At 69.0% G+C, this 57671-nt stretch carries 42 protein-coding genes, 1 other RNA gene and 1 pseudogene (2 of these 44 running past the window's edge); 23 read left to right on the top strand and 21 right to left on the bottom strand.

Annotation, left to right across the window (positions count from 1 at the left end; all coding sequences use genetic code 11):
• Positions 1-156, top strand: partial view of a carbohydrate kinase family protein gene (locus VT85_RS07515; RefSeq protein ID WP_197491153.1) — the 3' end only. It extends 825 nt beyond the left edge of the window; the window shows 156 of its 981 coding nt (coding positions 826-981); its start codon lies off the left edge, out of view; its stop codon occupies positions 154-156.
• A 523-nt stretch (positions 157-679) separates the two neighbouring features.
• Here the strand turns inward: VT85_RS07515 and VT85_RS07510 are convergent.
• Together VT85_RS07510 and VT85_RS07505 are read right to left on the bottom strand one after the other, a co-directional pair.
• Entirely contained in the window at positions 680-1108 is a 429-nt protein-coding gene (locus VT85_RS07510) for an archease (protein ID WP_068421586.1), read from the bottom strand.
• Positions 1109-1285: 177 nt separating this feature from the next.
• The gene (locus tag VT85_RS07505) at positions 1286-2914 is read right to left on the bottom strand and encodes a dipeptidase (RefSeq protein WP_068412789.1); all 1629 of its coding nucleotides are present in this window, start codon (positions 2912-2914) and stop codon (positions 1286-1288) included.
• Positions 2915-3244: 330 nt separating this feature from the next.
• Here VT85_RS07505 and bcp point away from each other — a divergent pair, with 330 nt between their 5' ends.
• On the top strand, positions 3245-3709 hold the full coding sequence (bcp, locus tag VT85_RS07500) for a thioredoxin-dependent thiol peroxidase (protein WP_068412786.1): 465 nt from the start codon (positions 3245-3247) through the stop codon (positions 3707-3709).
• 90 nt (positions 3710-3799) lie between these two features.
• On the opposite strand, the gene VT85_RS07495 is transcribed toward bcp, so the two are convergent.
• The 5 genes from VT85_RS07495 to VT85_RS07480 form a co-directional block, all read right to left on the bottom strand.
• Positions 3800-4543 (bottom strand): sigma-70 family RNA polymerase sigma factor, encoded by a 744-nt coding sequence (locus VT85_RS07495; RefSeq protein ID WP_197491151.1) that lies wholly within the window; start codon positions 4541-4543, stop codon positions 3800-3802.
• 85 nt (positions 4544-4628) lie between these two features.
• Positions 4629-5726 (bottom strand): esterase/lipase family protein, encoded by a 1098-nt coding sequence (locus tag VT85_RS07490; RefSeq protein WP_068412781.1) that lies wholly within the window; start codon positions 5724-5726, stop codon positions 4629-4631.
• On the bottom strand, positions 5723-6406 hold the full coding sequence (locus tag VT85_RS07485; protein ID WP_068412779.1) for an MgtC/SapB family protein: 684 nt from the start codon (positions 6404-6406) through the stop codon (positions 5723-5725). The genes VT85_RS07490 and VT85_RS07485 overlap by 4 nt, the downstream gene beginning before the upstream one ends.
• 21 nt (positions 6407-6427) lie before the next feature.
• A complete protein-coding gene (locus VT85_RS27435) occupies positions 6428-7162 on the bottom strand; it encodes an HRDC domain-containing protein (RefSeq protein WP_231871511.1) in 735 nt (244 codons plus the stop codon).
• Positions 7163-7296: 134 nt separating this feature from the next.
• Positions 7297-9381 carry a RecQ family ATP-dependent DNA helicase gene (locus tag VT85_RS07480; RefSeq protein WP_156512728.1) on the bottom strand — a complete coding sequence of 695 codons (2085 nt, stop codon included), beginning with the start codon at positions 9379-9381 and terminating at the stop codon, positions 7297-7299.
• A 1301-nt stretch (positions 9382-10682) separates the two neighbouring features.
• On the opposite strand from VT85_RS07480, the gene VT85_RS27430 reads away from it, so the two are divergent.
• The gene (locus VT85_RS27430; RefSeq protein WP_156512727.1) at positions 10683-11327 is read left to right on the top strand and encodes a hypothetical protein; all 645 of its coding nucleotides are present in this window, start codon (positions 10683-10685) and stop codon (positions 11325-11327) included.
• 34 nt (positions 11328-11361) lie between these two features.
• On the opposite strand, the gene pyrE is transcribed toward VT85_RS27430, so the two are convergent.
• A complete protein-coding gene (pyrE, locus tag VT85_RS07470; RefSeq protein ID WP_068412767.1) occupies positions 11362-11943 on the bottom strand; it encodes an orotate phosphoribosyltransferase in 582 nt (193 codons plus the stop codon).
• A 268-nt stretch (positions 11944-12211) separates the two neighbouring features.
• Here pyrE and VT85_RS07465 point away from each other — a divergent pair, with 268 nt between their 5' ends.
• The 10 genes and pseudogenes from VT85_RS07465 to VT85_RS07420 all read left to right on the top strand — a co-directional run bounded on the left by VT85_RS07465 (position 12212) and on the right by VT85_RS07420 (position 22886).
• Complete coding sequence (locus VT85_RS07465; protein ID WP_068412765.1) at positions 12212-12415, top strand: hypothetical protein; 204 nt, start codon at positions 12212-12214, stop codon at positions 12413-12415.
• Positions 12416-12579: 164 nt separating this feature from the next.
• The gene (gene glmM / locus VT85_RS07460; protein ID WP_231871475.1) at positions 12580-13932 is read left to right on the top strand and encodes a phosphoglucosamine mutase; all 1353 of its coding nucleotides are present in this window, start codon (positions 12580-12582) and stop codon (positions 13930-13932) included.
• The gene (locus VT85_RS07455) at positions 13929-14654 is read left to right on the top strand and encodes an HAD family hydrolase (RefSeq protein WP_068412763.1); all 726 of its coding nucleotides are present in this window, start codon (positions 13929-13931) and stop codon (positions 14652-14654) included. The genes glmM and VT85_RS07455 overlap by 4 nt, the downstream gene beginning before the upstream one ends.
• Positions 14655-14673: 19 nt before the next feature.
• Positions 14674-14967 (top strand): annotated as a pseudogene (locus tag VT85_RS29970) (Imm53 family immunity protein); the annotation flags it as partial.
• 171 nt (positions 14968-15138) lie between these two features.
• Positions 15139-17211 (top strand): flagellar basal body P-ring protein FlgI, encoded by a 2073-nt coding sequence (locus VT85_RS07445; RefSeq protein ID WP_082858424.1) that lies wholly within the window; start codon positions 15139-15141, stop codon positions 17209-17211.
• Between the two features lie 652 nt (positions 17212-17863).
• Positions 17864-18439 carry a helix-turn-helix domain-containing protein gene (locus VT85_RS07440; protein WP_068412753.1) on the top strand — a complete coding sequence of 192 codons (576 nt, stop codon included), beginning with the start codon at positions 17864-17866 and terminating at the stop codon, positions 18437-18439.
• Between the two features lie 325 nt (positions 18440-18764).
• On the top strand, positions 18765-20450 hold the full coding sequence (locus VT85_RS07435; RefSeq protein WP_068412749.1) for an ArnT family glycosyltransferase: 1686 nt from the start codon (positions 18765-18767) through the stop codon (positions 20448-20450).
• Between the two features lie 53 nt (positions 20451-20503).
• Positions 20504-20998 (top strand): cyclic pyranopterin monophosphate synthase MoaC, encoded by a 495-nt coding sequence (gene moaC, locus VT85_RS07430; RefSeq protein WP_068412745.1) that lies wholly within the window; start codon positions 20504-20506, stop codon positions 20996-20998.
• Positions 20999-21026: 28 nt separating this feature from the next.
• Positions 21027-22034 (top strand): polyprenyl synthetase family protein, encoded by a 1008-nt coding sequence (locus VT85_RS07425; protein WP_068421578.1) that lies wholly within the window; start codon positions 21027-21029, stop codon positions 22032-22034.
• A 390-nt stretch (positions 22035-22424) separates the two neighbouring features.
• Entirely contained in the window at positions 22425-22886 is a 462-nt protein-coding gene (locus VT85_RS07420; RefSeq protein ID WP_068412740.1) for a helix-turn-helix domain-containing protein, read from the top strand.
• Positions 22887-22995: 109 nt separating this feature from the next.
• Here the strand turns inward: VT85_RS07420 and rpoN are convergent, their stop codons facing one another.
• The 7 genes from rpoN to VT85_RS07385 form a co-directional block, all read right to left on the bottom strand.
• On the bottom strand, positions 22996-24450 hold the full coding sequence (rpoN, locus tag VT85_RS07415) for an RNA polymerase factor sigma-54 (RefSeq protein WP_068412738.1): 1455 nt from the start codon (positions 24448-24450) through the stop codon (positions 22996-22998).
• 210 nt (positions 24451-24660) lie between these two features.
• Positions 24661-25266 carry a recombination mediator RecR gene (gene recR / locus VT85_RS07410; protein ID WP_068412735.1) on the bottom strand — a complete coding sequence of 202 codons (606 nt, stop codon included), beginning with the start codon at positions 25264-25266 and terminating at the stop codon, positions 24661-24663.
• Entirely contained in the window at positions 25266-25607 is a 342-nt protein-coding gene (locus tag VT85_RS07405; RefSeq protein WP_068412731.1) for a YbaB/EbfC family nucleoid-associated protein, read from the bottom strand. The genes recR and VT85_RS07405 overlap by 1 nt, the downstream gene beginning before the upstream one ends.
• 100 nt (positions 25608-25707) lie before the next feature.
• Positions 25708-27600 carry a DNA polymerase III subunit gamma/tau gene (dnaX, locus tag VT85_RS07400; protein ID WP_197491150.1) on the bottom strand — a complete coding sequence of 631 codons (1893 nt, stop codon included), beginning with the start codon at positions 27598-27600 and terminating at the stop codon, positions 25708-25710.
• Between the two features lie 126 nt (positions 27601-27726).
• Positions 27727-27824: signal recognition particle sRNA small type (gene ffs, locus VT85_RS07395), an RNA gene on the bottom strand.
• A 209-nt stretch (positions 27825-28033) separates the two neighbouring features.
• The gene (locus tag VT85_RS07390) at positions 28034-29167 is read right to left on the bottom strand and encodes a prenyltransferase/squalene oxidase repeat-containing protein (RefSeq protein ID WP_231871474.1); all 1134 of its coding nucleotides are present in this window, start codon (positions 29165-29167) and stop codon (positions 28034-28036) included.
• A gap of 289 nt (positions 29168-29456) precedes the next feature.
• On the bottom strand, positions 29457-30812 hold the full coding sequence (locus tag VT85_RS07385) for a hypothetical protein (protein ID WP_068412729.1): 1356 nt from the start codon (positions 30810-30812) through the stop codon (positions 29457-29459).
• Positions 30813-31071: 259 nt separating this feature from the next.
• Here VT85_RS07385 and treZ point away from each other — a divergent pair, with 259 nt between their 5' ends.
• Positions 31072-33006 carry a malto-oligosyltrehalose trehalohydrolase gene (gene treZ / locus VT85_RS07380; RefSeq protein ID WP_197491149.1) on the top strand — a complete coding sequence of 645 codons (1935 nt, stop codon included), beginning with the start codon at positions 31072-31074 and terminating at the stop codon, positions 33004-33006.
• On the opposite strand, the gene VT85_RS07375 is transcribed toward treZ, so the two are convergent.
• From VT85_RS07375 to glgX, 3 genes are all read right to left on the bottom strand, one after another.
• Positions 33007-34587: a sulfatase gene (locus tag VT85_RS07375; protein WP_231871473.1), complete on the bottom strand. Its 1581-nt coding sequence runs from the start codon at positions 34585-34587 to the stop codon at positions 33007-33009. It lies immediately after the preceding gene.
• Between the two features lie 67 nt (positions 34588-34654).
• Positions 34655-37735, bottom strand: a complete 3081-nt coding sequence (treY, locus tag VT85_RS07370) for a malto-oligosyltrehalose synthase (RefSeq protein ID WP_082858422.1) — start codon at positions 37733-37735, stop codon at positions 34655-34657.
• A gap of 102 nt (positions 37736-37837) precedes the next feature.
• Positions 37838-40075 (bottom strand): glycogen debranching protein GlgX, encoded by a 2238-nt coding sequence (gene glgX, locus VT85_RS07365; protein ID WP_068412726.1) that lies wholly within the window; start codon positions 40073-40075, stop codon positions 37838-37840.
• Between the two features lie 266 nt (positions 40076-40341).
• Between glgX and VT85_RS07360 the strand changes: the two genes are divergently transcribed.
• A complete protein-coding gene (locus tag VT85_RS07360; protein WP_068412714.1) occupies positions 40342-41460 on the top strand; it encodes a two-component system sensor histidine kinase NtrB in 1119 nt (372 codons plus the stop codon).
• Positions 41457-42050: an ANTAR domain-containing response regulator gene (locus VT85_RS07355; protein WP_068412705.1), complete on the top strand. Its 594-nt coding sequence runs from the start codon at positions 41457-41459 to the stop codon at positions 42048-42050. Before VT85_RS07360 ends, VT85_RS07355 begins: the two co-directional genes overlap by 4 nt.
• Positions 42051-42092: 42 nt before the next feature.
• Here the strand turns inward: VT85_RS07355 and VT85_RS07350 are convergent, their stop codons facing one another.
• The 3 genes from VT85_RS07350 to VT85_RS28305 all read right to left on the bottom strand — a co-directional run bounded on the left by VT85_RS07350 (position 42093) and on the right by VT85_RS28305 (position 47340).
• A complete protein-coding gene (locus VT85_RS07350) occupies positions 42093-44285 on the bottom strand; it encodes a hypothetical protein (protein WP_156512726.1) in 2193 nt (730 codons plus the stop codon).
• 288 nt (positions 44286-44573) lie between these two features.
• Positions 44574-46073 (bottom strand): matrixin family metalloprotease, encoded by a 1500-nt coding sequence (locus VT85_RS07345; RefSeq protein WP_068412701.1) that lies wholly within the window; start codon positions 46071-46073, stop codon positions 44574-44576.
• A gap of 475 nt (positions 46074-46548) precedes the next feature.
• A complete protein-coding gene (locus tag VT85_RS28305; protein ID WP_197491148.1) occupies positions 46549-47340 on the bottom strand; it encodes a hypothetical protein in 792 nt (263 codons plus the stop codon).
• Positions 47341-48153: 813 nt separating this feature from the next.
• On the opposite strand from VT85_RS28305, the gene VT85_RS07335 reads away from it, so the two are divergent.
• From VT85_RS07335 to VT85_RS07305, 7 genes are all read left to right on the top strand, one after another.
• Complete coding sequence (locus VT85_RS07335) at positions 48154-49740, top strand: hypothetical protein (RefSeq protein WP_082858421.1); 1587 nt, start codon at positions 48154-48156, stop codon at positions 49738-49740.
• Positions 49741-50071: 331 nt separating this feature from the next.
• On the top strand, positions 50072-50557 hold the full coding sequence (locus tag VT85_RS07330) for a hypothetical protein (RefSeq protein WP_068412694.1): 486 nt from the start codon (positions 50072-50074) through the stop codon (positions 50555-50557).
• A 105-nt stretch (positions 50558-50662) separates the two neighbouring features.
• The gene (locus VT85_RS28300; protein WP_197491147.1) at positions 50663-51334 is read left to right on the top strand and encodes a CpsD/CapB family tyrosine-protein kinase; all 672 of its coding nucleotides are present in this window, start codon (positions 50663-50665) and stop codon (positions 51332-51334) included.
• Between the two features lie 17 nt (positions 51335-51351).
• Positions 51352-52155, top strand: a complete 804-nt coding sequence (locus tag VT85_RS07320; protein ID WP_197491146.1) for an ExeA family protein — start codon at positions 51352-51354, stop codon at positions 52153-52155.
• A gap of 172 nt (positions 52156-52327) precedes the next feature.
• Positions 52328-54559, top strand: coding sequence for a YXWGXW repeat-containing protein (locus VT85_RS07315; RefSeq protein ID WP_068412690.1), 2232 nt, complete (start codon positions 52328-52330; stop codon positions 54557-54559).
• Positions 54501-57167, top strand: coding sequence for a DEAD/DEAH box helicase (locus tag VT85_RS07310; protein ID WP_197491145.1), 2667 nt, complete (start codon positions 54501-54503; stop codon positions 57165-57167). The genes VT85_RS07315 and VT85_RS07310 overlap by 59 nt, the downstream gene beginning before the upstream one ends.
• Positions 57164-57671, top strand: partial view of a metallophosphoesterase gene (locus tag VT85_RS07305; protein WP_068412684.1) — the 5' portion only. It continues 203 nt past the right edge of the window; only the first 508 of its 711 coding nucleotides appear in the window; the start codon lies at positions 57164-57166; its stop codon lies beyond the right edge, outside the window. The genes VT85_RS07310 and VT85_RS07305 overlap by 4 nt, the downstream gene beginning before the upstream one ends.

Here is a 57671-nt window from a genome sequence, read left to right as displayed (position 1 = left end):
CTCGAAGGGAAATCCGAGCTGGACTGCCTGACCCTCGCCAGCGCCGTCGGCGCGAGCTGCGTCCGCGAGGTCGGTGCCACCCCCGGCGTCTTCCGCCGCCACGAGGCCGACGAGTTCCTCGCCCGCCACTCCCTGCCGATCGAACGCCTGGCCTGAACGAAGCCCGGCCGGCTCACTCCAATCCCGATCCCCTCGAAGCCCCGCGTCGGTCGTCGCGGGGCTTCGATCGCTTTTCGCGCCCCTGATGCGCCTTTCGGAGCCAAGGTATCCTGGGAGGGACCGCGACCGGACCCGGGCGAGCCTGACGAAAGGAGGCTCCCAGCCCACCCTCCGATCCAAGCGCCGCGGGCCGACCGGGGCGGCCGCCGTGCACAGCGAAAAGCGCCGAACGAAGCCAATCTTCGGCCGAGAATTCCAGGGTTAAACGAATCTGTGAAAAGGGTTTGCGTCGAATGGCTTCCTTCGACGGCCGCAGTGATCGAAGCCATTCTGGATTCGGTGGGCCGGCCCGGGGAGGCCGCGACCGACGGCTCCGGCGCAGTTCGCGAAAAGCGCCGAACGAAGCCAATTTCGGGCTCCGAGGTTCTGGCCTAAATGATTGTCGAATCAGGACTTTACGTTGATCGGCCTGGTTCAAGGGGCGTTGGGATCGAAGCCAATCCGGGGTGGTCGGGGCGGTTCAGATGTCGACGATCACCTCGGCGAACCAACCGGCGTCTTTCCGCTCCAGGACCAGGCCGTGGTAGGTGGCGGCCTTGACCTCGTGGTCGAGTTCGTGGCGGTCGGGATCGATCGGTTCCCCGGTGATGACGGCGGTCAGGGAGCGGCCGTCGGGGGCGACGTGGACGTCGAAGCGGGCGTAGAGGGAGTGGCGGGTCTCGACGCGGAAGATCAGCTCGTTGAGCCAGTCGACGAGGAGCCGTTCGGAGGAGTCGGAGGTCAGCTCCACCGCCTCCTCCTCGCGCGCCTGGATGGTCGATCGGTCGGCGGTCACCACGTCGAACAGCCCCTCGGCGGCCGAGCGGAAGAGGTCGTCGAGATCGGGGGCGGTGATGCGAAGGCCGAGGTCGGCCGTATGGTCGAAGACTTCCACGCTTCCCACGCCCATCCTCCTCTCGACGCCGGCGACCGGCCCGACGCCAGGCGACGAAGCCCACTGCTCGATCGGGACGGTCAGGATACGACCCTCTCGAAGCTCGAAGGTTCGCCGATCGTGCTCGAATTCGACGCTCGGAAGGTCCTCGGCGGTCATCCCGTCGGGGGGGCCACTCAGGTAGGGGGCGTGTCAGTAGTCGGTCAGGCCGATTTTGGAGGGGACCGAGAACTGACCGGGGCGTGATTTGACGACGTGGCGAAGCCACTCTTCAGGGTAGCCGGTTTCCTGGGCTTCGCCGTCGGCGTCCTTGATGTAGCCGTCGAGGTGGCGGGCGAGGATGGTTTCCGCCAGGGCTTGCCAGCCGTGGAAGACGTTTTCGGCCGTGGAGGTGCTGTACGAGGTCAGGAACGACCGCGCCAGGGCGGGGTCGGTCGCGACGAGCTTGGCGGCGGCTTCCTCGATGATCGGCTGCATCTTGAGGAGCGCCTCTTCCTGCTTCGCCTGGGCGGCCTGGACGTCCGGGTAGACGTGGGACCAGCGGTCGTAGGCGAGATTGGAGACCAGGTTCATGATCCAGAAGGCCGATTGCCAGGAGAACTTCTGGTAATCCCCCGCGATGTACGACGGCGGCAGGGCGTCCATCGAGCAATAGAGCGGGGTGAAGCATGACGTGGAGGCGTCGTCCGGGGTGAACCAGGTCACGCCGCCGACGGCGTCCGGCAGGCTCGCCCGGCTCTGGTGGACGACGGTGAACCCGGCGTGCGGGGCCGAGATCGGGCGTTCCCACATGTGCTCCTTGCCGTCGACGTGGAAGACCAGGGGCCGGAGCCGGAAGGGGCTGTTGAACGGGCCGGCGTCCACTCCCTGGGTCATGTCGTAGGGGGTGCCCTCGAAGTGGTCGCGCATCAGGCCCATCACCTCGCGGACGGAGAGGGGCTGGTCCGGCTTGATGAACAGGGGATAGTCCTCGACGCCGTCCTCGCCCCGGAACCAGGCGTCGGAGAAGTTCGCCGAGGGGGCGGAGCGGCGATAGATGCTCCAGACCCGCCCGGCGCAGGCGCGTCGGGCGGAGGGGCCGTGGTCCGGGTGGTAGGCGTCGCGATAGCTGAACGGCTTGCCGGCCTTCGGGTCGAAATACCCCTTCTCGACCGCGAACGAGATCACGTCGGGGGCGTGGAGCCAGTTCTCCGGGTCGTCCAGGGGAAAGGTGGTGATCCGGCTCATGTTGGCGTGCGCCGTGATGCAGTCGTCCGGGACGCGAGCGGCGACCCAGACGATCCCCTTCTGGTCCGGGCCCTTGTTGATCAGCTCCATGATCCAGGCCTCGTCCCTGTCCGCGATCGAAAGCGTCTCGGCCGCGCTGCCGTAGCCATGCTCGCGACAGAGCGAATCCACCAGCGCGATCGCCTCGCGCGCGGTCTTGGCGCGCTGGAGGACCAGGAGCATCAGGGCGTCGTAGTCGAGCAGGCCCTTCCGGTCGCGCAACTCGCGGCGACCGCCGGTGGTGGTCTCTCCCATGGAGACCTGATGCTCATTGATCAGGCCGACGACCGAGTACGTCCGCGCCGCCTGGGGGATGCGGCCCCGGACCTCGTCCGACTCCCAGCCCTTGACCTCGACGGTCTCGTCCGGCTTGTGCTCGCCGCCGGGAATTCGCAGGAGCCGGGGCATGATCGTGATGTCGGACGAGTAGGTGATCATGACCGAGCCGTCTCGCGACGCCTTGCGGCCCACCAGGATGTTCGTGCAGGCCCAGGCCCCGTTCGCCGTCGCCGATGCCACGACAGCCCACAGGACGAACTTCCGGACGCCCGTCATGAATCCACCCCTCCGCATGATCCGCCCTGGATACGACCGCTCGGTCGGGCTGATGCCAACCCTCCCGCGCGGGACCTTCCGAGGATAGGGGGACCTCGCGCGGACCACAACCCCTGTCGACATCCGTTTCGCGCCTCGTCGCAGGACGCTCCGAAGCCGCGACGACCTGGGTCCTGCTCCACTTCAACAGGGCGACCGATCAACCAGCGGGGGGCCCGGCCGATCGCAACCAAACCGCCGGCCGCCTCGACTTCATGTTCGTCTTGAGGAGGCCTGGAGGGGCTGCTAGCATTCGGAAAACGCCGAACCTCTTACGGTAAGGACCGTCTCATGATCGCTGAGGGGAACCCCGCCCCCGATTTCACGCTGCCGGACCAGGCTGGAGAGCCGATCCAGCTCTCCTCCCTCAAGGGTGGGCCCGTCGTGCTCTACTTTTATCCCAAGGACGACACCTCGGGCTGCACCAAGCAGGCCTGCGGCTTCCGCGACGGCTTCCCGGACTTTGAGGCGGCCGGCGCGACGATCCTCGGCATCAGCCCGGATTCGTCGGCCTCGCACGCCAAGTTCGTCGGCAAGTACGAGCTCCCCTTCACGCTGCTGGCCGACGTCGACAAGACGGTCTGCGAGGCCTACGGCGTCTGGAAGGAGAAGAGCATGTACGGGCGCAAGTACATGGGGGTCGAGCGGACGACGTACGTGCTCGACCGAGACGGGAAGGTAGCCCGCGTGTTCCCGAAGGTCAAGGTTCCCGGTCATGCGGAAGCCGTGCTGGAGGCCGTCCGGCAATTGAAATAGGCCCGAACGACACGGGACGACGACCATCAGGTTCGTCGTCCCCCCAACCGCTCGGCGGGGTGCCGAGGGCTGGTATCGAATCGGGCTTGCTCAGGCGGTCTCGCGGCGATCGTTCTCGGCGCGGGCCTGGGTCTGGGTGAACGCCTCCAGCTCGTCATGACCGTTGCGGAGGTGGAGTTCCAGCTTGCGGAGGGCCTTGTACTTCTCGTCGCTGACCCGGTTCACGGGGATGCCCAGGTCGGTTCCGATCTCGGGGACGGACCAGCCGCGCATCCAAAGCTCGACGATGCGGTCCTGTCGGGGCGAGAGGACGGCGCGTCGGGCCGATTCGAGGATCTCGCCGAGTTCCAGGCGCTCGCGTTGGCGTTGGTCCGTATCGGGGGCCGGGAGGGCGAGGGCGTCGATCGGCTGGTGCCGTTTGGCCCGTTGCACGCGCTTGCGCACCATGTCGATGGCGCGGACGAGTTCGCGGCGTTCGGGCGTGTCATCGGAGAGGACCTGGCCGAGGTCGAGCCGGCCGTCGCGCGCCTTGGTGAGGAGGCGGCAGCAGACTTCCTGGGTGCAGTCGTCCCAGAGCCGGGGGTCGAGCCGGGCGTTGCGCCAGCAGACCGTGCAGTAGCGCTGGATGTCGCGCACGAGGTCCGTTTCGGACGCCTGGGCGGTCAGGGCGGCCAGGCCGATGACCAGGGCCATCGCGGCCGGTCCGGCCTTCGCCTTGTAGGAACGCGCCAGCACGCCCGGGCCGTTTTCGGCGGCGGGCTGCGACGCGGAGCCAGGGGCCTTGATGTCGTCCTTCATGATGGGTGCGGAGTGTGCTTCGTGCTGGGGGTGCAAGGTTCGCCGTCGTCCATCTAGAGACGATTGTCGGGACGTTCCTCGCCGAAAATCAACCCGATGCGGATCGATTCCTGACCCGGTTCTACCTAACCTCCGATGGAACCGCAAGTTGAAATCCGGGGGCATCGTCCTTCCCGGGGCTCGCAGCGTCGGCCAGGATTCGTCGAAGGCGGGCGATGGCCGCGGGATTCTCCAGGCAGAAGTGGCCCGCCGGGACGATGGTCTCGGACGCGACGCCGTCCAGGTGGGCGCTCGCGAAGGCCACGATGCCGTCGTCGCCGCCGGGGCCGAGAGGGCCGTTCTTGACCGGGATGATCGAGTGCATCGCGACCGACGACGGCGGCGTCAGGGCGAGGAGGTCGGCGAGGGTCGGCGAGTCCCAGCGCATCTGGTCGATGCTGGTGACCAGGCCCGTTCGGAATGAAGCCTTGAAGAACTCGGGCGGATTCGCGGCGATCAGCCTCGCGTACGCCTTCATCAGCGGGTCGGGCTTGCGGACCAGTCGGGTGGCGACGTCGTGCAGGAGCCACTGGTCGGCCGTCCCTCCCCGGTGGGGGGTGGCGATGAACACGACCGTCCGGATCTCCGGCCGCGCCCGGAAGATCAGGGTTTGCCGCGCCAGGTCGGCGTCCCCAGAGTCGCCGGCGAGCTGGTCCGGGGTGGAGTCGCTGGCGTGTCGCCAGAATCGATCGCCGCTGTCGACGGCCACGAGCTTCGCCAGCAGGCCCCCCATGCTGTGGCCAACCACCACCATCCGGTCGAACGCGTGGTCGGACCGGTCGGGGTCGAGCCGACCGCGCGCCTCGTCGAGCGCAGTCCGCAGTTGGTAGGCCGAATACGGGAGCGGGTCGCCCGATGCGTAGCCGAACGTCCAGAACTGGTAGGCGGCCGCGACTTCGCGGTCGGCCTCCAGGGCGCGGATCATCGGCTCCCAGCAGCGCGGGCCGATCCAAAGGCCGTGGATGAACACGACCGGGATCTTCCCCGGCTGGTGGGGCGAAGGGATCGACAGGCCGATGGAGTCGAAACGGAGCCGATTCGGGATCGGGGCGGATGCCGAGGGGATCCTGGCCTCAAGGGACGTCGCGTTCAGGTCCTCGCCTCTCGTGCTCGATCCCCCGAGGCCGATCGCCGCGGCGACGACCCATCCCAGGCCCCAGGCCCCAAATCGTCGCGTCATTTCACTCTCCCGCTGTAAGACACCTCGAGCACCCCCTTGGTTTCCTGGATACCGGCCGTCAGGGCCAGGAGTTCGGCGTCGGCGATGCGATCGACGGTCGCGTCGATGCGGAGGCCCGCCCGACGTTCGTCGGGGCGGATGCGGTATTCCAGCACCTCCAGGCCCGGCTTGACGAACGCCTCGTCGACCAGCCGCACGGCGGCCTCGCGGCTCTCGACGAGGATCGTGATCGACCTCGAGACGGGTCGGCCGCGAAATCGATCCTCCACCCACCTCAGGGCTGTGAGGACGATGAGCGCGACGGCGGTCGCGGCGACCGCCGCGAGGTAGAGGCCGCCGCCGACCGCCAGCCCCACCGCGGCGACCGTCCACACGCTGGCCGCCGTCGTCAACCCGTGCACCGCCTCATGGCGACGAAGGATCGCCCCCGCGCCCAGGAAGCCGATCCCGGAGACGACCTGCGAGGCGACTCGCGACGGGTCGAGCCGGACCAGCGACGGCCTCAGCACCTCGTCGAAGCCGCGGCTCGAAACGATCATGAACAGGGCCGAGCCCAGGCCGACGAGCATATGGGTGCGGAGTCCGGCGGCCTTGTCGGCCCGGAGCCGATCGATGCCGATCGCCCCTCCGAGCAGCGCGGCGGTCGTCAGGCGGATCAGCAACTCCCAGTTCGACATCATCGCCCTTTCTCGGCGCTCGGGTCAGCGGCCCGTCCGGCAGACGCGGAAGAGGGGCCAAAGATGGGCGCGGTCCGCCGGTTCGGCGGGGGCCTCGCCTTCGGGATGCTCGGCCATCCAGGCGTCCCACTCGGCGACGACCTCGGCCGGCGCGATCGCCGACGGGTCCAGCGGCTTCCCCCGGCGGACCATCCAGACCAGATGACGGGCCACGACCGACGCGTCCAGCCCCCGGATCGCCGCCGCTTCCTCGATCGAGAAGCCTCGATCCACCAACCGCCACGTCCACTCCTCGGTCGAGACCCGATCGGAAGCCGTCGAGGGGGGGGGCGAGAGGGTCGCGGCCGGTGGTTTCTCGGCCTGGGTCGCGGCCGGGGTCGTCACTCGGGGCGAGGGCGTCGGCTCCTCGGGCTTCGTCGGCCGGGGCTTCGACTTCGCTTCGACGGCCGTCGGCTGGACCGGGCTGGGCTCGGCGGGTTTCGGCCTGGGCGTCGGCTTCGCGACCGGTTCGTCCTCCATTTCGACCGGCGTCGGGGCCGGGGCGCCGGCGACGGCTTCGAGGAGGGCGTCGCCGTAGCGATCGATCCGGGCTCGGCCCAGCCCCTTGATCTCGCCGAGGGCGGCGGGGGACGTGGGACGTTGGCGGACGAGGGCCTCCATCGTCTGGTTGGTGAAGACGCAGTAGGCCGGTTGCTTGGACTCCTTCGCCCACTGCTGGCGGAGGCCCTTGAGTCGCTCCCAGAGCGGATCGCCGCTCAGGTCGGACGCTTCGGAGGTCTCGCGGGCTGGGGAGGACGAAGACCGAGTTGAGGAGGTCGAGGAGGCCGCCGGCGGGGCCGCCAGGCCGTGGACCGCGGCGAACTTGCGGGCGGCGTCGCGCGGGAGGGCCAGGCTCAGGGGGGGGCCTCGCGGTCGCGGAGCCAGGCCCAGCCGGCCTCGCTGAGCGAGACCACGGGCTTGAAGTCGGCGACGGCCTGGCTCTCGATCAATCCGACCCCCCCCAGCGCGTCGATCAGGTCGGCGATCTCGCGATGGGTCAGGCCGCTCTGGCGGAGGATGCCGAAGGTGCTCAGGGCTTGCAGGCCGCTCCGGGCCATCCGCTCGGAGTCCGACCCGGCGAGCATCTGGGCGACGGACGTCTTGCCGAACCGACCCTTGGCGCGGGCGACTCCCGAGAGGATCTTCTGGATGGTCTCACGAGCTTCGGGAGAGTCGACGACGGTGACGGCCACTCCCCCGCCGCCGTCGTCGGACCGGCAGTTGTCGCACCCGCCGCAGGGCTCCGAGAGGTTGGCCTTCTCGCCGAAGTAGCTGAGGATCAGCGACCGTCGGCAGATCGGGCTCATCGCGTACTGGGTCATGCGGTCGAGCTTCTCGTACTCGTGCCGCTTGCGGACGTCCAGCTTGCGGAAGTCGATATCCAGGTCGCGCGGCTTGCGGTCGCGGTCGATCACCCGCAGGGCGTTGCCCCGGAACGGCGGGATATAGTCGATCGGCAACTCGGCCGTCAGCCCCTTGACGGCCCGGTTGAGGGCCGCACGGTCGAGGCCCAACGCGGCGGCCAGCTCGTCGGGGCGGAAGTAGCAGGGCTCGCCCACGCGGCCCCTCGCCATCGCCTCCAGCCCCGCCAGGACCGCCCGCTTCACCGGCGCCTGCGCGCTGACGCGGTCCACCAGGCTCCCCTCGGCCTCCTCGGCCTCGAGATTGAAGCGGACGATCGCCATGTTTTCACGCGGCGAGAACTTTTCGATCGCCCCGGCGTCGTCCAGGATCTTGAGCGCGGCGCCCACCCCGGACTCCTTCACGTCCACGCCCGATCGCTCCAGGATCTGGGTCAGGGTCAGCTCGATCGGGTCGTCGTCGAGCGACCGCAGGAAGTCGTAGATCTGGTGGACGACCGGCTTGGGGGGGAACTCGTTCTCGATGAACAGCTCCTGGAGCCGCCGGTCGCCGGCCGAGTAGAGCAGCACGCAGACCGAGGCCCCGCCGTCGCGGCCGGCGCGACCGGCCTCCTGGTAATAAGCCTCGATCGTGCCCGGCATGTTGAAGTGGATGACCGAGCGGATGTCGGGCTTGTCGACCCCCATGCCGAACGCGTTGGTGGCGACCACCACGTCGGCGTCGCCGCTCATGAAATCGTCCTGGGCCTTCGACCGGGCCTCGCGATCCAGCCCGGCGTGGTAGACGACGACCTCCCGGCGCAGCTCCTTGGCGACGTAGCCCGCCACCGATTCGCAACGGGCCCGGCTGGAGGCGTAGATCACCGAGGGGCCGGGGAACCGCTCCAGGGTGCGGCTCAGCTCCTCGAGCTTGGCCTCGTCGCGGCCGGTCCGGGCCACCACGTAGCGGAGGTTGGGACGGTCGAACCCGGTGACGAAGAGTCGCGGGTCGATCAGGCCGAGCTGCTCGGCCACGTCGCGCTGGACGACGTCGGTGGCCGTGGCCGTGAGCGCGATGCAAGGAGGCGAGCCGATCCGCCGTCGGGCCTCCCCCAGGCGCGCGTAGTCGGGCCGGAAGTCGTGCCCCCACTGGCTGATGCAGTGGGCCTCGTCGATCGCGAGCAGGGCCGGGGGGACCCGTTGGAGCATCGCCGTGAAGCGGCCGCTGCGGAACCGCTCGGGGGCGACGTACACCATGTCGTAGAGCCCGGCCTCGATCTCCTCCATCCGCTGCCGTTGGGCGGCCGGGTCGATGGTGGAGTTCAGGAGGGTGGCGCGCACCCCGCGCGCGGTGAGGGCGTCGACCTGATCCTTCATCAAGGCGATGAGCGGGCTGACGACCAGCGTGAGGCCGGGAGTCACGACGGCCGGGAGCTGGTAGCAGAGGCTCTTGCCGCCGCCCGTCGGCATCACGCAGAGGACGTCCCGGCCCGCGAGGACCGACTCGATGACCTCGCGCTGTCCGGGACGGAAATCCCGCAGCCCGAACCGCTCACGAAGGGAGAGTTCCAGATCGACCGGCCCACCGACGAGACCCATGAATGCCGTTCCCCATGGACGCAAGCCTCGGCGTCGCCCCTCCACGCCGCGAACCTGGAGGCCGTCGCCGCCCTCTATTCTACTATAGACGGCGAGGCCCCGCTCGCGCCAGCCCCCACGAGAGGCGCGCGTCGGGCTCGAGTCGACGGAGGTCCCAAAAGAATCATGGTCTCGTCGCTTTTTTATTTGACAGGTGCGTTCCGGACCTGTAACTTTTGTCTTCGAGTCATCCGCTTCTTACAAAGCGGACGGGCTTCCGGCCCGATGTTCGAGGTGGGGCTGATCCCCATTCCCCTCCTGCATCGGTCCTCAGGCTTCAAATCTCGCCGACGTCATGGGGCTGTCCTCTTCAGGCGCGGTATTTGCTAGGATTCTGAGGCGTCTCAACCTCCGGGGATGAACCAAGACCTCGGCCTCAGATGCTCCTTCTCGAGTTCCCGTTCGACCGCCGATCTGGAAAAGGTGGCTATGCTCGTCGGCTCCTATGCGTACCAGGATGTAGTGGCTTTCTCCGAGGCCCCGCGAGCATACCGCGCAAGGAGGTTGGCCCATGCGGTTTCACATCGTACGATGGTTGGACCGAGGCCCCGTACTTGTTGACGCATACATCGGAATCGGCGATCCTTCGGTGGGTCCCTTCCTCCTCGCCTCGCCATGTTGGACGCCCGGCGTCTCTTGAGCTTGAGGCTTGCGATTCCGCTGACCGGGGACTCACCCGTCCCCCCAGCGAAGGATGTCTACGATCGACCACCTGAGGACGCCTCGCGTTCTTGCGGCCGACCGCCGCTTCACGAGGATCGGTCGTCTCCCCCCCGGCCCCGGGCCGGTGCGCTTTCTTTCCCGATACAGCCTCGCGTGCGAGACGAATCTCGCGAAATACAGGCCGATGATGGACTTAAGGACGATAGGCCAAGATATGAATTCCACCTCATCCTCCCGCTCCAACGGGTCGACCGTCGGGTCGTACCACGAGGGGCTTGAGCATCTGGAAAGTCGACATTGGGACCGGGCTCGCCGGAATCTCCGGCTGCTCTATAACGGTGGGGCGTTGGCTCCGGCGTCGGCTCAAGGTCAGGGTGCCAGTTCTCGCCAGCTCGTCGTCATCAATCCCAAGATCTGAACCCGAACTCGAACTCGCCCCCCGGCCGACGTCGCCCGGGTGTGTTCGCCTCTCCCGCCCGATACTCCCCTCCCCCCTCCCCCCTCCCCCGCCGCTCCCGCCATGCGGCCCTCGATGAGCCGGCCGTCGCTCAAGCCGTTACAGCGATGCTCCCCGAGGCTCGATAGACCAGACTATTGCCATGCTTGCCCACCAACTGGGCTGCACCACCGACTCGCAGGCAGTACGCGATTCGCTGAGCAAAGAAGCGAGGCCTGCCCAGTTTTCGCGCAAGGTCGGCGGTCGTGAAGGGCTCGGAACCTGGAAATCCGACCGGGAGGAGACGCCAGAGATCGGCCGGCTCGCCGACGATCTGGCCCTCGACGATGGACTCGAGGTGGCGGTCGGCGACGACATAACCCGGCCGCCGCCGCCTCGTCACGCGGATTTCCTCGACGGTCACCCCCAGAAACTCGATGCTGAGATTCGGGTCGGGGAGGAGGGGGGCCAGGCCGACGAGGTCGTCGAAGACGTCCGCGAACGTCCCGCGCCGGGGACTTCGCCGTCGGGAAAGGTCCGGACCGTCGGGACGATCGCGGCGGACGACCGTCCGGCGCAGGACGATGGGCTTCACCACCCGGACCCTATGGTTGGGAAGCAGGCTTCTCAGCTTGGGCTTCAGGCTTCCCAGCCCGCCGGACTGGATCTCGATCAGGACGCCCTCCTCGTCGACGGCGTCGATCCGGAACCCCTCCACGGCGACCTCGCAACGGCCGCCGTGGAGCGTTCCGAAATGTTCCTTCAACTGGCGATGCAGGCTGGTTTCCATTCCGAGGATCGTCCTTGATCGGGGGCCGGCCTCCCATCCGCCGTCGCGGCCGTCACGCGCGGGCGAGGGGCTCGACGCCGAGGTCGCGGATGTTCAGGAGGCTGCGGAAGGTCAAGCCTCGAGCGGCGAAGGTCTCGGCCGCCCCTTCGAGGCGGTCGAGGACGGCGACCACGACGGCGACCTTGCAGCCGAGGGCTTCGACGGCGTCGACGGCTTGCAACGACGAGCCGCCGGTGGTCGCGACGTCGTCGACGATCGCCACGGTCGAGCCCGGTTCGAGCGGGCCCTCCACGAGATTGCCGGTGCCGTGGGATTTGGTCTGTTTGCGGACGAGAAAGCCCCGCAGCGCGGGCATCCCGGATTCGGGGGCGAGCGCCAGGGCGGCTCCCACGATCGGGTCGGCGCCCAGGGTGAGGCCGCCGACGGCGGCGATCCCGGGATATTCGGCCAGCACGTCGAGGACGCCCCGGCCGATGAGCCTCGCGCCCTCGGCGCCCAGGGTGACCTTGCGGCCGTCGATGTAGTAATGCGAGCTTCGGCCGCTCGCCAGGGTGAACTGGCCGACGCGGAGGGCGTCTCGCTTCAGCAATTCGACGAGCGCGCCGCGGGGCTCGTCGTTCCTATCCACGGCCATGACCGCCGCGTCCTTTCCGGATGTCGAGGCAATTTCGGGTTGTGGGACTCAGGCCGTCCAGGCTAACACCGCGCGGCGGCCGATCCAAGTCCAGCGCCGTCGGTCGCCGTACCGGGATTCTTCGCTTGACAGCCCGCGCCGGGCGGGGCATCCTGCCCGCAGCACCGAGGAAGATGGCCGAACCGAGACGCGCCCCGCTACGCTCGCCCGAGCGGACGCCGGCCCGGCCGTCCGAGATCGTCCCGAGGCTCTCAAGGAGGAGAACGCCATGACCAGCGTCGTCGATTGCCCTGATCGAGTGGTCGCGTGCGTGGGGAGGATCGCCCGGGACGCCGCGAGGCCTGGGGTGGGCCTGGCCCTGGACCGCTGCCTGGAGGACGTCGAGGCCCTCCGCCGGGATCATCGGATCACGGCCGAGCAGCGCGAGGCCCTGCGCCTGATCCTGCTGGGGATCGGCCTGCACGCCGCCTGAGCGGGCGGGCTCTCGCGGGCGTCTCCAGGTCGTGGGGGCTGGGCGTCGCCGCCCCGCGCGCCGTAGACTTGTCGGCCGGGGCGTCGGTCGCGAACGCCCATCTGATTTTGCACCGAGGAATCTGGAAGGACGGCGGAGTCGTGAAGGGAACGCGGATCGCGAGCGTGTCCGGTATCCGGGGATGGGTGGGGGACGGTCTGGACCCGGCGGCGGCCCTGGAATTCGCGGCGGCTTACGCCAGCCAGTGCGAACCGGGGGCGATCGTCCTCAGCCATGACGGTCGGCTCACCGCGCCGGTGTTCGAGGCGGCGGTCGCGGCCGGGATCGCCGGCGTCGGTCGCGAGGTCTGGAAGGTCGGCGCGACCGCTACGCCGACGGTCGGGGTCCTCGTCCGCGAGCGGGGGGCGGCGGGGGGCGTGCAGATCTCGGCCTCCCACAACCCTCCCGAGTACAACGGCCTCAAATTCTTCCAGCCCGCCGGCATGGTCCTGAGCCCCGAGTCGGGCCGCGGCGTGCTCGACCGCTGGCAGCGCAAGGATTTCGCCTGGGCCCCGTTCGACGGCCTGGGGCGGATCAGGGAGCTGGACGATCCCGACGCGGTCCACCTGGAGCGGGTGCTCGGCGTCGTCGACGTCGACGCCATCCGCGCCCGCAAGTTCACCGTGGCGCTCGACGCCTGCCACGGCTCGGGGGGCCGGCTGGCCAAGGTCCTGCTCGAACGCCTGGGATGCCGGGCGATCGTCCTGGGGGGCGAGCCCGACGGCCGATACGACCACACGCCCGAGCCCACCGCGAAGAACCTGGCCGACTTCGCTCGCCTCGTCCCCGCCGTGGGCGCCGCCGTCGGCTTCGCGCAAGACCCCGACGCCGACCGCCTGGCGTTGGTCGACGAGCAAGGGCGTTACATCGGCGAGGAGCTGACGCTCGCCCTGGCCGCCGCCCGTCGGCTCGAACAGGCGACGGGTCCCGTCGTGCTCAACCTGTCCACCTCCATGACCACCGAGGCGCTGGCCCGCGAGCGGGGATGCCCGGTAATCCGCACGCCGGTCGGCGAGATCCACGTCGTCCAGGCGATGCTGGCGAACGGGGCGGTGATCGGCGGCGAGGGGAACGGCGGCGTGATCGACCCCCGCGTGGGCCTGGTCCGCGACAGCTTCGTCGGCATGGCCCTGACGCTCGACCTGCTCGCCTCGGGGCCGGCGTCGAAGCCGCTGTCGGCCTGGGTCGACGGGCTTCCTCGATTCGCGATGGTGAAGGACCAGTCCCCCCTGCCCCCCGGGCTCGGGCCGGACGCGATCGCCGGGCTCTGGGACCGGATCGCCGCCGCGAACCAGGGGGCCGAGGCCGACCGCCGCGACGGCCTCCGACTGACCTGGAAGGACCGCTGGGTGCATGTCCGCGCCAGCAATACGGAGCCGATCGTCCGGGTCATCGCCGAGGCCGCCGAGCCGGCCGACGCGCGCGCCCTGGCCGATCGGGTGGGTCGTCAGGTGACGGGCGGGGAAGATCGATCATGATCGAGAGGGGACCCAGGACCGAGGCCGAGGGGGGCTGGCCGACCTACGACGAGCCGCCTTCGGTGGCGTTCATCGACGTCGACGGCACCCTTCTCGCCGAGACGACGACGTATCTGTTCGCCCGCATCCTGATGCGCCGGGGTCTGCTCCGCCGGTCGTCGTTGCTCCGCGCCCTGTATCACGGCCTCCAGCACCGCTTCGGCCGGCTCGACTACGGGGCGCTGATCGCCTATGGGCTGAAGGGCATCGCCTCGATCCCGATCGTGGAGCTGGAGCGGATCGCCTACGAGAACTTCGTGGAGCACGTCAGACCCCGGCTCTATCCCGGGGTCGTCGACCACTTCAACGGCCTTCGCAAGATGGGGACGCCGCTCGTGCTGGTTTCGTCCTCGCCCGGGCTGGTGATCGAGCCTCTCCGCATCTTTTTGGGCTGCGCCGACTCGCTGACGACGAAGGTCGTGATCAATCGCGGGCGGCTGGTCGGCGTGGGGGGCGGCCCCCCTTGCTACGGCGAGGGGAAGCTCTTCTGGGCCGAGGAATGGGCCGCCCGCTACGGGCTGGCGATGGAGCGGGCCGCCGCCTACGCCGACAACTGGAGCGACCGCGCCTTGCTCGAACGGGTGGGTCGGGCGGCGGTGGTCCACCCCGGCTCGCGGCTTCTCAAGCTCGCCCGCGCCCGAGGCTGGGACGTCGTCCGACCGGGACGGCCCTCGCGAGCCTGACCGGAAGGGCGAAGGCGACCGAGAGCACCATCACGGCGTCGCGACCACGACCTGCGACAACCCCGGCTGGTGGGCGAAGATCGACCCCGAAGGGACCGAACTGCAAGGCCGTCCGTTCGATTCGATCGGATCGCCGAGGACGTCGATCCGGCGGGGTTCCCGCGAGGGGACCGCTGGCTGGATCGCCACGTCGAGGGCGGGGCCCGGCACGGGGCCGGCGGCGAGACGAGGCTTCCCGTCATCCTGCGAAGCTTCCCGGAATGGGCCGATCGCCGAGAAATGCGGTCGGGATGAAGTCCCGACTTCGCCTTGACGGGAGCCCTGGTCGGGACTAGATTCCGCCGAGAGTGGGTCCGAACTGGACCCGCGGCGCCTGCGCCACAGGGACGTGGGCGGGCGTATTTGCGCGAGTGACACGTCTTCATTCATCTCTTGAAGGCGAGTCCGGGGGTTCTCCCCGAGCGGTAGGCAAGGAGGCGGGTCCATGCGTCGGACAATCCCCAGGGCTTCCTGGGCGTTGGGTGCGTTGGTCGCGATCGCGGCCCTGGCGGGCAGTCAGGCCGGCGCGGGGCCTTTGAAGAAAAAGGCGGCGGCGGAGGGCGCGCCGAAGGTCGACGAGTCCGTCGGCGACCTGGCGTACGTCTTCCAGAACGGCGAAGTCGCCGTCGAGGGGGTCGGCCTGGTCTCCGGCCTGGACGGCACCGGCGGCGATGCCCCGCCGTCCTGGCATCGAGACCAGCTCGTCGATGAGATGAGCAAGGCGGGCGTGGAGCACGCCAGCAAGCTTTTGGAGAGCAAGCAGTTCGCGCTGGTGATCGTGCGGATGAAGATCCCGACCGGCGCCTCGCCGCGCGACCGCTTCGACGTCGAGCTGGAACTCCCCCCGGCCAGCTCGGTCAAGAGCCTGGCCGGCGGCTATCTGATGAACACCCGGCTCCGCGAGGTCCTCGTGGCCGGCGGCACGCCCAAGACGGGCAGCGACCTGGCGATCGCCGCGGGCCCCGTCATGATCGGCGACTCCAAGAATCCGGAGAATCCCAAGTCCGGCCGGGTGCTCGGGGGGGGGCGGGCCAAGAAGGACCACCCCTACAAGCTGATCCTCAAGGACAACCGCCGCTTCATCCGCAACGCCGGCATGGTGGAGAAGGTCGTCAACGAACGGTTCCATCAGAACGAGCGCGGGCAGCAGAAGGGGGCCAGCACGGCCAAGACCGACACCTACCTGGAGCTTCGCGTCCCGGCGGTCTACCACCAGAACCAGGAGCGCTACTTCCGCGTGGTCCAGCTTCTGCCGATGGTCGACACCCCCGAACTCCGCGAGCAGCGGCTGGCGTCGACCGCCCGCGAGCTGCTCGACCCCAAGACGGCGGGCGTCGCCGCTTTGAAGCTGGAGTCGCTCGGCCCCTCGGCCTCGCAGGCGCTGGAGGCCGGCCTCCAGAGCGACGATCCCCACGTCCGATTCTTCGCCGCCGAGGCCCTCGCCTATCTGGATGAGGCCAGCGGCGTGAAAATCCTGGGCGAAACGGCCGTCTCGATGAAGCAGTACCGGGCGTACGCCCTGGCCGCGCTCGCCGCCATGGAGGACGACACCGCCCGGGTCCGCCTCCGGCACCTGATGAACGAGGACGACATCGAGGTCCGCTACGGCGCCTTCAACGCCCTGCGGACCCTGGACCCGGGCGACGCCATGCTCGGCCAGGTCCGCATCCTCGACGCCCCTCCGAGCGAGGAGATCGACGAGGAGGCCACGGACGCGATGGCGATGTCGATCATCTCTCGCCGCCGTCCCCGTCCGGAAGACCCGTTCGCCCTCTACATCGTCGAGACCGAGGGGCCCGCGGTCGTCCACGTCTCGCGGTCCCGACGCTCCGAGATCGTCGTCTTCGGTCGCGGCCAGGATCTCCAGCCCCCGCTCGTGCTCGGCCAGGGGGACATCCTCCTCAACGCGGCCGACCACGACGACGCGGTGGACATCTCCAAGATCGTCCCCAGCCAATTCGGCGAGCAGGACGTGAAGGTCCGCAGCTCCCTGGAGATCGGCGAGGTCATTCGCCACGTCGCCCGCCTGGGAGCCACCTACCCCGAGGTCGTCGCGATCCTCGAGGCCGCCGAGAAGCAGAAGAACCTCCCCGGTCCTCTGTACATCGACTCGGTCCCCCAGGCGAACATGCAGTACCTGTCCAAGGCCCTGCTGGGCAAGGACGAGCTTCCCAAGGTGGACGATGAGGTCAAGCAGACCTCGGGCTCCTTCCTTCGGCGCATGTTCACGTTCCGCGGCCGGGGAGACGACGACGACAGCCCCAAGGCCGACAAGACCCCCGTCGCCCAGGCCGACTCCGACGACACGGCCGCCAAGGCCGACCCGGCTGCGAAATCCGACCCGGCGGCGAAGGCCGAGCCGGCCGAGGCGGAAGCGTCGGCGAAGCCGTCGACCGCCAAGAAAGATGACGCGCTCCAGAAGACCTCGGGCGAGCCCGCCGCAGCCTCGGACGACGAGCCGTCCCGGCGCGGCGGTCGGCCCCGGATCTTCGAGGTCTTCCGCCGTCGCGGCGAATAACCGCCAAGGCTTCTCCACGCCCCGCCACGCCCCCGAGGTCCCCTTCGCCGAGTCGACGCCAGCCGTCGCCCGGCGCGGGGCCTCCGGGCCCCCCGCCCCACCACGTCTCGACCTCCCAGGCCCCGGCCGCAGCCCCCCTTGCGACCCGCGCCACCCCTCGGATCATCCGGGGTGCGACGACTACTCTTTGTCGCTTCTAAAGTCCCAGGCCGCGCGGCTCGAATAATAGTCCTGACGGTCAGGTCCGCTACGGCAAGGAAGCGAGCGAGACGCCCTTGATGGTTGCGGAGTCGGACCGCCTTCCGCTTCGAACAGGAGTGGGAGGCCCCCCGAGCTTGCTCGAACCGGGGTGTCGGGTTCCCAAGGTCCTTCGCCAGCGATGGAGAAGGGCGGCGGGATCCGACATACGGCTTTTCAAAACTTGAGTCTTGATTCGAGTTGTAGGAACGCTGTCACCCGGGGCGATAAAGAACAGGGGAAGGGTCGGAGCGATTGGGAGGGATCTCGGCCTCGAACGAGACGCCGCCCCGGAGACGGGACGGTGGATCGCGAAAGCCTGACCCCTGCCGGCGCCAGCCGACGTGGTTCCTATCCGGAGGGAGGAGGAAGCCTCCGTGGCCTCGCACCCATCAGGGCGAGTGGAGTCCTCGAGATGAAAAAGGTGTTTACAACCGGCCAGGTCGCGAAGATTTGCAAAGTCGCGCCTAGGACCGTGAGCAAGTGGTTCGATTCCGGACGCTTGCGAGGATATCGCATCCCCGGCTCTCAGGATCGCCGGATTCCGCGGGAGCACCTCCTGCGGTTCCTCAAGGAGCATGGAATGCCCTTGGGCGATCTCGAGGCCGAGGTCTACAATAAGATCCTGGTCGTCGGGGCCGACGCCCCGCTCCAGGCCGTTCTCCGGGATCACCTCCGCGAAGGCGACGATTTCCGGATCGAGACTGCTGCGTCGGGCTTTGAAGCCGGCATCCGCGCCGAAAGCTTCCATCCCGATTGCATCATCATCGATATGGCCCTCGGTCGGATCGAGGCCGGGCAGATCGCGCAGAACCTGCGCAAGAGCCCGGACCATCAGTCGACCATCCTCCTGGCCTTGACCAGCGACGAGCCCGGCGAGGAGATCTTCTCGCTCGGATTCAACGACGGGTTCAAGAAGCCGTTCGACGGCGCCCTGCTCGCCGAGCGGATCCGTAGGCTGATCTCGCAGAAGAAGTCCGAAGAGCCCTGAGATCGGATCGCCGAGGGTCGCGCGTCGCTCCGGGGACCCGACGCCGACCCAGCCTAGCGGTTCTCCGGACGGTCGAGCCCGAGCGGCCCGCCCCCCCGACCTCTCAAAAGGTCGAGGAGGCGGGCGGCCCGGGCTCGCCGGCATTTCCGGCCCCCCCTGTTCAGACCCACGCGTCGGCCCGTACGATGGGGAGCCACGCCGACGCCACGCAGACGACGCGAGACCCCGACGCGATGCGCAACCCGCCGGGCCCGAGGGCCGACTTGACGCCGACCCCAGACCTCGCGGCCGGGCTCCCCGCCGCGATCTCCGACGGACCCCGGCCGTGAGCCCGAACCCGACGCCGCACCGGCGTCTCGGCCTGGCCGCCGGCCTCCTCGCGGCCCTCCTGACGCTCGCCACCCTCCGCGGGCCGGGCCTGACGATCGACGAACCGCTCGACGTCCGTCCAGGACGAGACTACGTCGCCCTGCTGCAACGGGCCGGTTGGCGGTTCTTCGAGCGGGCTAACGTCGACGCGCTCTTCCGCGACAATGCCGAGCATCCGCCGCTGGGCCGCTGGCTGCTGGGGATCGCCTCGAAGGCCCTGGAGCCGTTTGAAGCCTGGATCTTCGGGCCCGACCCGACCGGGCTCTACGTCCTGTCGGGTCGAGTCGCCCCCGCCCTGGCCTTCGCGGTCCTCGTCGGCCTGATCGCCGCCGAGGCCGCCCGGCGATGGGGGGCCGCGGCGGGGATCGCGTCGGCCTGGACCCTCCTCGTCATGCCCCGCGTCTTCGGCCACGCCCACCTGGCGGCCCTCGACACGTTCCTCGGCCTCTTCTGGACCCTCGCGCTTCTGGCCGCCGCGCGGGCCGTCGACGCCCGGAGGCCCCTCCCCGTGATGCTCGCCGCCGGCGTCCTCTGGGGACTGGCCCTGCTGACCAAGATCCACGCGTGGTTCCTGGTTCCGCTTATTCTGGCCTGGGCCTTGATCCGTTTGCGGCCCGCGAAGGCCCTGGGCTTGGTGTCGGCCTGGGGGGCCGTGGGCGTGCTGGTCTTCGTGGCGGGCTGGCCCTGGCTCTGGTACGAAACGTTCCCGCGCTGGGGGGCGTTCTGGGGGACGGGCGTCGTCCGGGCGTCGATCCGGGTCGAGTACTTCGGGCGGATCTGGGCCGACCGCGACGTCCCCTGGCATTACCCCTGGCTCTATTTCGCCGTGACCGTCCCGATTCTGCTGCACGTTATGGGCGCGGTCGGCGTCGCTCGGGGCTGGCGGGAAAGACGCGAGGACCCATTCCCCGCACTTCTCATCGCGTCGGTGCTGCTGTTCCTGCTCCTGTTCAGCATGCGGGTCCCGGTGTACGACGGCGAGCGGCTCTTCCTGCTCGTCTTCCCGGCGTGGGCGATGCTCGCGGGCTTCGGTTTCGCCGCCGCATGGCGACGTTGGGGGGCTTTCCGCGCGGGCCGCGCGGCGCTCGTCGGGCTGATGCTCGGTCAAGCCTACGGGGCGGCGTCCATGCACCCGTTCGGTCTCAGCTACTACAACCTGCTGGTCGGCGGCCTCCCCGGGGCCGAGCGGCTGGGCCTGGAGCCGACTTACTGGGGGGACGCCGTCGACCGCCTCTTGCTCGACGAGCTGGCGCGACGGGTCGAGCCCGGCGAGGTGGTCGCGCTCGCTCCCACGCTCTACCCCGGCCAGGGCGTCGCCACGACCACCGCCGCGCTGGTGCGTCGGGACGTCGTGATCCGCGACGAGTCGGCCGTCCCGGAGGCCGACTGGATCCTCGTCTCCCGACGCCGCGCTTACTGGAGTCCCGAACTGGTCCAACGTCTGGCCGATCCCTCGGCCCGGAGGGTCGCCTCGAGAGGCCGTCAGGGCGTGTGGCTGTCCGGCCTCTGGAAATTTCCCAGGACCCAGCGCCCGTCCCCTGACGCCTCGGTTCGCGCCGTTGATCGGATCGACGAAGACCGCCGCGGGAGCCTCGTCGATCCGGGTCCGAAGAATCAGGAGCGACCCACTAGCCGCGATTAGGTTAATTCGTAAAATACGTTCAGAACGAATTGAACAGAAAACCTGGGGGGCCGATGGGGGAACTTACCCATTATGATGAGCAGGGGGCGAGCCGGATGGTCGACGTGTCGGCCAAGTCGCCCTCCCTGCGCATGGCGAAGGCCAGCGGGCTGGTCCGTATGGCGGCGACGACGCTGCAGCTCATCCTCGATCGCAAGGCGGCCAAGGGAGACGTCCTGGAGACGGCCCGACTGGCGGCGATCATGGGGGCGAAGCGGACCGGCGAGCTGATCCCCCTGTGCCATCCTCTGGGGCTCGATGCGGTCGAGGTCGAGTTGACGCCGGCACCCCCGGACGCCGTGGAGATCGTGGCGACCGTCAAGTTCCACGGCCGGACGGGCGTCGAAATGGAGGCCCTGACTGCGGTCAGCGTCGCCGGATTGACGATCTACGACATGTGCAAGGCCGTCGACCGCGGGATGGTCATCGAGCGCGTGCGTCTGGAGGAGAAGATCGGGGGCGCGCGGGGCGCCTACAAGCGTGATGGATCGGATCGAGTTGATGAGTGACGGACGACGCAGCAGAGTGGAGACGGGCATGACGAGACCATCAGGGCTGCAGACCGAGGAGAGCCGTCGGACGCTCGGGCGCCTGTTCGCGCCCATCCAGGCCGAGATGGCGGACGCGGAGCAAATCTTCCAGGACGAACTGGGGAGCCGGTTCCCGTTCGTGCAGGCCCTCGTCGAGCACTGCGGCGACTACCAGGGGAAGCGGCTCCGCCCGGCCCTGGTCCTGCTCTCCGCCGGAGCCTGCGGCCGGACGACCCCCGCGCACCCGGTGCTGGCGGCGGTCGTGGAGATGGTGCACACCGCCACCCTCGTGCACGACGACGTCCTGGACGAGTCCATGGTCCGCCGCCACGCCGCCACGGTGAACGCCGAGTGGGGCAACGAGACGGCCGTCATGCTCGGCGACTACCTGTTCGCGCACGCCTACCACCTGGCGGCCTCGCTCGACTCGACGCTCGCCTGCCGATGGGTCGGGAAGGCCGCGAACGAGGTCTGCGAGGGGGAGATGCAGCAGCTCCACCACCGCGGCAATCTGGACCTCGACGAGCCGTCCTATTACGAGATCATCGCCGGCAAGACCGCGGCCCTCACCGCCGTCTCCTGCCGCCTGGGCGCCCATTACGCCGGGGCCGAGCAAGCCGTCGTCGATTCCCTGGAGGCCTACGGGAGTCACGTCGGCATGGCCTTCCAGATCGCCGACGACGTCCTCGACATCTGGGGCGACGAGCGCGCCACCGGCAAGAGCCTGGGGACCGACCTGGAGAAGCAAAAGCTGACCCTGCCGCTGATCCGCCTGCTGGAGATCGGCGACCCGGCGACCGTGGAAGAGACGCGCCGCCTGCTCCTGGGAGCCCGGGCCGATTCGCGCCGCCGCCTCCAACCCCTGCTCGAGGATTCCGGGGCTCTCGACTACGCCTGGGCCAAGGCCAGGTGGCACGTCGAGCAGGCCCTCGCCTCCCTCGAAGTCGTCGCCCCGTCCCCCTACCGGGACGTCCTCTCCGCGATGGCCGAGTACGTCGTTCGCCGCAACGCCTGACTCGTCGACGCGACGGCTTCCCGTTAACGTGATCGACGAAGTTGAACACTTGTCGATTATTGCGAAGTCGGAATCGAACGGCGGATCCCAGCGCCTTCGTTCGCCTTCCCGAACCGGGGACTCGGCCCGGCTCGGGAGGCGGCGCCCCGGCCGGGGATTATTTGCGGCTTTTTGATTGCAAGCCCCAGGCCGACGGCTATGATGAGGCGCAGACGCGGTCGGTCGCGTCACGGGCTCGTTCATGCCGCCCCCGCACCGGGGGTCCGCCGCCATCCCCCGGCGGCCTGCGATATCGACGTCGGCCTGTCCTGATTTTGCGTTTTCGTCGGGATTTCTGCGAAAGCGAAAACCAAAGCCCCCCGTATTGGGGAGAATGGCTGCGGTCGAGTCATGGAACTGAAGCAAAAGCTCCAGATGCTGATGAAGCGTCAGAACCTCAACGGCCAGCGGTTGGCGAGGCTCTCCCAGGTCAGCGACTCGGAAATCTCCCGGATCCTCCAGGGGAAATCCCGTCCCGGCCTGGACAACGCGCTCCGGCTCGCCCAGGCCGTCGGCGTCTCGCTGGACTATCTGGCCGACGACAACGTCGAGGCCGAACCCTCGCCCCCCGAGGATGCACTTTGCCCCGAGGACCACAAGCTGCTGGCCCTCTGCAATCGGATCGGCGGCGAGGAGGTCCACCGCATCCTGGAGATCGTCCGCATCCTTGGATATGACGCCGCGATGGCCCGACTCATCGGCGTCGTCTCCAAGCCGGTCATCGAACGGTTGGACGAGGAAGCCGCCGAGTCCCGCCCCGGGATCCCGAGCGGATCCTCGCACATCGGTCGATCGGCCACCTTCTCGGCCTGATCGGCCCAGTGGAGGGAGCCGGGTCGGGAACCTCACTCCCTGGCCTGAACCCCTCGCGCGGGGCGTCCGGTGAAAGACGCCCCGACGCGATCGGCACCCGTTTCGCCCCTTAGAACTGCTTGCGCTGGCGGCTTGAGGGGATCATGAGGGCCTGGCGGTACTTGGTGACGGTGCGCCGCGCCACCTTGAGACCGTGACGGCCCATCTCGTCGACGATCTCCTCGTCCGACATCGGGCTCGACTTGTCTTCCTTGGCGACCACCTCGAGCAGCTTCTGCTTGATCGTGTCCCAGGCGATCTCCTCGCCGTCGGCCGTTACGGTGCCGCCGCCGAAGAATCGCTTCAGGGGGAAGATGCCCCGGGGGGACTGCACCCACTTGTCGTCGACCGCCCGGCTCACCGTCGTGACGTGGACGCCCACGCGGTCGGCGATCTGCTGCATCTTGAGCGGCTCGATGAACTCGGGCCCCTTGTCGAGGAACGCCTTCTGGTGCTCGATGATGGCCCTGGCCACCTTGAGCAAAGTGTTCCGGCGCTGTTCGATCGACTCGATGAGCCACCGGGCCGACTGGATCCGCTTCTGGATGAACTCGCGGGCGGCCGGATCGGTCCCCTTGTTGCGGAGCTGCTTCTGGTAGTAGTGCGAGATCGAGAGGTTGGGGGTGTGCTCGTCCACCAGGCGAACGTCGTAGGCGCCCGTCTCGTCGGGCTCGACGATCAGGTCCGGGATGACGTAGTGGGTGTTCTCGGTCAGGCTGAACGAGGAGCCCGGCCTGGGGTTCAGCCGCCGAAGGTGCTCGAGGGCCTCCTTGATCGTCTCGATCGCCAGGCCCGTCTTCTTCTCGATCGTGGGGAGGCGGTTGTGCTGGAGGTCGTCCAGGTGGTGTGAGATCACCGTCCGGAGGATGTCGTGGCAAGGGGTGTCGGGCGTCAGCTGAAGGAGCAGGCATTCCCTCAGGTCCCGGGCGCCGACCCCCGGAGGATCGAGACGTTGCACCAGATGCAGCGCGTCCTCGACCTGTTCGACGGTGACGTCGTGGCCGAAGTCGCGGGCGATGTCGTGCAGGGTGACGTTCTTGGGCAGGTAGCCGTTGTCGTCCAGATTGTAAATCAGGTACTCGGCTAGTTCCCGAAACAGGGCCTCGCAGTCGAAGAATCCCAGCTGTTCGGTCAGGCTGTCGTGGAACGAGCGGGGGCGCGACGCCATGTTCTGCATCGCGTCGAGTTTGCGGTCTCCCTCTTCGCTCAGCGACGCGCGGCTGCGACGCGGGCCCTCGTCGTAGATCTCGCTCCAGTTCTCATCGAGATTGATGAGGCTGTCGAACTCGTTGGGCTCGGCCTCCGCCGGCTCGGCGACGGCCGGTCCCGCAGTCTCCTCGCCCTCTTCCGAAGGGGAGGCCGACTCGCGGAGGTCCACCAGGACCGGGTTCTCGCTCAGCTCCTGCTCGATCCGCTCCTGCAACGCCATGATCGGCAACTGGAGGATTTCCATCGACTGGATCATTCGAGGCGCCATGCGGAGGCGCATCTCAGTCCGCATCTGCTGGGAGGTATCAAGCCGCATGATCCGTTTTCCTCAGTACCGACGGGCCCTCGGCGACGCCGAGATGGTGAGCGTCCGGCTCACCCGGATCTCAGCGACGTGTTATTCTGCAAGTATTATGCCGCAGCTTCACAAGCTTCAAGGCGCCACCGTGAGGAAGTCTCCGAAACGGGCTCCTCGATCATCCCGAAGCGTGATGGAATCCCTTGGCATCGCGTGGGATGCGACCCGTCAGAAGGGCTGGCGACCGGTCAGGGCGTCGGCCAGCATGTCGCGGCTGGCGAACTCGAGCGTGCTCCCGGACGCCAGTCCGCGAGCCAGCCGGGTGATCTTTATGGGCTCGCTCTGGAGCCTTTGCGCGATGTAGAGCGCGGTGCCGTCCCCTTCGAGATTCGGGTTCGTCGCCATGATCAGCTCGCGCACCTGTCCCTCGGCGACGCGAGCCTCAAGGGCGGCGATCGTCAACTGATCCGGTCCCATCCCTTGCAAGGGGGCGAGCCGACCCAGGAGGACGTGGTACACCCCGGGGTAAGACCCCGATTTCTCGATGGCCAGGAGGTCTCGCGACTGCTCGACGACGCAGACGAGCCCCGCGTCCCGGCGCTCGTCTCGACAGATGGAGCAGAGCGGCTGCTCGACCTCCGTGAGATGGAAGCATCGCGTGCAGTGTCGGACCTGCTCCTTGGCGGCGCGGATGGCTTCGGCCAGTTCCAGGGCCTCGTCGACCGGGCATTTGAGCAGGTGATGGGCGAGGCGTTCGGCCGATTTCGCTCCGATGCCGGGCAGGCGGCCCAGCGTCGTGGTGAGGCGGTCGAGAGCCGAGGCGTAGCCCGCCATCAGGATCCTCCGGCTTCGTTCGGAAAGAGGTTCGGCGGGATGCCCCCCGTGAGCGAGGTCAGGGACTGCGTGGCGTTCTCGCGAACCTTGACCAGCGCCGCGTTGACCGCCGCCGCGACCAGGTCCTCCAGCAGTTCGACGTCGCCGTCGGCGACCAGCTTGGGGTCGATGCGGATGGAGAGGATCTCCATGCGGCCGTTGATCTTGGCGAGGACGGCCCCGCCGCCGGCTTCGCCCTGGGCCTCCATCTTGCCGAGGGCCTCGGCGGCCTTGGCCATGGATTCGCGGATCTTTCCCGCGTTTTTCATCAGGTCCGCGATATCGCCGATTTTGCCAAACACGTTGCATCGCTCCCTTCCGGCCGACGCCCTTCGAAAAGTCCGAGATCGAACGGCCGATCCTGCGGGAACGAGGGAGGTGCGCCCTGATTTCCTGTGAGCCTCAGTGATCGGGCGTCGCGGCCTCGTCGCCGTCACGCCGGGTCTCGGGCTCGAAGTGGCTCACCCGGGCCTCGAAGAGTTCCACGACCTTCTGGATCAGGGGGTCGCTCATGAGCTGCTCAAGCCGTCGGGGGCCGCTCTCGGGTGCATCGGCCGGGGCTTCCCCGACTTGCGACGATTCGTAGCGGACCTTCAGGGGCCTCTGGAGGAGCCACTGGAGGCATTCCGCGATCCGGCTTCGGGCCTCATCGGTCCCGCAGGGGTCGGCGACTGAATTGTACCCCGGCTTGGCCGCGATGACCAGCACACCCGGCTCGTCGACGCCGATTGGCTGGGCCTGGCTCAGGCGCCAGGACAGGCTCGGCCCTACCTTTTTCAAGAGGTCCGGCCAGATCTTTTCGATGACTTCCAGATCCAGCGGCGGGGGTTCCTCGGCACGTCGGCCGGGCTCGGCCGCCGGCTTTCGTTCCAACCCCCCTGGAGAATCGTCTTCGGGGCGGCGAGGTTGCGATCGAGGCCCGGAGGGGCGGTGAGGAGCGGCGGGCGAGTCCAGAGGGGGGGCGGCGCGCAGAGGTTCGACCGGGGCCACGAAATTCGACGGCTTGCCGATGCCGGTCCCCAGGCTGGCGGCCGAGTCCGCCTGCGAGAGCCTTGTTTTTGCGCTGGCTGCCGAAGGCCTGGGCGATGGCGAGGAGCCTGATTCCAGCGCCTTGAGTCGCTGAACGACCTCGCCCAGCTCGTCGAGATTTTCCAGCCGAGCGATTCGCACGAACGCCAGTTCCGCGAGCAGCCTGCCGTGAGAAACGCCTCGCATTCGCGCTCGGGCTTCGGCGAGGATCTGCAGCGCGGCGAGGATTGCGTCGGTCGACCAGACATCGACGGCGGCCTGGAGCCTCGGCTTTTGTCGAGGCGCGACGGTCAGCGTGAGGGCCTCGGCACCGATCGAGAGGACCATGGCGTCGCGGAGGAAGTCGATCACCCCGGCGAGCAGTTCGGACGCCTGCACCCCTTCCGAGGTCGCCTGGTCCAGCAGGGTCAGGGCGGTGGCCGGGTCGTGGCCGGACAGAGCCTCGATCATCGCCAGGAGGCGTTCGTCGCTGGCGGTGCCGAGCAGGGCGTGGACGACGTCCGGGGTGAGTCTAGGGCTCCCCGACGAGAGCATGCGTTCGAGCAGCGACTGGGCGTCGCGCATCGAGCCCCCGGCGCGGCGGGCGACGATCTGGAGGGCGTCGAGGTCGGCCTCGACCTGCTCGCGATCGCAGATCTCCTTGAGGGTGCCGACGATCGCCTCGGGCGAGATCCCCGCGAAGTCGTAGCGCTGGCATCGCGAGAGGACCGTGATCGGGATCTTGTTCGCCTCGGTCGTGGCGAAGAAGAATTTGACGTGCGGCGGCGGCTCCTCCAGCGTCTTCAACAGCGCGTTGAACGCGCCGGTGGAGAGCATGTGGACCTCGTCGATGTAGTAGATCTTGAACCGCGAGCGGCTGGGGCGGAGCGAGACGTTCTGCCGAAGCTCGCGGACCTGCTCGACGCCGTTGTTGCTGGCGCCGTCGATCTCGATGACGTCGACGTCCTGGCCGACGGAGATCGCTTGGCAGATGTCGCAGACCTGGCACGGCTCCTCGGTCGGCCCGTTCACGCAGTTCAGGCACTTGGCGAAGATCCGGGCCATCGACGTCTTGCCGACGCCCCGAGTGCCGCAGAAGAGATAGGCTTGCGCCAGCCGATTCAGCCGGATCGCGTTGCGAAGGGCCTGGACGACGTGGTCCTGACCGACGACGTCCTCGAAGCGCTGGGGACGGTAACGGCGGGCGACGACCGTATAGTTCTCGGAGCGGGCGTCAGGTGCAGCCGGAATATCAACTCGCGTTTTCGAGGCGGGGCCTTGCGACACGAGCCGGCGCTCCCTCGTTCCGGTTTCGCGTGTCGTCAGGCAGGGCGGCGAGCCCTACCCTTGAGCGTTCCGACCGCGATTCGGTTCCATCCTTCGGGTCCGCCCGTCTTGCGGGGGCCTGGGAGAGCCGGGGAGGTTCTCCCGCGCACATGAGGGTGATGCTTATGGCTGCTGCGTTCCCGCCCTGACCAGGTTCGCAAACCCCCATTGCCCGGGTCCCCCCCGGCTCACCCGGACCCCCGCCGAGGGCGGATGTCAGGCGAACGCCCATTCTCCGCAAGTTCCCAGCGGGATGCAAGACCAACCGGCGCAAGGAGGCGATCGGCGAGGCTGAACGTCGCCGACGGGGCCGCCTTCCCGACGTCCCCCCTGCTCCGCCGCTGGTCGCGACCCGATCGCCGACCTTGGCGGAGCGGCGGGAGGATTCCGCGACTCAGGACCCCTTCTTGCGCGTCGTCGCCAGGGCCATCAGGCCGTAGGCGGTGACGAGGTTGGCGTCGCCTTCCAAAAAGGCGTCGGTCGGGTTCACCCATTCGCCGTTGGGTCCTTGCCGCTTCGCCAGCGCGGCGACGAGGTCGGACCGCCAGTCGTGGGAGACGCCCGCCGCGTCCTCGAACTGGTCGGCCCCCAAAAGCGACAGGGCCTTGCCGAAGACCTGGTAATAGTAGTACAGCCCGCGCTGGCCCAGGCCGGGGTTCTCGTCGACGGTGTAGTTCTTCTTGATGTAGTCGATCGCGGCCTTGGCGCGGGGGTCGTCGACGGTCAGGCCGGCGTAGATCAGGCTCTTGAGGCCGGCGTAGGTCATGGAGGCGTACGACCGGAGGCCGCCGTCCTCGCTGGGGCCCGCCATGCTGGTCCCGCCGTTGGCAGGCGTGTAAATGAAGCCGCCGTCGTTGACCTTCTTGGCCCAGGGCTGGTCGTTGAACTCGCTGTCGAGATTCTGGCACCGAGAAAGGAAGATCAAGGCTTTCTGGAAGGCCGGATCGCTGGACGGCACGCCCGAATCGTGCAGCGCTTCGAGCATGAACGTGGTGTTCGAGAGGTCGGGGCGGTTGTTTCGGCCGCCGTATCCCGAGCCGCCGTAGAACGGGTCGGCCGGCGACTTGCCCTCGCTCTCGTCCCACTGACGGCCCTTGAGGAACTCCTGCGAGCCCTTGACGATCGCATCGTAGCGGCCGTCGGTGTTGGCCTGATGGAACGCCATCAGCGCGACGGCCGTGGCGTAGTTCGCGTGCGAGGCTTCGGGAAGGCCCCCCTCCGGCTTGACGAACGACTCCAGGTAGGCCAGCCCCTTGACCACCGCCGGGTCGGCGGGACCCGCCTGCCCCGACTTCAAAAGGGCCGTGACCGCCAGCGCCGTGATCCCCGGCTCCTTGCGATCCGCCGACCAGAGGCCGTTCGCGTCCTGCCTCGAGCGGAGGAACTGGACTCCCTTCGCCGACAAGGCTTCGGCCGTCGCCGGGGCTTCCTGGCCGCGAGCCCGCCCACTCAGGGCGTTCGGCAGGAAGGCCAGGGCCAGGACGCCGGCCGAATTCTCAAGGAACGTTCGACGGTTGCTGACGCTCATCAATGGGGCTCGCTTTACCGAAAGAGGATCGGGACGGACTCGCGCCCGGCCCTTCGATTCCATCGCGTGAGGCGCCGTCGCGCCAAGGGATCGACTCCTGGAATCGTCCTCGCGGGCCCTTTCGCACTTCAGATGCCACGGTGTAAGAACGAGGATTCGCCCCTTGAAATCCAGGGTTTTCGTGGGTCCCGAGGAGCGAGGTGCGTGGGTTCAAGGTGGATAATCCGCCGTCGCCGGCGGATTTTCGTCCAGATTGTCGTTCGACCTCGCGAGTCGCTCCTCGGTCGATTCAGGGTGTCGCGCCGAGCAGTTCCTTGAGGCGGTCCAGCCTCGTCGCGGTCGACGCGTCGGTCTCGGGGGTCGATTCCAGGAGTCGAGCGTCGCCCGTCTCGGCTGCCCGGCGAAGGAGGTTCGCGACGTCGGGATCTTCAGTTGCGAGGTCGCGGATCGCCAGGGCCGCTTTCGCATCCGGGATGGCCAGTCGGCCGAGCAGCCTGCGCTGGGCTTCCGGGACGATCTCGACGCTCCGGGCCGTCATCGTGAAACCGCCCGGGAAGAGGCGGGCGACGTCGAATCGCCAGGAGACGCGGCCCGACGACTCGACCCTGCCGTTCGATTCGGCCGGGACGATCTCGCCGGGCAGCCGTACGGCGAACGCGAACCTGGGCCCCGGGGGCTGGAGGAGCGGCGGGTAGGCGTAATAGCCGGTCATCCGCACCACAAGGGGGAGGAGTCGCGCCTCAAGCTCCTCCTTGCGATCCTTGACGTACGAGTTCCAGGTTGGTGAGTAGGGCGGGGCCGACAAGCTCGACAGAATCGCCTCGATCTCCTCGGGCTTCGGCGGGCTTCCGTCATGGTGGCGGAAGGTCGCGGCGATCCGCTCGTTCAGGTGTTCGCGCACGCGCCGCGTGGCCTCTTCGGAGGAGACGACGGAGCCCTGGGCGTCGTGCAGGTCGATTCCGGCGCGCTCGAGAGCGGCGATCAATTGCGTCGTCATCACCTCGCTCGCCGCCTTCGGGTCTTCGATCGCCGCCGCGTCGTACCAGATGTCGAGGAGGTCGCGGAACAACGGAAGTCCGCGACGTTTCAACTCCTCGACGGCTGCGGAGACTTCGAAATCCGGGCCGTAAACCCGCTTGAAGCCGTCGGGGATCATCGAACCGGCGATTTCGATGAACGCATCCCGAGCCTTCTCGAAGCCCTCGCGGGTGACGTTGTTCGTGATCCCTTCACTCCAGTCGTGCTCGACGAAGAGTCCATAGTCCTTGCGTTTATAGGATCGCGTCAGATCGCTGGACCCGAATTCGGGATAGCCTTCGATCGTCTTGCGAAAGTGGGAGGGGATCTGGGCCGGGGAGTCGAAACGGCCTTGGGCGTGAAAATAAGGCGTCCCGGTGGAGCCGCCGACTTCCTCCTGAAACGCGGGAGGGACGGAAACGTCGGCCACCGAGGCCCAGCGCGAGTTCCAGTCCGGTCCGAGCGCTCCCTCGGGGAGAAGGCTGTCTTTGGGCTGCCAGATGGATCGGTCGCAGGAACCGTCGGGATTCACGACGGTCTCGACCTGGATCAAGGGAGCGGGACCGCACCCGGCGAATGTGAGCGTCAGGGCCAGCCACGCGAGGAGCGATCGGGTCGGACGACGCATGATCGTGTCCTTGGTCGACGAATGCGTTGCGAAGGGGGGGCCGCTTCATTCACGATCGTCCCCCTCGGCGCACGCAGCGTCAATGAAATTCGATGGAACGGGAATTGCATAAGAACGCGGTGATGTTAACCCGATTTGTAAGTACGACCACAATGAGGAGTTGAGGCCCGGCGACCGCGACGGCGACGGCCTCGGATGGTTCATGAATCAGAAGAATGATGCGACTCCCAGACTGACGAGTTTTGCACGCCGACTGCCAGTGGGGGCCGAAATCCAGGGAGGCGGCGTCCATTTCCGGGTCTGGGCGCCGAAGCGGAAACAGGTCGAGGTCGTCGTCGAGGGGGGGGCGGGGAGCCTCGTCGCTCTGGATGCCGAGGCGGAAGGCTATTACTCGGGCTTCGCGCCGGGGCTCGGCGCCGGGGCGCGATATCGTTACCGCCTGGACGGGGAAGGCCCCTACCCCGATCCGGCCTCGCGGTTCCAGCCCGAAGGGGTCCACGGTCCATCGGAGGTCGTCGATCCCTCGACGTACTCCTGGAGCGACGCGGGCTGGAAGGGGTGTGGGCTGCGCGGCCAGGTGCTCTACGAATTGCACGTGGGCACGTTCACGCCGGAGGGGACGTGGGACGCGGCCGTCGATCGCCTCGCGCGGCTGGTCGAGCTGGGCGTGACCGTCGTCGAGGTGATGCCCGTCGCCGAGTTCGCGGGCGAGTTCGGCTGGGGCTACGACGGCGTCGACCTGTTCGCCCCTTATCACGTCTACGGGACGCCGGACGCGATGCGACGGTTCGTCGACCGGGCCCACTCGCTGGGCCTCGCGGTGATCCTGGACGTGGTCTACAACCACTTCGGTCCCGACGGGGCCTACTTCGGGGCCTTCTCCGACTCCTACCTGCATGGTGGGCGCGCCAACGATTGGGGAGACGCGCTGAACTTCGACGGCGAGGACTCCGGTCCCGTGCGACAGTTCTTCGAGTCCAACGCCGGATACTGGATCGACGAGTTCCACCTCGACGGCCTCCGGCTCGACGCCACGCACGCCATCCACGACGCGTCGCCGGACCACATCGTCGCCTCGCTGACGCGCCGGGCCCGCGAGGCGGCCGGCGGCCGGTCGATCATCCTCTTCGCGGAGAACGAGGCCCAGGACGTCAGTATGATCCAGCCCCAGTCTCGGGGCGGGTGCGGCGTCGACGCCGCGTGGAACGACGACTTCCACCACGCGGCACGCGTCGCGGCGACCGGACGCGCCGAGGCCTACTACGCCGATTATCACGGAACGCCCCAAGAGCTGATCTCGGCCGTGAAGTGGGGATACCTGTTCCAGGGCCAGCTGGTGAAGTGGCAGCAGAAGCGACGCGGTACTTACGCGATCGACCTGCCGGCGGAGCAGTTCCTCATCTACCTGGAAAACCACGATCAGGTCGCGAATTCGGCGCGCGGCAGCCGGCTCAAGACCCTTACGAGCCCGGGGCGGTATCGCGCCTTGACGGCCCTCCAGCTGCTATCGCCGCAGACGCCGATGCTGTTCCAGGGCCAGGAGCTGGGGAGCGAACAGCCCTTTTTGTACTTCTGCGACCATCACGAGGAGCTGGCCTCGGCGGTGCGCGAGGGGCGTAGGGAAGAGCTCGCGGGCTTCGCCAGCACCACGCTCCCCGAGCTTCGCGAGCACCTGTTCGACCCCGCCGCCGAGTCGACGTTCCTGGCCTCCAAGCTCGTCGAGCCCGCGGATTTTCGCGAAGTCCAGGAGTTCCGGCTGATTCACGACCTCCTGAAGCTGCGCCGCGACGACCCAGTCTTCCGAGCGCAGGACGCGACGAAGATCCATGGCGCGGTGATCGGCCCCGAGGCGTTCGTGCTCCGGTTCTTCGGCGATTTCCCCGACTGCCGCCTCATCTTGATCAACCTGGGCCGAGACCTCTACCCGGCCGCCAACACCGAGCCCTTGCTCGCGCCGCCGCCGGGCCAGGACTGGTCGGTGACCTGGTTCAGCGAGCACCCCACCTACGGCGGTTCGGGCATCCCGCCTCTCGAGGCCGACCAGCCCTGGCGCGCGCCGGGGCATTCGGCCGTCGTCTTCGCCCCCGTCCCGGCCCCGGACCGTCCGCACGTGGCCGAGATGGGCTCGACCGAGGTCCAGGACTACGACGTCCACCCCGCGCTGCGCCGGAGGCGGCGGGGCGGGCGGCCCTGATCAACGAGCGGGAGCCGGCGTCGGTTCGATGAATGGCGCCGTGCCGTAAGCCTCGCGGGGCAGCTTAGCCGGGACCTTCAGGTCGCGACGGAGCCGCTCCAGCTCGCGCTTCAGCTCGGCGACGACTTCCGCGTTGGCGGGGTCGTCGTACACGTCGCGAAGCTCGTGTGGATCGTTGTGAAGGTCGAACAGCTCCCAGGCGTCGAGGTCGGGACCGTCGAAGCGGATGAGCTTGTAGCGGTCGTTCACGACGCCGTGGTGGGGCCGGACGTGGTGAGGGTCGGGGTACTCGAAGTACTCGTAATAGAAGCTCTTCCGCCAGTCTGCGGGGGCCTCGCCGCGGAGGATCGGGACGAGGCTCCGGCCCTGGAGGTCGGCCGGGACGGCCACGCCGGCGGCTTCCAGCAAGGTCGGCGCGAAGTCGACGTTCGAGACGATTCGGGGCTCGATGCTCCCCGGCTTCACCACGCCGGGCCAGCGGACGAGCAGCGGAGTCTTCAGCGATTCCTCGAAGATCCATCGCTTGTCGAACCAGCCGTGCTCGCCCAGGTAGAAGCCCTGGTCGGACGCATAGACGACGATCGTGTCTTCGGCCAACCCTTCATCATCCAGGTATTTGAGAATCCGGCCGACGTTTTCGTCGATCCCCTTGATGCAGCCGAGATAGTCGTGCATGTAGCGGTTGTACTTCCAGCGGACCAGGTCGTCGCCCTGGAGGTTCGCCCGGCGGAAGGCCTCGTTGCGGGGCTTGTAGTAGGCGTCCCACGCCGCGCGCTGGTCGGGGGAGAACCGCTCCTTGAAGTCGTTGAGCTTGAGGTCGTTCGCGTTCATCGTGCGGGCGATGGTCATGTCCTGGTCGCGTTCGGCGAGCGAGCGTCCGGCGTAGTCGTCGAACAGCGTCGGCGGCTCGGCGTAGGTGCGGTCGCCGTCGTGGCCCAGGTGGCGGATCGCGGGGGACCAGGGGCGGTGCGGCGCCTTGTGCTGGGACATCAGCAGGAACGGCCTGGATCGGTCGCGCTTCTTCAGCCAGTCGAGCGAGACGTCGGTGACGACGTCGGTGACGTAGCCGGATCGTCGGGAACGCACGCCCATCTCGATCATGTCGGGGTCGTAGTAGATCCCCTGCCCCGGAAGGATGTTCCAGTAGTCGAAGCCGGTGGGGTCCGAGTGGAGGTGCCACTTGCCGACGATCGCCGTCTGGTACCCGGCCTGGCGCAGGAGCTTCGGGAAGGTCGGCTGGGCGCCGTCGAACCGGCTGTTGGAGTTGTTGTAGAAGCCGTTGGCGTGGCTGTACTTGCCGGTGAGCACGGTGGCTCTGCTGGGCCCGCAGATGGAGTTGGGGACGAGGCAGCGGTCGAACCGGACCCCCTCGCGGGCGATCCGGTCCAGATTCGGGGTGTCGAGCAGCTTGCGCGGGTCCTGATAGGCGCCCACCGCCTGGTAGGCGTGGTCGTCCGAGAAGACGAAGACGATGTTGGGCTGTTTCGGAGCCTCGCGCGCGAAGGCCGTCGCCACGAAACAGGAGCCGAACGCGACGGCGGTCGCCGCCGCGCGGGTCATCCAACCGAATCTTGCCTTCATGTGGATGTTCTCGTCGGAAGGGGAGGCGCGACCGGGGCCCGGTCCGGGGATTATACAGGAGGTCGGGTCACTCCTCCACGAGGAGCGCGACCGGGAAGTCGGCGAAGAGGACGGCGGCGGGGATGACGGCCGTCCCCTCCAGGTCCTCGGCCGAGACGAGGGCGCCGGTGAAGGCATCGCGATAGCGGCGGCCGGCGGCCTCGGCCGGCAGGCGGACGACCGTCTCGCCCCAGGCCGGCGCGCCGAGCGGCGTCAGGCCGTCGAAGGAGAGCCGGGTGGTGAGCCGGGGGACGACCACGATCGCCGACGCGCCGTCGAGGCCGCGATGGAAGGCGAAGAGGGACGCCTCGTGGCGGCCGGCCGCCTGGAGCGGCGTGTAGGCCCCCTCGGCGAAGAGGCGGGGCGACCGCCGCCGCACGTGCAGCGCCCGCCAGTGGAGGTAGAGCTTGCCCCGGCCGTCGGAGAAGTTCTCGGCCAGGTCGCGGGCCATCGCCGACCTGTCGTCGCCGGCGGCCTCGGCCCGGCGGATCAGGTCGTCGAGCCAGGCCTCGCGGAGCGCGTAGTCGACCGGGCGTCGGTTGTCGGGGTCGACGAGGCTGAAGTCCCAGAGTTCGGTCCCCTGGTAGGTGTCCGGGACGCCGGGCCCGGCGAGCTTCAAGAGCGACTGCGCCAGGCCGTTGACCCGCCCGTGCAGGGCGATCCGGCGCTGGAAGGGGAGGAAATCCTTGAAGAAGGACGGGTTCCGGGAGCGATCGAGGATGTCGACGATGAAGCCGTCGAGCGCGGCCTCGTACTCCTCGAAGGGGTTCTGCCAACTGGTGTGGACCTTGGCCTCGCGGGTCGCCTTGACCATGTAGGCCCGGACGCGGTCGCGGAAGGCGGCCAGGGCCTCGTCGTCCATCTCCTCCGTCGGCCAGGCCCCGAGGAGCGTCTGATAGAGGAGGTATTCCTCGTTGCGGCCCGGCGCGAGGGAATCGTCGCTCAGCCTACGGTGGTGGATCAGGTTGAGGTCGGCCCAGCGGACGAAGGCGTCGAACCAGTCGTCGGGAATCTCCGAGAGGACGTCGATCCGCGCCCGCACGTCCTCGCTTCGCTTGGTGTCGTGGGTCGAGAGGGCCGTCAGCGCGTAGGGGTGGACCTGGGAGCGTCGGGCGAACCACTTGTGGAGCGAGGCCGGCGAGGATCCGAAGTAGTCGGGCTCGCCGCCGACCTCGTTGAGCGAGACCAATCGGTTGTAGATATAAAACGTCGTGTCCTCGATCCCCTTGGCGGTGACGGGCGAGGTGACCTGCTGGAACTTGCCCGCGAAGTCCACGCGCGAGGGCTCGTCCGCCGCGAGGGCCTCGGGCGTCTCGGGGCGTTCGAGGAGCACGCGGCTGAGGAAGTCGAAAATCGCCGGGCTGAGGAGCGGGTTGCGACGCTTGGCCCGGCCGACGGCCCGGCCGACGAGCATCCGATCCTTGGCCGAGACGCCCTCCGCCGTGATGTAGCTGCGATAGACGGGGAAGGCCGCGATGACCTCCCGCAGCGCCGTGCGCAGCGAGTTGAGCGTGAAGTCGCGGGCGCGGCGGTCGCGCAAAGCGATCCGCTCGAGCTGGAAGGCCAGGACGTGCAGCTCGCTCGACAGCGAGGCGTCCATGATGAGCTGCTTCTTCTCCAGGACGAGGTCCCGATACGGCGTGGCGTCGTCGATCAGCTCCTCGTACTGGCGGGTGAAGTCCGCCTCGCTCGACCCGTCGACGAACAGGCCGTTGATGCGGTTGAGGGCGTCGTAGCCGGAGGTCCCGTGCGTGGCCCAGGCGGGGGGGAGCGTCTCCTCGAAGGCGAGGATCTTCTCGACGACGACGTAGAGCCGGGGGGACCGGTCGTCGCTCGGGGCGGTCGCGGCGAGCAACCGGCGCAGCTCGGGCTCGACCTCGGCCCAGGAGACGGCCTCGGCCTGGTCGCTTGCCTGGTGGATCTTGTGGGCGACGACGAGGACGAACGCCTCCTGGAGCTGGCCGAGATAGGCCTGGGGGTCCAGGAGGCCGTCGGGATGGTCGATCCGCAGGCCCGCGGCCGGCAGTCGCGCGACGATGTCCAGGACCAGTCGGTGGGTCGCGCGGAGGACTTCCTCGCGATCGGCGCGGATTGCGGCCAGGGAGTTGATGTCGAAGAACCGCCGATAGTTGATCTCGTCGGAGGCCACCCGCCAGTAGGCCAGCCGGTAGGGCTGCGCGCTGAGCAGGTCGTCGAAGCCGTCGAAGCTCCGGGGGTCGCCGGGGGTGCCGTCGAGGTCGTCGAGCGCCACGTCGACGGCGGCGGCGATCGCGGGCCGCTCGTCGAGCAGCGAGGCCAGGCGGCGCTTGACGATCTCCTTCTCCCGATTCCGCTCGGCGATGCGGGCCGGGTCGGTTTCGGAGTGCGCCGGGAGGTTGCGGACGGCCGTCAGGATGCTCTGGAGTTCCAGGACGCCGGGATCTTCCTCGCCGAACTCCGCGAGCAGCGGTTTGAGCGCGGGTTCGAGGATCGCGTTGCTGCTCCTCGGGTCGAGCGGGAAGCGATGTTCGTGGTAGGCGACATGGAACGCCCCGCCGTCGCGGCCGAGAATCAGGTCTCCCGCCTCCAACACGTCGCCGTACAGGCCCCCCAGGAACGGCAGGAGGATGCGGCCACGGTTCTCGGGCCGGACGGGCGCGGACCAGTCGATGTCGAAGTAGCTGGCGTAGACCGAGGCCTGGCCGTTCTCCAGGACGTCGTTCCACCAGAGGTTCTCATTCCCAACCACGCCCATGTGGTTGGGGACCACGTCGAGCAGCAAGCCCAGGTCGCGGCTGCGGAGGGCGTCGAGCATGGCCTCGTGGGCGGCCTCGTCGCCGATCTCGGGATTGAGCTGGGTATGGTCGGCGATGTCGTAGCCGTGGGTGCTGCCGGGCGCGGCCTTGAGATAGGGGGACGTGTAGAGGTCGGTGATCCCCAGCTTGGCCAGATAGGGGGCGATCCTGGCGGCGTCCTCGAACCGGAAGCCGGCGTGGAGCTGCACGCGATAAGTGGCGGTCGGGACGACGCGGCGACGGCCGATCTCCTCGAGCGCGGCGGCGAGAAGATCCTTGGCGCATCGCGCCGCCGCTTCCGATCCGGGATCGGTCGTCGGGCTGGTCGCTTCCATGTGTGGGTCCTCCGATTTCGGTGGTCGGCCGGAAATGGTTCGGGGGCGGGCCCGCGGGCCCGCCCCTCCGTTTTCGGTCGTGGTTCGCACTGGGCCGCGGCGTCAGACCTCGCGCGAGGGGGTCCGCTGGGCCGAGGGGACGGTCGGCACCGGCGTGGCCGCTTCGCGGCGGAGCACCTGGATCTGCTTCGCGGAGATGTCGGGCTGGACCTCCGCCAGGTCTCGGGTGAAGAAGACGGCCGTCGAGCGCGCCTGGAGATCATACACGACCCCTCCCTCGCCGACCCACGAATCCTGGTCGTCGGCGAAGGTCTCGATCGCCCGCCGCCAGACGTGGCCCTCCTGGGTGGCGGGGAGGGTGAACGGGATGGTCTCGTGATGGGCGTTGAGCAGGATCAGCGCCGTGTCGTCGACGATGGGCTCGCCGTGATCGTCGAGGTCGCCGATCAGGTCGCCGGCGAACCGGGCGCCCAGGCACTTGACGAAGCCGGCGTTCCAGTCGTCGTCGCTCATCTCCTCGCCGGTGGGCATCAGGAACGAGACGTCCTTGATCTCGGAGCCCCGGAGGGCCCGGCCCTGGAAGAATTTCCGGCGATGGAAGACCGGGTGCTCCCGCCAGAGCTGGGTGAGGCGGCGAGTGAAGTCGAGGAACCGCTTCTGGTCGTCGCCGAGGTTCCAGTCGAGCCAGGTCAGTTCGTTGTCCTGGCAGTACGTGTTGTTGTTCCCCTTCTGGGTGTGGGCGATCTCGTCGCCGGCGAGCAGCATGGGGACCCCCTGAGAGAGCATCAGGGTGGTCAGGAAGTTGCGCATCTGGCGCTCGCGGAGGGCGTTGATCTCGGGGTCGTCGGTCGGGCCTTCGGCTCCGCAGTTCCACGAGTCGTTGTCGCTGGCTCCGTCTCGGTTCTCCTCGCCGTTGTCCTCGTTGTGCTTCTCGTTGTAGGAGACGAGGTCCCGGAGCGTGAATCCGTCGTGGCAGGTGATGAAGTTGATGCTGGCGTGGGGCGCGCGGTCGGTCTGCTGGTAGAGGTCGCTCGACCCGGTGAGGCGGGTGGCGAACTCGGAGACGGTGCCGCCGTCCCCCTTCCAGAACCGTCGGGCGTTGTCCCGATACTTCCCGTTCCATTCCGTCCAGAGGATCGGGAAGTGGCCGACCTGATAGCCCCCCGGGCCGACGTCCCAGGGCTCGGCGATCAGCTTGACCTGCGACAGGATCGGGTCCTGGTGGATGATGTCGAAGAACGCGCCGAGGCGGTCGACCTCGTAGAGCTCGCGGGCGAGGGTGCTGGCCAGGTCGAACCGGAAGCCGTCGACGTGCATGTCGACGACCCAGTACCGCAGGCTGTCCATGATGAGCTGGAGGACGTGCGGCTGGCTCATGTTGAAGGTGTTGCCGCAGCCGGTGAAGTCCATGTAGTACCGAGGGTCTTCCGGGCTCAGGCGGTAATAGCCCGCGTTGTCGATCCCCCGGAACGAGAGCGTGGGGCCCTGCTGCTGGCCTTCGGCCGTGTGGTTGTACACCACGTCGAGGATGACTTCGATCCCCGCCGCGTGCAAGGCGCGGACCATCATCTTGAACTCGCGGATCGCGGCCAGCGGGTCGGTCGGCTGGGTCGAGTAGCGGGGGTCGGGGGCGAAGAAGCCCAGGGTGTTGTAGCCCCAGTAGTTGACGCGGCCCTTGTCGGTGAGGAACTGGTCGTCGATATGATAATGGATCGGCAGCAGCTCGACGGCCGTCACGTTCAGCGATTTGAGGTGCTCGACGGCCGCCTCGGAACCGAGTCCGGCGTAGGTGCCGCGGACCTTCTCGGGGACCTCGGGCATCTGTTTGGTGAAGCCCTTGACGTGGACCTCGTAGATGAACGTCTTGTGCCAGGGCGTCAGCGGGGGCCGGTCGTCGCCCCAGACGAACGAGGTGTCGGCCACGGCGGCCAGGGGGGCGAATGCGGCGCTGTCGCGGGCGTCGAACGCCAGGTCGCCCTCGGGGGAGTCCAGCGGATAGCCGAACAGCGAGCCGTCCCACTGCAAATCGCGGCCGATCACCTTCGCGTACGGGTCCAGCAGCAGCTTGTGGGGATTGAACCGATGGCCGTTCGCCGGGTCGAAGGGGCCTTCAACCCGGTAGCCGTAGAGCTGCCCGGGGACGACGTCCGGCAGATAGACGTGCCAGACGTTCGCGGTCCGCTCCCGCAGCGTGATCGTCGCGGATTCCCGGACGGCGTCCGGGCCGTCGAACAGGCACAGCGAGACGCGCGTCGCGTTCTCGGCGAACAGGCTGAAATTCACTCCGGCACCGTCCCAGGTCGCTCCGAGGGGGAAAGGTCGGCCAGGCCAGACGCGCATGAAAGTATTCCTGTGGGAGATCAAGAGGGACGCCGAGGCGTTCGACGCGACATCGTCGGATCGCCGAGCTTGCAGCTCGGGTCCCAGTGTAAGCAAATGGCGCGCCGGGAGCGACGGGCCGTCGACGCGGGCGTGACGCCGCGAGGCGGCCGGATGGCCCGAGAGGGCCGGATGGTGGGACGTGCCGCGGTGTGGAATTTGATATAATCGGGTCGCGCCCACGCCCTGGGCTCTCCCTTTCCTCGGCTCCTGACCACGGCGGACGGATGGCGGACACGGAATTCCCGGATCGATCCTGGGTCGAGGCGGACGGGCGTGCGGCCGTCGCGTTTCGGGAACTGGCCGACGCCGTCGAGCGGGTCGTCGCGGTGGCGAGCCCGGGTGATGGGGCGGTCGCCTACATCAATCCGTTCACGGAGAGGTCGACCGGTATCCCGGCGTCCGAGGTCGTGGGCCGGAGCTTCGCCGATAGGCTGATCCCCGGCGAGGATCGCGAGGCGTTCGAGGCGGCCTCGCGCCGGTCGTCGCGATCCGGCGTCGCGGTCGACCTGGACGGCATGATCCGTCGCCGCGACGGATCGCTGCGCATGATTCGATGGGGACTGCGGCCGATCGCCGGTCCCGACGGCGTCTCGGCCCTGCTGATCGTGGGCCGGGACGTCACCGACGTCGGCCGGGCGGAGCAGCGGCTGCTCCAGGCCGAGCGGATGGCGGCGATCGGCCAGGTCAGCGCCGGGCTGGCCCACGAGAGCCGCAACGCGCTGCAGCGGAGCCAGGCGTGCCTGGAAATGCTGGCGCTCAAGGTCGAGGACCGCCCCGACGCGGTCGACCTGATCGGCCGGATCCAGCAGGCCCAGGACGACCTGCATCGGCTCTATGAGGACGTCCGCGAGTTCGCCGCTCCGATCCATCTGGAGTTGCGGCCTTGCCGCCTGAGCGACGTCTGGCGGCGCGCCTGGGAGAAGCTCGACCGCGCCCGAATGGGCCGAGACGTCCGGTTCGAAGAGGCCGGCGAGGTCCTCTCGCTCGAATGCACGGCCGACGCGTTCAGGCTCGAACAGGTGTTCGCCAATCTCTTCGACAACTCGCTGGCCGCTTCGACCGATCCGGCGAAAGTGACCGTGGACGCCTCGCTCGCCCGGCTCGACGGCCGGGACGGCCTCCGGGTCGTCGTGCGGGACGACGGCCCGGGCCTGACCTCGGAACAACGCGCCCGGTTCTTCGACGCCTTCTTCACCACCAAGACCCGGGGGACGGGGCTGGGGACCGCCATCGTCAAGCGGATCATCGAGGCCCACGGCGGCCGCGTGGAGGTCGGCGCGGCCCACCCCCGAGGCGCCGAGGTCGTCCTGACGATCCCCCGAGGACGAGGAGACGACGCATGATTCGACCGCTACGCATCGCCGTCGCCGACGACGAGCGCGACATGCGCGACTACTTCCAGACGATCCTCCCCCGCCTGGGGCACGTCGTCTCCGCCGCCGCCCGCGACGGCCTGGAGTTGATCGACGCCTGCCGCGCCGAGACCCCCGACCTCATCATCACCGACGTCAAGATGCCCGGCCTCGACGGGATCGAGGCCGCTCGGCGGATCTACGAACGCACGCCGGTCCCCATCATCCTCGTCTCGGCCCACCACGACGCCGACGTCCTGGAACGCGCCGGCCGCGAGCACATCCTGGCGTTCCTGGTCAAGCCGATCAAGCAGGCCGACGTCGAGCCGGCGATCGTCGTGGCCGTCAGTCGATTCGAGCAATTCCAGGCGCTTCGCAAGGAAACCGCCGACCTGCGCCAGGCGCTGGAAGACCGGAAGCTCATCGAGAAGGCCAAGGGGCTGCTGATGAGACGAACCGGGCTCGGCGAGACGGACGCATTCCGCCGTCTCCAGCGGCTGGCCAGCGATCGCAACCGAAAGCTGGTCGACATCGCCCAGATGATCCTGACGGCCGACGAGGCATTCCAGGCCGACGCCTGAGACGAGCCGCCGGCCGGGCCGGCGGCTCGAACGGGTCGCGGCTCACGTCCGTACGCCCGGGGCCCGAGCGGCCGTCGGACTCATCCGCCGAGGGCCTCGATACGGTCCTGGCGAGACCTGTGCCAGCCCACCGGCGGCGGCCTTCCGCTTCCGCCACCAACGGAGCGCCGCGCGCCGGAAATGGAACGTGGCGGTCGTGAGGACCAGGATCCCGAGCGGCAGTTCGAAGGACGCCCGCTCGACCTTGCCGTCCGAAGGGCCTTCGCCGTCGGCGGCCTCGGCCGCCGCCGGGTCGATCGTCCGGGGGATGACGCCGGCGAGGTCGTGGGGCGCGGACTCGGCCGAGGGGCCGTCGAGCAGCCATCGGAGCCCTCCCTGCACCGCCGCGATCACGCGATCGGCCTGGAGGATCGCCGCATCGTCCCCTTCGTCGGTCGCCCGCGCCTGGGCCGTCAGGGTGACTTCTCCGTCGAAGGTCGGCGTCGCCGCGGTCGGCTCCGACATGCCGGCGGGCCCGCGTGGGAGGCCGTCGTCCGCCTGGCCGTTCACGCTCAGGATCAGGCTCGCCGCCGCGCCCTGATTCGCGGACGACGCTCCCGCCCAGGCGACCGCGGTCCTTCCCCCCATGACCGACGGGCCGACGGCCGCGATCGCGACCGAGCCCGTCGAAGGCCGTCCGATCGGCCGCGATGCGGCGGTCCTCGAGAACGGGGAGGCCGAGGAAAGTGGGCCCATCCGTGCGTTCGCCCCCGCCGTCGGTGAAGAACGGCTGTGAGACGACGAGGTCTGCGTCGACGCAGGCGTGCTCGCGTCGCCGGACTGGCCGAGACGGAGGCTCAGCGCACCGCCCGGCCCGACCGCGCTGGCGATGAGCGATTCGGCCGAGACCAGTTTCAGGTCCAGGCTCCAGCCGCCCGTCGCCGGCCCCTCGCCCACGCCGGTCAGCCGCAGGACGTAGGAACCGGCGGGGAGCTCGAAGGAATATTCCTGACCAGGAGTGCCGGAAGCGGGGTCCACGACTTTTACGAAACCTTCCCCGATCACCTCGATCGACACCCCTCCGTTGGTCAGGATCGACCGCAGGATCAGGGATTTGGCCTGGTCGACGAGGATCGGGATCTCGATCGACTGGCCCGGGTTGAGCGAGAACTCGCCCCGGCCGAGGTTCGTCGACGGGGGCGTCCAGACCGTCGCTTCTCCGTTGGGGGAGACCATCCAGGCCGCCAGGATTCCCGCCGAGAGGCCTTCGGCGATCGGCACGCGTCCGATGAGGTCCACGATCGGGCCGTCGTCCGTCGCGAGCAAGTGGTACTCGCCGGCCGGCAAGGGCTGATCGAACTCGAACCCCAAGCGTTGCAGGCCGGGTTCGACGCGGGTCAGGTGGGCGAGGTGGACGCCCCCGCCCGCCTCGATCACCAGGATCCCTTGCGACGCGAGCCGGGCCGGGTCGATCGGCGAGGTGAAGGAGATCGTGAAGCCCATCACCTCGCCGTCGGTTTGATCGACCGCGAACGCGGCGACTTTCGTCATCGTCGCGGCCGGATCCGCGACGACGTTGAGGCGGAAATCGCCGCCGGTTTGGCCCTCCGGTTTCGTCACGACCACGTCGTATTCCCCGGGCCCCAGCCCGACGAAGAGATACGGATCGTTGGGGAACCCCAGGGGGAGGTCGAGCCTGGCGCTGGTGGTCGCCGCGACGTTCCCGTCCGCGTCGTAGACCGTGATCCCGCCGAGGAGCGGGCTCCCGATCCGGCCGGCGTCGAGCTGCAGGCCCAGGCGCCAGAGCGCGTGGCCGCTGTCCAGCCTGATCCGGTAAGAGGCCTGCGACGCCGCCGAGCCCGTCAAGGAACCCGCGATCGATCGGACGTCGGGACCGATCTGGCCCAGGTCGTCGGATGTCACGGTCGTCGCCGTCGACCCCTTGACCTCGAACTCCGAGACCGTCCGATCCTGGGAAGGATCCCATCGACCCCGAGAGAGCGACCGGGAGAGCAGGCTCCCGCCGCTCAGCACAATGCGATAGCGACCGACTCCCAGCGGGGCGTCGAGCCGGAACGACAAGGCGCCCGTCGAGTCGTCGAGCGTTCCCCGGTCGATCTCGGTCCCGTCAAGGATCGTCGACTCCGAACCGTCGGCCTCGACTCGACGGAGTTCGACGCCATAGAACGTCAACGCACTCGCCGGGATGCCCTGGAGGCCCACCCCAATGGAGCCGGGGGCGTTCGAGGCGTCCACGATCTCCCCATCGGCGGGCGAGGTCCTCAGGCCTACCAACGCATCAGCCGTCTGCGAGGTCGGCGCAATGGCGGCTACGGGACTCGCCGACGGCGTGCGTCGGCATTCCAGGGTCTCAATTCCGAACCGTTTCCGATGGCTGGGACGCCGCATCTTCATGGTTGCACCATCGTGAGAGCGACTCGAAACCTGTCAGCCGCGGCACGGGGACCTTCCCGTCGCGGTCGATGATCCACGGCTCGGCGGCGGCGAGTCGCAAGGGAGCCCGCCGCTTCGCCCTGGATCCGATCAATGGGTCGCGCCCTTTCGCCTCAGGGCCGAAGACCAGCCGAAACCGCCGTCGACCCCCCAGACCGTCAACGCCTGGTCGACCGAGTCGGCCGAGGTTGGGAATCCGCTGCTCCAGCCGGGAGAGAACGCGTACGCGCCCCCTCCCCACCCGCCGAGGATGCTCGCGTCGGACGCCGCCGCGGCCATGAGGCCGAAGTCGGTCTTGACGGTCGGAGATGGACTCATGGACGCGGCGAATCGCATCAGGGCCGTCGGCGAGGGCCGGGCCACGCCGACGGCGAACAGCGGTTCTCCCCAGGCGAGGAGATTGCCGATCTGGACGCTCTCCAGTCCGTGATCGTGACCGTGATCCTCGCCCTGGGCCATCGTGCTGATGCCGCCTCCGGTTCCCATCTGGTAGGGGACCTTGGTGTACGGCGGCGCGACCGGGGGCATGTCGTTCGCGCTGAAGTTGATCTGCAGCGCGAACGCGCCGGTCGAGCCGCCGAATCCGCCGGCCACCCGGATGAAGAAGCCCTGCCCGGCCGTGACGTTGGTCACGTCGACCTTGGCGGTCCCGCCGTAGCCGTACAGATATTTGTCGCCCTTGCTGTTCAGGGAGGCGTCGAAGACGGTGACCCTCGGCGCCAGGAGGCTCAGGTTCGTGGATTGGACCGTGGCGGAGAAGCGGCCGATGTTGTTGCTGGGGATCGTGACCCAGTACCACTCGGTCTGCCCCGGATCGGTGATTTGGAGGTTCGCCACCGTGATCTGATTCGTGGCGGGGTTCCTTGCGCCGTCCATGCTCACGGCGTCCCAGTACATCAGGTTGCTGCGACCGCCGCTGTTCCAGTGGTCGTACTCGCGGGGATCGTAGACCGACCGGATTCCGCTGATGTCGTCGGAGTTCAAGGTCTGCTTGATCGACGTGTAATACGACCACATCACGGCCTGGCCGATCTGCGAATGGCTCATGCCCAGGGCGTGGCCGAACTCATGAATGGCGACCGTCTTCAGGTCGTAGTGGGCGTCGATCATCCAACTGATGGACGAGTTGAGCACGATGTCCCCGGCCAGGGTGCCGCCGTTGATCGGCGGCGGCGAGTAGGCCGCGCCAAGCGTCCCGGTCGACAGGGGGATCGCGCTGAACCGGATGTCGCCGAAGCGGTCGTCGCCCTGCTGCCAACCCGAAGAGCCGATGGACTGGCCCGCGTCGGAGACCTGGACGAGATTGATGTTCGCATACCTTTGCCAGACGGCCGCCGCCGAGGCGATCTCCTCCTGCCAGGTCGTCCTCGAGTAGCGAGCGTCCAGCGTCTGGAAGAGTGTGCTGGGGACCCCGCCGAGCGTCGTGCCGTCCGGGACGAAACTGTAGGTGATCCTCTCCCCGTAGTTCCACTTGGCGTTGAGGGTGGCGTAGAGGAGGAGCCGCGATTCAAGGCCCTCCAGCTTCGGCCGCGAGCGGCGATCGGGGGCCGGCGAATGACCACCGCGTGAGCGACGCTGGGATTGTCGCATGGTAGGTGCACTCCCTTGAGTTGCGAAACGTGTGGGCGAGCTCGGCTCTCGTCTATCCCTGGCGGCGCGTCCCTGATGGAGAGGCGGGTCGCCTCTTCGTCGGGGCTCGCGTCTCTGATGCAACCTCTGCCAGAAAGCCTAGGTCGTATTCTGCCGGCACGCCGTCGCTGGCGCGCGTTTTGTCGGCGATTTCATCAATGGGTGATTTCAAGGAACACGCGACCGACGCCGACTCGCTTATTGCGTCTCAAATGGCTTGAATCGCAGTAAGTTAAGGCGTTTTCAGGCTGTCGTTTGGCGTAGTGGGGGAGGACGAGGTGAGGAATGGCGAGGTGTGGGAGGAGTGACTGGCGGGGAGGCCGTTGCATCAAATCAAGAAACACCACAAAACGACACGGGCGTCGCCCCCCGGATTGGGGTGCGACGCCCGGTGTTCTATGGTGAACTGGTCGACTCGATCTTTAAGAGACCGATCTCAGCTCTGGGGGGCAGCCTTCACCGGGGCCTGGGGGGCCGGGAAGAACTGAGGAGCCGGGGCGACCTTGGCCGGGGCCTGGGGGGCCGGGGCGATCTTGGCCGGGGCCTGGGGGGCCGGGGCGATCTTGGCCGGAGCCTGGGGGGCCGGGGCGATCTTGGCCGGAGCCTGGGGGGCCGGGGCGATCTTGGCCGGAGCCTGGGGGGCCGGGGCGATCTTGGCCGGGGCCTGAGGAGCCGGGGCGATCTTGGCCGGGGCCTGGGGGGCCGGGGCGATCTTGGCCGGGGCCTGGGGGGCCGGGGCGATCTTGGCCGGGGCCTGGGGGGCCGGGGCGATCTTGGCCGGAGCCTGAGGAGCCGGGGCGATCTTGGCCGGAGCCTGAGGGGCCGGGGCGATCTTGGCCGGAGCCTGAGGAGCCGGGGCGATCTTGGCCGGAGCCTGAGGGGCCGGGGCGATCTTGGCCGGAGCCTGAGGAGCCGGGGCGATCTTGGCCGGAGCCTGAGGAGCCGGGGCGATCTTGGCCGGAGCCTGGGGGGCCGGGGCGATCTTGGCCGGGGCCTGAGGGGCCGGGGCGATCTTGGCCGGGGCCTGGGGGGCCGGGGCGATCTTGGCCGGGGCCTGAGGAGCCGGGGCGATCTTGGCCGGAGCCTGGGGGGCCGGGGCGATCTTGGCCGGGGCCTGAGGAGCCGGGGCGATCTTGGCCGGGGCCTGGGGGGCCGGGGCGATCTTGGCCGGAGCCTGGGGGGCCGGGGCGATCTTGGCCGGAGCCTGGGGGGCCGGGGCGACCTTCACCGGGGCCTGGGGGGCCGGGGCGATCTTATAAGGGGCCTGGGGGGCCGGGGCGATCTTCGCCGGGGCACTATTGTGGAATAGTTGGCCCGAGACACTCAGGGCAACAACTAGAACCGCACTGGTCATCGCGATGTCCTCTGTGATGAGTGAGGTCGTCGGTCGACGTCTCGATCGACTGAGTGAGCAGACTTTTCCACTGATGGTCCGGGATTGGCTGGTGTCCAGGACACCGGCCGGTCGCCGACCCCACCGCCCGTTCGTTCTTCACCCTCGTCCCCGAGGGTCGGAAGGTGAAGCCTGTCCCCACTTCCATTCTTTGGAGACAGCCCGGCAGGCCTCGGTCGGTGAGGGGAGCCTTGAACCGGTCATCTTGGCCGTGTTCCATGCTCCACCCCAGAGGTGGCCACTGCTGGTTATCGGCATCGCCCCCCGACCCATCCAGTGATCTTGACAAATTCGAGAACCTGCTGGCTTGGGGGGCTTTGGTGAATTTGGCGAATGTCATGGATATGCGGGGCGTGAATCCCCTCGAGCGGGGTTCCACATCAGATCGTCGATTCGAGAACTTGCCGTCTTGGGGGGCTCTAGGGTCTTTGCCGGGTTTCAAGGGACTGGGTGCATGAACCCGGTCAAATGGGATCGCCCCGCAGCGGATTCGAAGCCGAACCATGATGGAGGTTTGGCAAGGAGCCGCTGGCACGTTGGGGCGGAAGAGCATGGGCCCGTTGACGAGGACACGGTGGTCCGCGGTCCGGGTATTGCGCTAGACTAGGATGTAGCGTCATCAACTCTACACCGGTATCGGGAGGCATCATGCGTATCGGCATTCGGCTCGGTGGTGCGATGTTCGGGGTGGTCGCGGCCCTTTATGGGGCGACCGCCCGGGCGGACGCCACAGAGCGAGTCGTCGCCGTCCCATTGGGGGGCTCGCTCGAGGCCAGGGAAGGCGAGCATTACTATGGGGTCTATATCCCGACGCGCTTCGGCGGCGTGCTGACCGTCAAGTCGACGGATGGCACCGTCGAGGAGATCAAGGGGCCGAACGGAGCGATCCGGTCCAACGGCCAGGAGGTCGGCGTCGACCAGCAGGGATGGTTCACCTTCAAGGTGGCCGGCGCCAAGAAGCGTTACAAGGTCGAGACCAAGTTCGTCCAGACGGCCCAGAGCGCGAAGAAGCCCTGGAATTTCTACTACTGGCCGACCAAGGCGGATTCGCTGCACGAGCCCTGGGCCGGCGGCAACGCGCGGGTGGACACCTTGCAACTCCAGGGCGACGACGTCTGGCTCGCCGCGCCCGGAGGCTACATCGCGCCGGGCCAGGACATCATCATGGCCGGTCGGAACGGGATCCTGGAGACCTCGCCCGCCGCGGGGGACGACGCGACCTGGTTCCCCAACCTCTATGACGACCTGTTCTGGATGGGCCCCGACAAGACCCTCTTCCAGACCCCCTCGCCGTTGCTGAAGTACGACCAGCTCTTCGGCACCTCGGCGCGGATCTGGGAGGCGGTCAACACGCAGAATCACGACATCAGCCGCTGGCCGGGCCACTGCCTCGGCGGCGCCGTCGCGTCGATCCGCTTCAACGATCCCGTCCCCGCCCCGGGCACGGGCATGACCAAGGACGAGCTGAGGGCCCTGTACGCCGAGCTCGGCGAGAATCATCTCAACCACCGGATCGGCGATTACGCCACCGACATCCCGGCCGGCCCCCCTCGCCCGGGCCCCGACCCGACCGACTGGAAGGTCTCGCGCGTGCACGCCATGCTCGAGACCCACATTCGCGGCGAGCGGATCGCCCTGCTCTCCAACATGCGCGCCTTCCCGCCGCGCGGCTCGGAGGCGGAGGTGTGGAACCAGGCGATCTACAAGTACGTCGCCGAGTACAAGTCGATCCCCGGCCGCGGCCCCCGCGCCGTCATGATCTCGATCGACCTCCACGCCAACACGGGGTCGTCCCTCAACGGGCAGGATGAGAAGGATCGAATCGTCAAATACGAGTACAGCCTGGTATACGGGCTGGACGGCCGGGTGGACGAGACCAATCCCGCCGCGGCCGACTGGATCTCGGTCGGCGGCGAGGCCTTGTTCGCGCCCCTGAACGTGATGGTGGTCCTCGAATCCCAGTGGTCCGGGCACAACCCGTACGTCACGCTCGAGAACGTCCTGTCGCTCGACCTCGCCAACGGCGGCGCGGCGAACCCCCGGTTCGCCGGCAAGCCCCCCGAGTTCCTCCCCGTCGCCCAGTACGAAGCCGGTCGCAGCCTGCCGGGCGTCGGCGGGACCATGTTCGCGGGCGCCCCCTCCGGGGCCAACGCCGGCGCCGGCGCTCCCGGCTACGACGGCTCCCCCGCCACGGCCCGTCGCGGCAGCTTCTTCGGCTTCTTCCGAGGCCGTTGACGGCTCCCGCCCCGACTCCCCCCCGACCGCCCGACCGGACGCAGGCCCCTTGCCGATCCGGTCGGGCGGTCGGCTTTTCGAAACCATCCCGACCGCGCGATTCGTACGATCGGCAAACCCGGCGCGTCGGAAACGGCCCCGGAATCGGACGTCCTTCGCGCTTCGGTATTTTCGTCACGGCTGTTCAAGTTTCCCGCCGCGACGGCCGATCCTAACACCATCGCGAGAGGACGCTCCGGGGCCGAGCCGCAGACGAACGTAGGTCACGCCCCGTCGACCTCATGGACCAACAGCCGGATACACCGAACCGATCGAATCGAGGGCGACCGCCATGACTCCCTTCCTCGCACCCACGAACGACGCGACCGCCCGGTTCGACGACGGCGGGTTCGAGTTCGATTGGGGCCAGACGCTGATCCAGGTCCCGGACGTGGGACCGATCCGTCGTCGCCCTTCCTCGATCGAGAGTTGGGAGGAAGGTTGGGCGGATCGGATGCGTGCGCGGTCGGGAGCCCGACGGCCCCGGCGCCGCCTGCGTCGCGAGATCCGCGTGGCGGCCTGCCTCGTCCTGGCGTTCGCGCCGCTCCTCACCGCGGTCGGAGCCTGGGGGGTCCCCCCCGTGCGACGCCTGGAGGCGGCCGAAGTCGCGTCGTCGCCCCGGATGGACGACGACGCCGGTCCCCTGCGGGTCCGACTGTCGATCAGGCCGTTCAGCGCGATCGACGCGATCGACGCCGAGCCCGAGAGCCCGGTGGTCTTCCCCGGCTACCTGCTGCCCGCCGAACGTCGCGAGGAGGCGTCTCATGAGGGAAGTTGACGAGGCGCTCAGCCGTGTCTACGCCCAGCAAGGACGCGAGGGCGATCGAGCACCTGGAGTCGTCGGCGTCCCCTCGCCGCACCGGTCCACGCGGCGACCCGCCCCGTGCGGCCCTCCCAGGTGTATCAGCCTCCGGCTCCCCCTCCCGCCGGCAAGCTCGAATGGCCCGAGGTCGTCGACGTTCTGGAACGCTCCTGGGGCGATCGCTTCCGGCAGATGGCCGACCGGATTCTCGAGGCCCGCGATCGCAAGGGAGTCAAGGTCCTTCTCTTCACGAGTTGCCATCGCGCCGAAGGCCGCACGACGCTCGTGCTCACTCTGGCCCGCGCCCTGGCGGGACGGCCGATCAAGACCTTGCTCGTCGACGCCGACCTCTCCGGTCCGATGCTCGGACGTTCCCTCGGGATTCGCTGCGACGTCGGGCTCGACGACGTGGTCGAGGACGGCAAGGCCGTCGAGGACGCGCTGATCGAGTCGGCCGGCGACCGGCTCTGGGTCCTGCCGATGCGCGCCGCGGTCTCGCGGCCCAGGGACTTCCTGGCGAGCGCCGCCTGGGCCTGCACCATGGCCCGATTGCGTCGCGATTTCGACCTGGTGCTGATCGACGGCGGCCCGCTGTTCGCCGGGCTCTCGGCGGCCGTGCTCCATCGCTCGGTCGACGCGGCGGTCCTGGTCCACAGCCGAGACGCCACCGGCGAGCGCTCGATCTTGCGGGCTCGCGAGGTGCTCGAAGCCGGCGGCGTCCCCCTGCTCGGGCTCGCCGAGACGTTCGCCTGACCGCGCGGGGAGGATCCGTGTACGAAGCCCATTACGGTCTCGAACAGCGACCGTTCGGCGAAACCGCCCGCGCGTCGGCCTACGTCCCGCTCCCCAGCCGGGACGCGGCCCTTCGACGCGTGCGCTATGGCCTGGAGCACGGCCTGGGCCCCGCCCTGCTCTACGGCGGCTCGGGATCGGGCAAGACCCTGGCGGCCTTCCGCCTCGCCGCCGAGATCGACGCGCCGACGGTCCACCTGACCTTTCCGGCCATGCCCGCCCACGACCTCCTCGTCCACCTTGCGGAGGAACTCGGCGGCGAGCCCGTCGCGGCCCCGACGATGGCGTCGGCCCTGCGGCGGCTTCGCGAGGCCCTGGCGGAATTCGCCTCGCGCGGGGCGCGGCCGCTGCTGATCGTGGACGAGGCCCAGCTCGTCCAGGACGCCTTGGTGTTCGAGTCGCTCCGCCTGCTCCTCAACTTCCACGCCGACGGCCTCCCCGTCCTTTCGCTCCTCCTGGTCGGCACCGCCGAGGTTTTGCTGCAACTCCCCGCGACCTTGCAGGACCGCCTGACGGCCCGAAGCCTGCTGCCGCCGTTGACGCTGGCGGAGACGACGGCGTACGTGCAGGGGCGGCTCGCGGCGTCCGGCGGTCGCGAGCCCCTGTTCACCCCCGACGCCCTCGCCGATCTCCATCGCGCCGCGCTAGGCGTCCCCAGGCGCCTGAACCACCTCGCCGACCTCGGCCTCCTGATCGCCTACGCCGAGGGGAAGCCGCTCGTCGACCCCCGGATCGTCGCGATCGCCTCCCGCGAATTCCAGTCCGATCCCCTGGCCGCCTGAGCGATCGCGAAACGCCCGGGACGAATCCGCGCGGTTCTGGTAGAACCGCCCCATGCGCGGCACGGCGGCCGCGCCGTTCATCATAGATGGGACGAGCGATCGACCGGGCGGGCGAAGCGATTCGCAGGCGTCCGACGGCCGACCGCCACGTTCCGACGTCAGGAGCGCACGGATGGATCGCACATCGACGAGTTGCAACCGCCAGCGGATCGGACCCGGAGCCCGGACGCTGGCCGCCGTCTGGCTGGTCGGCCTGTCCGCCATCTACGCGACGGCGCGCGGCCAGGGGCCGTCGGGCGACTCCCCGGACGGCGTGGAAGTCCTGACCCGCGGGCCCGTCCACGAGGCGTTCGCGGTCCCCGTCGTCAACGACCCGAAACCCGGCCTGATCATCTCCAGGACCCCTCCCGAAGCCGTCGAGGAGATGCCCCCCGACCAGAAGCCGGCCGGCGACGACGTCCAATGGATGCCCGGCTACTGGAGCTGGGACCAGGGGCGCGACGACTTCGTCTGGGTCAGCGGGATCTGGCGCGAGCCCCCTCCGGGCCGACAGTGGGTCCCCGGGTACTGGAACCCGGTCCCCAACGGCTCGCAGTGGGTCCCCGGCGCCTGGATCCCGGTCGGCCAGGCCGCCGCGCCGCTCGACGCCGAAGTGGGGCTCGCGCAGGGCGAGGCCGCCTACCTCCCCGAGCCCCCCGCCAGCCTGGAGGCCGGCCCGAACATCCCCCGGCCCTCGACCGAGGTCTTCTGGAGCCCCGGCTGCTGGTTCTGGCGTCAGGCCCGCTACGTCTGGCGTCCCGGCTTCTGGGCGGCCGTCCAGCCGACCTGGGTCTGGGTCCCTGCGCACTACGTCTGGACGCCCGGTGGCTGCCTGTTCGTCGAAGGCTACTGGGACCTCCCCCTCGTCGATCGCGGCATCCTGTTCGCGCCGGTCTACTACGCCCGGCCGGTCTATCTGCAACCCGCCTACGTTTACACGCCCACGATCACCATCGCCGCACCGGGGCTGGTCGCCAACCTGTTCGTGCAGCCGACCTACAATCACTATTGCTTCGGCGACTACTACGACAGCCGGTTCCTCTCCGTGGGCGTCTTCCCCTGGTTCTCGTTCTCCTATCAGTCGGGGCCGCGACCCCCGGCCTACTACGACCCGCTGTTCACCTTCTATGCGTCGGTCAACGTGCGGAGCAATCCCGGCTGGGCCTCGCGGTGCCGCGACGACTACGTCCTTCGTCGGGACAACATCGCGATGCGCCCGCCCCGGACGTACATCGAGCAGACCCGGATCGTCCAGAACAACGTCAACATCACCAACAACGTGACCATCATCAACCAGGGACGCGGGGGGCGCCCAGGAACTGGTGCCGGGCACGGTCCGGCCGCGATGATCGGTCGTCCGATCGAGCAGGTCGCGATGCGACGGCCGGAGCCGGGCGCGGCGAGGCTGGAACGGCTCGACGTCGACGCCCGACGGCAATGGCAGTCGCGGTCTCGCCAAATGGCCGACTTCCGGGTCGAGCGCGCCGGGCGCGAGCTTGAGGCCACGCCTCGCCCCGGCCCGGGCGCGGCTCGCCCGGCCCAGGCTCAGCAGCAACTGGCGCAGGCCCGCCCCCGGCCGTTCGCAATGTCGGCCTCGCCCGTCGCCGCCCCGAGGCTCGATCGCGCCCCGGCCGCGCGCCCGGCCCGCCCGTCGCGCCCGCAGGATCAGGCGGTCTCGCTCACTGAAGGGCCCGCACGCCCGGTCGCCCCCCGACCTCTCGCCGACAGGCCGAACGCCGTGGTCGCGCGGCCGGAGCGTCGCGAGCCTCCGGTCGGCCGGGTCCCCGGCCCGATGGCCCCTCGCGAACGACCGATGCCCGCCGCCCAGCCCTTGCAGGCGCGGAACCCAGCGGCGCCCTTCCCCCGGCCTCAGCCCGGACCGGGCGGTGCGGCCCCGGCGGCACCGCACCGAGGAATCAGGAACGACCCATCCCGGCCGCGAACGCGAACCGTCCCGCCCCGATGGCCGGCCGGGCGTTCCCGCCGCAACAGTCCCGCGAGCTCGGCCCCGCCGCCCCGAGGCCGAGGGCCGAGAGTAGGCCGCAAGGACCGAGGGCCGGTGCGGCCAGGAACGGGCCTATGCGGAGGCCGATGCAACAAGGCCCAGAAGCTGGCTCTCCTCAGCAAAGGCAACTCAATCCTCAACGCCCCTTGGCCCGGCGACCTCCGCCGGCACCTCGCCCGGACGGCCCCGCCGCCCGCGCCGCGGCGCGTCGCCAGGCCGAGAATCAGCCCCGCCCGAATCCCTGATTCGATCGGTCCTTTCGGTCGCGCCGGTTCCCAATCCCGGCGCGGCTGTATAGGATATGACCTGGACGGAAGTCGAGGTCACTCCGGGGTACACCATGATCGACGGCAAGGATGACGCCGGAGAGGCCCTGGGGTTGCTCGGCGACCCATTGCGAAGCTGGTTCGCCGACGCCTTCCCCGCCGGGCCGACCCCCGCGCAGAGGCTCGCCTGGCCGGCGATCGCCTCGGGCGAGAACGTGCTGCTGATCTCACCGACCGGGACCGGCAAGACACTTGCCGGCTTCCTCGCGATCGTCGATCGGCTCCTGCGCGAGCACCAGGCGGACACGCTCTCGCGCCGTCTCCGATGCGTCTACATCTCGCCGCTGCGGAGCCTCGGCTACGACGTCGAGAAGAACCTGGCGATCCCCCTGGACGGCGTCGGGCGACTGCTGGGTCTGGAGAAATGTCCGATCCGGGTCGGAGTTCGCACGGGAGACACTTCGGCCTATGAACGGCGGCGACTTCGGGACTCCCCCCCGCACATCCTCATCACCACCCCCGAGAGCCTGTCGCTGCTCCTGAGTCAGTCCGGCTGGCGCGACCACTGGGCCGGCGTCTCGCACGTCGTCGTGGACGAGGTCCACGCGCTGGCCGCGACCAAGCGCGGGGCCGACCTGGCGATCTCGCTGGAGCGGCTGGCCGAAGCGACGGGGGCCGATCCCGCGCGGGTCGGGCTCTCGGCCACTTGCCGCCCCCCCGATCCGGTCGCCCGCTTCCTGGTGGGGCCGTCGCGGACCTGCCGGGTGGTCGAGGCCCCGCGCCCGGCCGGCTCGCAAGCCCTGGAGATCGCGGTCGAGTCGCTGCTCCGTCCCGGCGAGGGGCCGCACCGAGGGTTGACCTATCGTCGGCTGCTCCGGCGGATTCGCAAGGCCGTGTCCGCCAACCGGACCACGGTCGTCTTCGCCAACAGTCGGCCGATGACCGAGAAGATCGCGCACGACCTGCGCAACGCACCTCCGGGACGTGGCGAGACGGGCCGGGCGTTCGACGGCGAGACCGAGGTCGCCGTCCACCACTCGGCGCTCGACGCGGCGCGTCGGCGCGAGGTCGAGGAGCGGCTCAAGGCGGGCAGGCTCCGGGCCGTCGTCACCAGCACGAGCCTGGAGCTGGGCGTGGACGTCGGCACGGCCGATCTGACGGTCCAGGTCGGCCTCCCCGGCGGCGTCGCGCGTTGCGTCCAGCGAATCGGCCGGTCGGGGCATCACGTCGGCGGCCGGTCGCGGGGCCTGATCCTGGCGGCTACCGCCGCCGAGGTCGCCGCGGGAGCCGTCACGGCCCGGGCCGCTCGGGCCGGTGCGATCGAGCCCTTGAAGCCGATCGCCTCGCCGCTCGACGTCGTTTGCCAGCAACTCATCGGCATGGCCTGCGCGGGCGAGACCTCCGTCGACGCAGCCTATGAACTGTTGCGAAAGGCCGGGCCGACGGCCGACCTCGGCCGCGATGATTTCCTCGCTTGCCTCGAATTCCTCGCCGGCGAATTGTCCTCGCCGTCGGGGGCTTCCGAGCCCGAGCCCGGCGCGACCCCGCGATGGACCGCGCCGAGGATCTGGAAGCGAAACGGCTGGTTCGGAGTCCGCAGCCGCCGCGTCCAGCGCTGGTTCTGGAGCAACGTGGGGACGATCAACGCCGAGGAATCGGCGACCGTCATCGCCGAAGCGACCCCCATCGGGACCGTCGAGGGGGCCTACGCCGAGCGGCTCTCCGCCGGGGATCGCTTCGTGCTCGACGGCCGCACGCTGGAGTTCCGCCGCCTCGAAGGGCTGGTGGTCCACGCCAGGCTCGTCGGCGGCGAGCCCGGCGCGCTGCCGGTCTGGCACAGCGACCGCCAGTCCCTGTCGACCGAGCTGGCCGCGGATCTGGCGACCTTCCGCGCCGAGGCCTCGCGTCGATCGACCTGCGACGGCCCTTCCGCCCTCCGCGAATGGCTGGCCGAGGCGCTCGAACTCGACGCCCGCGCCGCCGAGGTCGTCGCCGAGCTGATCGAGGCCCAGGACCGCTGGAGCGAGACCCCCGGCGTCGACACGCTGCTCGTCGAGGAATCCCCGACCCTGCTCGAACCGGGCTGGACCTATGCGTTCCACGCGCCTTTGAATCGGTCGGCCGCCGAGGCGCTCGGGCGGGCCGTCGCGGCGCGGCTGGGTCGACGGTTCGGCCGCGACGCGGCGTTCCAGGCCGCCGACCTCGGCTGGACGATCCGCCTGCCCGACGACGTGCGGATCGGCGAGGCCGACCTCGCCGAGATCGCCACTCTCGACGACCTGGCCGACGACGTGCTCGAAGGGGTCGACCGAGGCGAGCTGGCCGCGCGACGGTTTCGGCACGTCGCGGCGACGGCGCTGATGGTCCTGCGCAACCCGGAGCCGGGGAAGCGGGTCCGGGTCGGCGGCATGAACTGGGTCTACTCGCGTCTGTATCCGCTGGTCAAGGCGGCCTGCCCGAACCACCCCCTGCTCCGCGAGACCCGGCGCGAGATCCTTCACGAAGTCCTGGACGTCCCCGCCGCCGCGCGATGGCTGGAGACCCGGCCGACCCTCCGGCTGCGACGGCTGGCGGCGGCCTCGCCGTTCGCGACCGCCTGGATCGCACCCGGCGGCGACGAGTCGTTGCGCTACGATTCCCCGGCCGACGCCCTGCGGCGACTCCACGCCCGGATGACCGCCGCGGCCGGGGGCGGCTCGTGAGCGGTTCGGCTGCGGCCAGCCACCCACACGAGGGCTGGCTCCTGACGCCCGAGGGGGCGGCGATCCGGCCCGACGAGGCGACCGCCGTCATCGCCGACGTCCATCTGGGCTACGAGTGGGCGCGCGGGTCGGCCGGAGACTGCATCCCCGCGCATTCGTTCGACGAGACCCGCGAGCGGCTCGATCGGATGCTCGCTCGCGGTGCGGTGCGGCGACTGATCGTCGCCGGCGATCTCGTCGAATCCTCGCGTCCCTGCGCGCGGACGGCCGCCGACGTCGCGCGTCTCGGCTCGTGGCTCAACGCGCGAGGCGTGGAGCTTCTCGTTACGCTGGGGAATCACGACCGGGGACTGGCCGCGTTTCCCAGGCCACCCGCGACGGCCCTCACCGCGACCGTCGCCGACTGGACGATCCAGCACGGCGACCGGCCGACGGTCGGCGATCGGGCCGTGATCGGCCATCATCATCCGGTGCTCCGCGCGTCGGGATTCGCCTCTCCCTGCT

It is taken from the genome of Planctomyces sp. SH-PL62 (genome assembly GCF_001610895.1).
Lineage (GTDB): Bacteria > Planctomycetota > Planctomycetia > Isosphaerales > Isosphaeraceae > Paludisphaera.
The sequence above is the reverse complement of the archived record's forward strand: the minus strand, read 5'-3'. Positions and strand labels throughout refer to the sequence as shown.

Coding starts and splice junctions, on each gene's coding strand:
- VT85_RS07510 (WP_068421586.1), bottom strand. CDS start 1,108: ATGGGCGTGGGAAGCGTGGAAGTCTTCGACCATACGGCCGACCTCGGC.
- VT85_RS07505 (WP_068412789.1), bottom strand. CDS start 2,914: ATGACGGGCGTCCGGAAGTTCGTCCTGTGGGCTGTCGTGGCATCGGCG.
- bcp (WP_068412786.1), top strand. CDS start 3,245: ATGATCGCTGAGGGGAACCCCGCCCCCGATTTCACGCTGCCGGACCAG.
- VT85_RS07490 (WP_068412781.1), bottom strand. CDS start 5,726: ATGACGCGACGATTTGGGGCCTGGGGCCTGGGATGGGTCGTCGCCGCG.
- VT85_RS07485 (WP_068412779.1), bottom strand. CDS start 6,406: ATGATGTCGAACTGGGAGTTGCTGATCCGCCTGACGACCGCCGCGCTG.
- VT85_RS07480 (WP_156512728.1), bottom strand. CDS start 9,381: ATGGGTCTCGTCGGTGGGCCGGTCGATCTGGAACTCTCCCTTCGTGAG.
- VT85_RS27430 (WP_156512727.1), top strand. CDS start 10,683: ATGCTTGCCCACCAACTGGGCTGCACCACCGACTCGCAGGCAGTACGC.
- pyrE (WP_068412767.1), bottom strand. CDS start 11,943: ATGGCCGTGGATAGGAACGACGAGCCCCGCGGCGCGCTCGTCGAATTG.
- VT85_RS07465 (WP_068412765.1), top strand. CDS start 12,212: ATGACCAGCGTCGTCGATTGCCCTGATCGAGTGGTCGCGTGCGTGGGG.
- VT85_RS07455 (WP_068412763.1), top strand. CDS start 13,929: ATGATCGAGAGGGGACCCAGGACCGAGGCCGAGGGGGGCTGGCCGACC.
- VT85_RS07445 (WP_082858424.1), top strand. CDS start 15,139: ATGCGTCGGACAATCCCCAGGGCTTCCTGGGCGTTGGGTGCGTTGGTC.
- VT85_RS07440 (WP_068412753.1), top strand. CDS start 17,864: ATGAAAAAGGTGTTTACAACCGGCCAGGTCGCGAAGATTTGCAAAGTC.
- moaC (WP_068412745.1), top strand. CDS start 20,504: ATGGGGGAACTTACCCATTATGATGAGCAGGGGGCGAGCCGGATGGTC.
- VT85_RS07425 (WP_068421578.1), top strand. CDS start 21,027: ATGACGAGACCATCAGGGCTGCAGACCGAGGAGAGCCGTCGGACGCTC.
- VT85_RS07420 (WP_068412740.1), top strand. CDS start 22,425: ATGGAACTGAAGCAAAAGCTCCAGATGCTGATGAAGCGTCAGAACCTC.
- rpoN (WP_068412738.1), bottom strand. CDS start 24,450: ATGCGGCTTGATACCTCCCAGCAGATGCGGACTGAGATGCGCCTCCGC.
- recR (WP_068412735.1), bottom strand. CDS start 25,266: ATGGCGGGCTACGCCTCGGCTCTCGACCGCCTCACCACGACGCTGGGC.
- VT85_RS07390 (WP_231871474.1), bottom strand. CDS start 29,167: ATGAGCGTCAGCAACCGTCGAACGTTCCTTGAGAATTCGGCCGGCGTC.
- VT85_RS07385 (WP_068412729.1), bottom strand. CDS start 30,812: ATGCGTCGTCCGACCCGATCGCTCCTCGCGTGGCTGGCCCTGACGCTC.
- VT85_RS07375 (WP_231871473.1), bottom strand. CDS start 34,587: ATGAAGGCAAGATTCGGTTGGATGACCCGCGCGGCGGCGACCGCCGTC.
- treY (WP_082858422.1), bottom strand. CDS start 37,735: ATGGAAGCGACCAGCCCGACGACCGATCCCGGATCGGAAGCGGCGGCG.
- glgX (WP_068412726.1), bottom strand. CDS start 40,075: ATGCGCGTCTGGCCTGGCCGACCTTTCCCCCTCGGAGCGACCTGGGAC.
- VT85_RS07360 (WP_068412714.1), top strand. CDS start 40,342: ATGGCGGACACGGAATTCCCGGATCGATCCTGGGTCGAGGCGGACGGG.
- VT85_RS07355 (WP_068412705.1), top strand. CDS start 41,457: ATGATTCGACCGCTACGCATCGCCGTCGCCGACGACGAGCGCGACATG.
- VT85_RS07345 (WP_068412701.1), bottom strand. CDS start 46,073: ATGCGACAATCCCAGCGTCGCTCACGCGGTGGTCATTCGCCGGCCCCC.
- VT85_RS07335 (WP_082858421.1), top strand. CDS start 48,154: ATGCGTATCGGCATTCGGCTCGGTGGTGCGATGTTCGGGGTGGTCGCG.
- VT85_RS07330 (WP_068412694.1), top strand. CDS start 50,072: ATGACTCCCTTCCTCGCACCCACGAACGACGCGACCGCCCGGTTCGAC.
- VT85_RS07315 (WP_068412690.1), top strand. CDS start 52,328: ATGGATCGCACATCGACGAGTTGCAACCGCCAGCGGATCGGACCCGGA.
- VT85_RS07310 (WP_197491145.1), top strand. CDS start 54,501: ATGACCTGGACGGAAGTCGAGGTCACTCCGGGGTACACCATGATCGAC.